The organism is Laedolimicola intestinihominis, assembly GCF_040096155.1.
GTDB classification, from domain to species: Bacteria; Bacillota; Clostridia; order Lachnospirales; family Lachnospiraceae; genus Laedolimicola; species Laedolimicola intestinihominis.
The window spans coordinates 1-55,607 of sequence record NZ_JBBMFE010000003.1; the positions used below are offsets into that span (position 1 = coordinate 1).

64 protein-coding genes and 2 pseudogenes (1 of these 66 running past the window's edge) are annotated in these 55,607 nt (G+C 50.2%); 12 read left to right on the forward strand and 54 right to left on the reverse strand.

The genetic code is table 11. From position 1 onward, the window contains the following. Positions 1-44: 44 nt before the first annotated feature. Entirely contained in the window at positions 45-860 is an 816-nt protein-coding gene (locus tag WMO29_RS04115; protein WP_349164138.1) for a sensor histidine kinase, read from the forward strand. 15 nt (positions 861-875) lie between these two features. On the opposite strand, the gene WMO29_RS04120 is transcribed toward WMO29_RS04115, so the two are convergent. Then, positions 876-1,391 carry an ATP-binding cassette domain-containing protein gene (locus WMO29_RS04120; protein WP_349163880.1) on the reverse strand — a complete coding sequence of 172 codons (516 nt, stop codon included), beginning with the start codon at positions 1,389-1,391 and terminating at the stop codon, positions 876-878. 47 nt (positions 1,392-1,438) lie between these two features. On the opposite strand from WMO29_RS04120, the gene WMO29_RS04125 reads away from it, so the two are divergent. The 5 genes and pseudogenes from WMO29_RS04125 to WMO29_RS16725 all read left to right on the forward strand — a co-directional run. Beyond that, a complete protein-coding gene (locus WMO29_RS04125) occupies positions 1,439-1,861 on the forward strand; it encodes a rhodanese-like domain-containing protein (RefSeq protein WP_349163881.1) in 423 nt (140 codons plus the stop codon). 2 nt (positions 1,862-1,863) lie between these two features. Next, positions 1,864-2,280 (forward strand): RrF2 family transcriptional regulator, encoded by a 417-nt coding sequence (locus tag WMO29_RS04130; RefSeq protein ID WP_349163882.1) that lies wholly within the window; start codon positions 1,864-1,866, stop codon positions 2,278-2,280. Positions 2,281-2,292: 12 nt separating this feature from the next. Next, positions 2,293-2,613, forward strand: a complete 321-nt coding sequence (locus WMO29_RS04135) for a thioredoxin family protein (RefSeq protein ID WP_349163883.1) — start codon at positions 2,293-2,295, stop codon at positions 2,611-2,613. A 10-nt stretch (positions 2,614-2,623) separates the two neighbouring features. Then, on the forward strand, positions 2,624-3,547 hold the full coding sequence (gene trxB / locus WMO29_RS04140; protein ID WP_349163884.1) for a thioredoxin-disulfide reductase: 924 nt from the start codon (positions 2,624-2,626) through the stop codon (positions 3,545-3,547). A gap of 397 nt (positions 3,548-3,944) precedes the next feature. Next, a pseudogene (locus tag WMO29_RS16725) lies at positions 3,945-4,034 on the forward strand (hypothetical protein); the annotation flags it as partial. 98 nt (positions 4,035-4,132) lie between these two features. On the opposite strand, the gene WMO29_RS04145 reads toward WMO29_RS16725, so the two are convergent. From WMO29_RS04145 to WMO29_RS04185, 9 genes are all read right to left on the reverse strand, one after another. Beyond that, positions 4,133-4,738, reverse strand: a complete 606-nt coding sequence (locus WMO29_RS04145; RefSeq protein WP_349163885.1) for a DUF5301 domain-containing protein — start codon at positions 4,736-4,738, stop codon at positions 4,133-4,135. 45 nt (positions 4,739-4,783) lie between these two features. Further along, positions 4,784-6,406 carry a recombinase family protein gene (locus WMO29_RS04150; protein WP_349163886.1) on the reverse strand — a complete coding sequence of 541 codons (1,623 nt, stop codon included), beginning with the start codon at positions 6,404-6,406 and terminating at the stop codon, positions 4,784-4,786. Between the two features lie 107 nt (positions 6,407-6,513). Continuing rightward, positions 6,514-6,699 carry a hypothetical protein gene (locus WMO29_RS04155; protein ID WP_004849804.1) on the reverse strand — a complete coding sequence of 62 codons (186 nt, stop codon included), beginning with the start codon at positions 6,697-6,699 and terminating at the stop codon, positions 6,514-6,516. Between the two features lie 270 nt (positions 6,700-6,969). Further along, entirely contained in the window at positions 6,970-8,316 is a 1,347-nt protein-coding gene (locus WMO29_RS04160; RefSeq protein ID WP_349163887.1) for a virulence-associated E family protein, read from the reverse strand. Then, a complete protein-coding gene (locus WMO29_RS04165) occupies positions 8,201-8,941 on the reverse strand; it encodes a CHC2 zinc finger domain-containing protein (RefSeq protein WP_014079457.1) in 741 nt (246 codons plus the stop codon). Before WMO29_RS04165 ends, WMO29_RS04160 begins: the two co-directional genes overlap by 116 nt. Before the next feature lie 47 nt (positions 8,942-8,988). Further along, positions 8,989-10,461: a MobQ family relaxase gene (mobQ, locus tag WMO29_RS04170; protein WP_074104019.1), complete on the reverse strand. Its 1,473-nt coding sequence runs from the start codon at positions 10,459-10,461 to the stop codon at positions 8,989-8,991. A 2-nt stretch (positions 10,462-10,463) separates the two neighbouring features. Then, complete coding sequence (locus WMO29_RS04175; protein WP_008816380.1) at positions 10,464-10,781, reverse strand: DUF3847 domain-containing protein; 318 nt, start codon at positions 10,779-10,781, stop codon at positions 10,464-10,466. Between the two features lie 286 nt (positions 10,782-11,067). Further along, positions 11,068-11,271 carry a hypothetical protein gene (locus WMO29_RS04180; protein WP_004614949.1) on the reverse strand — a complete coding sequence of 68 codons (204 nt, stop codon included), beginning with the start codon at positions 11,269-11,271 and terminating at the stop codon, positions 11,068-11,070. A gap of 147 nt (positions 11,272-11,418) precedes the next feature. Then, entirely contained in the window at positions 11,419-11,643 is a 225-nt protein-coding gene (locus WMO29_RS04185; protein WP_005362423.1) for a helix-turn-helix domain-containing protein, read from the reverse strand. Between the two features lie 302 nt (positions 11,644-11,945). Here WMO29_RS04185 and WMO29_RS04190 point away from each other — a divergent pair, with 302 nt between their 5' ends. Further along, positions 11,946-12,986, forward strand: a complete 1,041-nt coding sequence (locus WMO29_RS04190) for a DUF6076 domain-containing protein (protein WP_008816376.1) — start codon at positions 11,946-11,948, stop codon at positions 12,984-12,986. 256 nt (positions 12,987-13,242) lie between these two features. Here WMO29_RS04190 and WMO29_RS04195 read toward each other — a convergent pair whose 3' ends face one another. The 11 genes and pseudogenes from WMO29_RS04195 to WMO29_RS04245 all read right to left on the reverse strand — a co-directional run bounded on the left by WMO29_RS04195 (position 13,243) and on the right by WMO29_RS04245 (position 23,480). After that, positions 13,243-15,735, reverse strand: coding sequence for an ABC transporter permease (locus tag WMO29_RS04195; protein WP_064786962.1), 2,493 nt, complete (start codon positions 15,733-15,735; stop codon positions 13,243-13,245). 17 nt (positions 15,736-15,752) lie between these two features. Continuing rightward, complete coding sequence (locus tag WMO29_RS04200) at positions 15,753-16,418, reverse strand: ABC transporter ATP-binding protein (protein ID WP_005936003.1); 666 nt, start codon at positions 16,416-16,418, stop codon at positions 15,753-15,755. Positions 16,419-16,600: 182 nt separating this feature from the next. Next, positions 16,601-17,632: a sensor histidine kinase gene (locus WMO29_RS04205; protein WP_064786964.1), complete on the reverse strand. Its 1,032-nt coding sequence runs from the start codon at positions 17,630-17,632 to the stop codon at positions 16,601-16,603. Continuing rightward, on the reverse strand, positions 17,629-18,321 hold the full coding sequence (locus WMO29_RS04210) for a response regulator transcription factor (protein ID WP_015533258.1): 693 nt from the start codon (positions 18,319-18,321) through the stop codon (positions 17,629-17,631). The genes WMO29_RS04205 and WMO29_RS04210 overlap by 4 nt, the downstream gene beginning before the upstream one ends. 220 nt (positions 18,322-18,541) lie before the next feature. Next, a pseudogene (locus WMO29_RS04215) lies at positions 18,542-18,658 on the reverse strand (helix-turn-helix transcriptional regulator); the annotation flags it as partial. 121 nt (positions 18,659-18,779) lie between these two features. Then, complete coding sequence (locus WMO29_RS04220; RefSeq protein ID WP_349163889.1) at positions 18,780-19,712, reverse strand: DUF4300 family protein; 933 nt, start codon at positions 19,710-19,712, stop codon at positions 18,780-18,782. A gap of 687 nt (positions 19,713-20,399) precedes the next feature. Then, entirely contained in the window at positions 20,400-21,581 is a 1,182-nt protein-coding gene (locus WMO29_RS04225; protein ID WP_349163890.1) for an FprA family A-type flavoprotein, read from the reverse strand. 19 nt (positions 21,582-21,600) lie between these two features. After that, positions 21,601-22,293 (reverse strand): DUF2249 domain-containing protein, encoded by a 693-nt coding sequence (locus WMO29_RS04230; RefSeq protein ID WP_349163891.1) that lies wholly within the window; start codon positions 22,291-22,293, stop codon positions 21,601-21,603. Positions 22,294-22,297: 4 nt separating this feature from the next. Then, a complete protein-coding gene (locus tag WMO29_RS04235; RefSeq protein ID WP_349163892.1) occupies positions 22,298-22,555 on the reverse strand; it encodes a sulfurtransferase TusA family protein in 258 nt (85 codons plus the stop codon). 25 nt (positions 22,556-22,580) lie between these two features. Beyond that, positions 22,581-22,736, reverse strand: a complete 156-nt coding sequence (locus tag WMO29_RS04240) for a rubredoxin (protein WP_349163893.1) — start codon at positions 22,734-22,736, stop codon at positions 22,581-22,583. A 30-nt stretch (positions 22,737-22,766) separates the two neighbouring features. Continuing rightward, positions 22,767-23,480 carry an ATP-binding protein gene (locus WMO29_RS04245; RefSeq protein WP_349163894.1) on the reverse strand — a complete coding sequence of 238 codons (714 nt, stop codon included), beginning with the start codon at positions 23,478-23,480 and terminating at the stop codon, positions 22,767-22,769. Positions 23,481-23,539: 59 nt separating this feature from the next. Between WMO29_RS04245 and WMO29_RS04250 the strand changes: the two genes are divergently transcribed. After that, on the forward strand, positions 23,540-24,238 hold the full coding sequence (locus tag WMO29_RS04250) for a Crp/Fnr family transcriptional regulator (protein ID WP_349163895.1): 699 nt from the start codon (positions 23,540-23,542) through the stop codon (positions 24,236-24,238). A 457-nt stretch (positions 24,239-24,695) separates the two neighbouring features. Then, positions 24,696-25,484, forward strand: coding sequence for a CPBP family intramembrane glutamic endopeptidase (locus tag WMO29_RS04255; protein WP_349163896.1), 789 nt, complete (start codon positions 24,696-24,698; stop codon positions 25,482-25,484). A 419-nt stretch (positions 25,485-25,903) separates the two neighbouring features. Here the strand turns inward: WMO29_RS04255 and WMO29_RS04260 are convergent, their stop codons facing one another. The 6 genes from WMO29_RS04260 to WMO29_RS04285 form a co-directional block, all read right to left on the reverse strand. Then, on the reverse strand, positions 25,904-26,614 hold the full coding sequence (locus WMO29_RS04260) for a hypothetical protein (protein WP_349163897.1): 711 nt from the start codon (positions 26,612-26,614) through the stop codon (positions 25,904-25,906). Between the two features lie 199 nt (positions 26,615-26,813). Continuing rightward, positions 26,814-27,305 carry a transcriptional repressor gene (locus WMO29_RS04265; RefSeq protein ID WP_349163898.1) on the reverse strand — a complete coding sequence of 164 codons (492 nt, stop codon included), beginning with the start codon at positions 27,303-27,305 and terminating at the stop codon, positions 26,814-26,816. Positions 27,306-27,527: 222 nt separating this feature from the next. After that, positions 27,528-27,809, reverse strand: a complete 282-nt coding sequence (locus WMO29_RS04270) for a hypothetical protein (protein ID WP_349163900.1) — start codon at positions 27,807-27,809, stop codon at positions 27,528-27,530. Between the two features lie 132 nt (positions 27,810-27,941). Continuing rightward, positions 27,942-29,162 carry a sensor histidine kinase gene (locus WMO29_RS04275; protein ID WP_349163901.1) on the reverse strand — a complete coding sequence of 407 codons (1,221 nt, stop codon included), beginning with the start codon at positions 29,160-29,162 and terminating at the stop codon, positions 27,942-27,944. After that, complete coding sequence (locus WMO29_RS04280) at positions 29,159-29,860, reverse strand: response regulator transcription factor (protein WP_349163902.1); 702 nt, start codon at positions 29,858-29,860, stop codon at positions 29,159-29,161. The genes WMO29_RS04275 and WMO29_RS04280 overlap by 4 nt, the downstream gene beginning before the upstream one ends. A gap of 90 nt (positions 29,861-29,950) precedes the next feature. Continuing rightward, a complete protein-coding gene (locus tag WMO29_RS04285; protein ID WP_349163903.1) occupies positions 29,951-30,688 on the reverse strand; it encodes a hypothetical protein in 738 nt (245 codons plus the stop codon). 307 nt (positions 30,689-30,995) lie between these two features. Here WMO29_RS04285 and WMO29_RS04290 point away from each other — a divergent pair, with 307 nt between their 5' ends. Beyond that, positions 30,996-31,676 (forward strand): DUF4317 family protein, encoded by a 681-nt coding sequence (locus tag WMO29_RS04290; RefSeq protein WP_435391111.1) that lies wholly within the window; start codon positions 30,996-30,998, stop codon positions 31,674-31,676. Here the strand turns inward: WMO29_RS04290 and WMO29_RS04295 are convergent. Together WMO29_RS04295 and WMO29_RS04300 are read right to left on the reverse strand one after the other, a co-directional pair. After that, complete coding sequence (locus WMO29_RS04295; RefSeq protein WP_349163904.1) at positions 31,627-32,112, reverse strand: HD domain-containing protein; 486 nt, start codon at positions 32,110-32,112, stop codon at positions 31,627-31,629. The two genes, WMO29_RS04290 and WMO29_RS04295, sit on opposite strands and share 50 nt — an antisense overlap. Positions 32,113-32,181: 69 nt before the next feature. Then, positions 32,182-32,874, reverse strand: coding sequence for a Crp/Fnr family transcriptional regulator (locus WMO29_RS04300; protein WP_349163905.1), 693 nt, complete (start codon positions 32,872-32,874; stop codon positions 32,182-32,184). Positions 32,875-32,995: 121 nt separating this feature from the next. Between WMO29_RS04300 and hcp the strand changes: the two genes are divergently transcribed. Further along, on the forward strand, positions 32,996-34,600 hold the full coding sequence (gene hcp / locus WMO29_RS04305; protein WP_349163906.1) for a hydroxylamine reductase: 1,605 nt from the start codon (positions 32,996-32,998) through the stop codon (positions 34,598-34,600). 27 nt (positions 34,601-34,627) lie between these two features. Here hcp and WMO29_RS04310 read toward each other — a convergent pair whose 3' ends face one another. From WMO29_RS04310 to WMO29_RS04425, 24 genes are all read right to left on the reverse strand, one after another. Then, positions 34,628-36,016, reverse strand: coding sequence for an MATE family efflux transporter (locus tag WMO29_RS04310; RefSeq protein WP_349163907.1), 1,389 nt, complete (start codon positions 36,014-36,016; stop codon positions 34,628-34,630). Positions 36,017-36,207: 191 nt separating this feature from the next. Continuing rightward, positions 36,208-36,792: a nitroreductase family protein gene (locus WMO29_RS04315; protein ID WP_349163908.1), complete on the reverse strand. Its 585-nt coding sequence runs from the start codon at positions 36,790-36,792 to the stop codon at positions 36,208-36,210. Further along, the gene (locus tag WMO29_RS04320; protein WP_349163909.1) at positions 36,786-37,307 is read right to left on the reverse strand and encodes a shikimate kinase; all 522 of its coding nucleotides are present in this window, start codon (positions 37,305-37,307) and stop codon (positions 36,786-36,788) included. The genes WMO29_RS04315 and WMO29_RS04320 overlap by 7 nt, the downstream gene beginning before the upstream one ends. A 315-nt stretch (positions 37,308-37,622) precedes the next feature. Further along, positions 37,623-38,381 carry an N-acetylmuramoyl-L-alanine amidase gene (locus WMO29_RS04325; protein WP_349163910.1) on the reverse strand — a complete coding sequence of 253 codons (759 nt, stop codon included), beginning with the start codon at positions 38,379-38,381 and terminating at the stop codon, positions 37,623-37,625. Positions 38,382-38,398: 17 nt separating this feature from the next. Next, a complete protein-coding gene (locus WMO29_RS04330; protein WP_349163911.1) occupies positions 38,399-40,003 on the reverse strand; it encodes an MBL fold metallo-hydrolase RNA specificity domain-containing protein in 1,605 nt (534 codons plus the stop codon). A 95-nt stretch (positions 40,004-40,098) separates the two neighbouring features. Beyond that, a complete protein-coding gene (locus WMO29_RS04335) occupies positions 40,099-40,929 on the reverse strand; it encodes a deoxyribonuclease IV (RefSeq protein WP_349163913.1) in 831 nt (276 codons plus the stop codon). A gap of 10 nt (positions 40,930-40,939) precedes the next feature. Next, on the reverse strand, positions 40,940-41,905 hold the full coding sequence (locus WMO29_RS04340) for a hypothetical protein (protein WP_349163914.1): 966 nt from the start codon (positions 41,903-41,905) through the stop codon (positions 40,940-40,942). Next, on the reverse strand, positions 41,902-42,492 hold the full coding sequence (gene yfbR, locus WMO29_RS04345; protein ID WP_349163915.1) for a 5'-deoxynucleotidase: 591 nt from the start codon (positions 42,490-42,492) through the stop codon (positions 41,902-41,904). Before yfbR ends, WMO29_RS04340 begins: the two co-directional genes overlap by 4 nt. After that, positions 42,485-43,189 carry a cysteine peptidase family C39 domain-containing protein gene (locus WMO29_RS04350; RefSeq protein WP_178040098.1) on the reverse strand — a complete coding sequence of 235 codons (705 nt, stop codon included), beginning with the start codon at positions 43,187-43,189 and terminating at the stop codon, positions 42,485-42,487. Before WMO29_RS04350 ends, yfbR begins: the two co-directional genes overlap by 8 nt. A 12-nt stretch (positions 43,190-43,201) precedes the next feature. Continuing rightward, the gene (gene miaB / locus WMO29_RS04355) at positions 43,202-44,632 is read right to left on the reverse strand and encodes a tRNA (N6-isopentenyl adenosine(37)-C2)-methylthiotransferase MiaB (protein WP_349163916.1); all 1,431 of its coding nucleotides are present in this window, start codon (positions 44,630-44,632) and stop codon (positions 43,202-43,204) included. Positions 44,633-44,769: 137 nt separating this feature from the next. After that, entirely contained in the window at positions 44,770-45,552 is a 783-nt protein-coding gene (locus WMO29_RS04360) for a ZIP family metal transporter (protein ID WP_349163917.1), read from the reverse strand. A 163-nt stretch (positions 45,553-45,715) separates the two neighbouring features. Then, positions 45,716-46,357 carry a histidine phosphatase family protein gene (locus tag WMO29_RS04365; protein WP_178040101.1) on the reverse strand — a complete coding sequence of 214 codons (642 nt, stop codon included), beginning with the start codon at positions 46,355-46,357 and terminating at the stop codon, positions 45,716-45,718. Between the two features lie 203 nt (positions 46,358-46,560). Next, entirely contained in the window at positions 46,561-46,767 is a 207-nt protein-coding gene (locus WMO29_RS04370; protein WP_178040102.1) for an alpha/beta-type small acid-soluble spore protein, read from the reverse strand. Between the two features lie 153 nt (positions 46,768-46,920). Next, positions 46,921-47,403 carry a GNAT family N-acetyltransferase gene (locus WMO29_RS04375; protein ID WP_349163918.1) on the reverse strand — a complete coding sequence of 161 codons (483 nt, stop codon included), beginning with the start codon at positions 47,401-47,403 and terminating at the stop codon, positions 46,921-46,923. Positions 47,404-47,473: 70 nt separating this feature from the next. Further along, positions 47,474-48,016: a histidine phosphatase family protein gene (locus WMO29_RS04380; protein ID WP_349163919.1), complete on the reverse strand. Its 543-nt coding sequence runs from the start codon at positions 48,014-48,016 to the stop codon at positions 47,474-47,476. Between the two features lie 99 nt (positions 48,017-48,115). Next, on the reverse strand, positions 48,116-48,502 hold the full coding sequence (locus WMO29_RS04385) for a hypothetical protein (RefSeq protein WP_349163920.1): 387 nt from the start codon (positions 48,500-48,502) through the stop codon (positions 48,116-48,118). A gap of 45 nt (positions 48,503-48,547) precedes the next feature. Then, the gene (locus WMO29_RS04390) at positions 48,548-48,826 is read right to left on the reverse strand and encodes a helix-turn-helix domain-containing protein (RefSeq protein ID WP_349163921.1); all 279 of its coding nucleotides are present in this window, start codon (positions 48,824-48,826) and stop codon (positions 48,548-48,550) included. A gap of 67 nt (positions 48,827-48,893) precedes the next feature. Further along, positions 48,894-49,316 carry a carbon-nitrogen hydrolase family protein gene (locus tag WMO29_RS04395; protein WP_349163922.1) on the reverse strand — a complete coding sequence of 141 codons (423 nt, stop codon included), beginning with the start codon at positions 49,314-49,316 and terminating at the stop codon, positions 48,894-48,896. Beyond that, positions 49,202-49,522 carry a hypothetical protein gene (locus WMO29_RS04400; protein ID WP_349163923.1) on the reverse strand — a complete coding sequence of 107 codons (321 nt, stop codon included), beginning with the start codon at positions 49,520-49,522 and terminating at the stop codon, positions 49,202-49,204. The genes WMO29_RS04395 and WMO29_RS04400 overlap by 115 nt, the downstream gene beginning before the upstream one ends. Before the next feature lie 105 nt (positions 49,523-49,627). Continuing rightward, on the reverse strand, positions 49,628-51,829 hold the full coding sequence (locus WMO29_RS04405; protein WP_349163925.1) for a M56 family metallopeptidase: 2,202 nt from the start codon (positions 51,827-51,829) through the stop codon (positions 49,628-49,630). 2 nt (positions 51,830-51,831) lie between these two features. Further along, entirely contained in the window at positions 51,832-52,200 is a 369-nt protein-coding gene (locus WMO29_RS04410; protein ID WP_178040111.1) for a BlaI/MecI/CopY family transcriptional regulator, read from the reverse strand. Positions 52,201-52,402: 202 nt separating this feature from the next. Further along, positions 52,403-52,663: a hypothetical protein gene (locus tag WMO29_RS04415; RefSeq protein WP_349163926.1), complete on the reverse strand. Its 261-nt coding sequence runs from the start codon at positions 52,661-52,663 to the stop codon at positions 52,403-52,405. Between the two features lie 49 nt (positions 52,664-52,712). Then, positions 52,713-52,952, reverse strand: a complete 240-nt coding sequence (locus WMO29_RS04420; protein WP_349163927.1) for a hypothetical protein — start codon at positions 52,950-52,952, stop codon at positions 52,713-52,715. A 99-nt stretch (positions 52,953-53,051) separates the two neighbouring features. Further along, positions 53,052-53,306: a hypothetical protein gene (locus WMO29_RS04425; protein WP_349163928.1), complete on the reverse strand. Its 255-nt coding sequence runs from the start codon at positions 53,304-53,306 to the stop codon at positions 53,052-53,054. Between the two features lie 503 nt (positions 53,307-53,809). Between WMO29_RS04425 and WMO29_RS04430 the strand changes: the two genes are divergently transcribed. Beyond that, positions 53,810-55,171 (forward strand): MATE family efflux transporter, encoded by a 1,362-nt coding sequence (locus WMO29_RS04430; protein WP_178040115.1) that lies wholly within the window; start codon positions 53,810-53,812, stop codon positions 55,169-55,171. A 57-nt stretch (positions 55,172-55,228) separates the two neighbouring features. On the opposite strand, the gene WMO29_RS04435 is transcribed toward WMO29_RS04430, so the two are convergent. Continuing rightward, positions 55,229-55,607 carry the 3' portion of a hypothetical protein gene (locus WMO29_RS04435; protein ID WP_349163929.1) on the reverse strand. 89 nt of this gene lie beyond the right edge of the window, so only the last 379 of its 468 coding nucleotides appear in the window; its start codon lies off the right edge, out of view; its stop codon occupies positions 55,229-55,231.

Consider the following 55,607-nt stretch of genomic DNA (forward strand, 5'->3'; position numbering starts at 1 on the left):
TCAGCGGACGCGCTCTCAAGCCCCTGCGCAGCTTTACCTCGCAGGTGGAGCAGGTACAGCTGAACAATCTTGCCGATATGAGGATCGATGAAGACGCCATTTCGGAGTTCCGGCAGCTGAGCCGCTCGTTCAACCAGATGCTGGAGCGGTTGAATAACGCCTTTGCCGCCCAGCGGCAGTTCACCGGCAACGCCGCCCACGAGCTGCGCACGCCGCTGGCACTGATGCAGGCGCAGTTGGAGCTGTTTTCCGCGGAGCACCCTGACGTGCTACCGGAGACTGCGGAGTTTCTCGCTCTCCTGCGGGAGCAGACTGAGAGGCTGACGCAGATGACCAAGACACTGTTGGAAATGAGCAATTTGCAGCAGGTGGCACGGAATGAGCGAATCCAGCTTGCCCCCATGGTCGAGGAGATCTTCACAGATCTCGCGCCGCTGGCGGAGAAGCGAAGCATCACGCTGACGGCGGAGGGTGACGGCATTATGACCGGCAGCGATGCACTGATCTACCGACTGATCTTCAACCTGACGGAGAATGCTGTCAAGTACAACCGGCCGGGCGGCTCGGTACGGGTTTCTGTCACTCAGGGGTTGGAAAAGCTCCTGCTCCGCGTCTCCGACACCGGCTGCGGCATCCCGGAGGTGTATCAGCGCAGTATCTTCCAGCCCTTCTTCCGGGTAGACAAGTCCCGCAGCCGCGAGTACGGCGGCGCGGGACTGGGACTTTCTCTGGTGTGGGAGATCGCCAATCTCCATGGCGGCTCCGTTTGGGTGGAGGAAAGCTCGGACAAGGGCACGACCATCGCGGTGGAACTGCCGGCAGGGACGGAAAGCGATTCTCTCAGCGTGGATATCCCATAGCGGCCCTTGGCGGTTTCATGATGATCGTTTTTCAACATCCACAATGTTATCGCAGCAACTCTCGATCAGCTCCCTGTCGTGGGTAATCACGGGAATGGTTCTGCCGTTCCGCGCTTCGCTTCTCAGCCTTTCCGCGATCAGGCGCATATTCTGCCCGTCAAGGCCGCTGGTGGGCTCATCAAGAATCAGTATCCTGCGGCCGGAAAAGATGCCGCAGTGATAGATCTCCCTGCGCCGGACTGCGGCTCTTGCTTTTTCCCCATCCATCAGAATATGTCCCCTTGTCTGCCTTGCCAGCCCGCAGATGATCTGCGCAAGGGTGGTTTTCCCCGCGCCGTTTTGTCCCGTTATGGCGGTCACTTTGCCTTTCGGAAAGGCGGGGAAAATATCATCGAAAATGACTTCCTTGCGTATTCTTTTCGAGAGCCCTGCTGTCCTCAAGACGGCAGGGCTTTCGTCCAATACGGAGGGAACGCCCCAAAAGCTGGCCCTAAGTACCTTGACAATTTTAACTGTATCTATTATAATCACAGTATAAACTGTATCAGCATCGAATACAGTTTCATTGGAGGTTGATTATGCGTCAGATATTACTTTTTACGGCACTTGCCACCTCGCTTGCGCTGCTGAGCGGCTGCACGCTGTCCAAGACAAAAGCGGATACGGCGGAGGACATGACAGGCAAGGCGGCGTATCAGAAGATCAGCGCCGAGGAAGCCTATGAGATGATGGCTTCGCAGGAGGTCGTGGTGGTGGATGTCCGCACCCGGGAGGAATACGACGGCGGGCATATTGAAAACGCCGTCCTTGTCCCCAACGAGAGCATCGGAAGCGAAATGCCCGAGACGCTGCCCGATAAGGAGGCGACGCTGCTGATCTACTGCCGTAGCGGCCGCCGCAGCAAGGATGCCGCCCAAAAGCTGCTGGCGTTAGGGTATCAGATCGTCTACGACTTCGGCGGCGTCATCGACTGGCCCTACGAGCTTGTGAAGGAGGGATAATTGTGGACAGTTCTTTTAATTTGGCCATCCACGCGCTGGTCTGCCTGAGCCACAGTGGACGATCACTCAGCAGCGAAGCGCTGGCGGAGAACATCTGCACCAACCCCACCCGCGTCCGCCGGGTGCTGGCGGGGCTGAAAAAGGCGGGAATGGTGGAGACTCGCGAGGGCTTGGACGGCGGCTACCGCCTGACGGCAGACCCGGCGAGCCTTACCCTACGGCGGGTGGCGGATGCGGTAAATACCCGCTTTGTGGACTGCGCGTGGCACAGCGGCGACATTGACCGGGACTGCGCCATTTGCTCCGGCATGGCGGGCGTGATGGACGCGCTGTACCGGCAGATGAATGAACAGTGCGCCGCGTATCTCTCGCGCATTACGATCACAGATATTGAAACACAACTTTTTGCACAGAAATAGGAGGATTTTACGATGCTTACCATTACGACCAACAGCTTTGAAAACGACGTTCTCCGCGCGGACAAGCCCGTGCTGGTGGACTTCTGGGCCCAGTGGTGCCCCTACTGCCGCCGCATTGCTCCGGCCTTCGACAAGGTGGGCGAGCAGTACGCAGACACGCTTATCGCCGGCAAGATCAACTACGACGAGGAGCCGCAGCTCATCGAGCGTTTCGGCATCGACACCATCCCCACGCTGATGCTCTTTAAGAGCGGCGAGGTGATCGGCTCTGTGGTAGCGCCCGGCTCCAAAGCCGCCATTGAGACATTTATCAAGGAAGCGCTTTCTCAGTAAGGAGACGACCATGGAAAAAGTTTATGATATGATCATCATTGGCGGCGGCCCCGCCGGATACACCGCCGCCCTGTACGCCGCTAGAAGCGGGCTTTCTACCCTGGTACTGGAAAAGCTCTCCGCCGGCGGGCAGATGGCGCTGACGGAGCAGATCGATAACTATCCTGGCTTTGAAAGCGGCATCGACGGCTTTACACTGGGCGAGAAAATGCAACAGAGTGCCGAGCGCTTCGGCACGGTGACGGAGCTGGCAGAGGTGTACAAGGTTAGCCTTTCCGGGAGGATCAAGACGCTGGACACCAGCGAGGGCGTCTTTCAGAGCCGCACGGTGGTCATCGCCACCGGCGCGTCGCCCCGCCCCTTGGGCATTCCCGGCGAGGATACGCTCACGGGAAAGGGCGTTCACTATTGCGCCGCCTGCGACGGCGCGCCCTATCGGGGCAAGACCGTGGCGGTGGTGGGCGGCGGCAACTCCGCCGCGGCGGATGCCCTGACCCTGTCCCGTATCGCCCAAAAGGTCTACCTCATTCACCGCCGGGACAGCCTACGGGCAACGAAGGTCTATCATGAGCCGCTGATGGCCGCGCCCAACGTGGAATTCTGCTGGAACAGCACCGTTTCCGCGCTGCTGCACGAAAGCCGCCTGACAGGGCTTCGGCTAAAAGACGTCAACACCGGCGCGGAGCGCGACCTTGCCTGCGACGGCGTGTTCATCAGCGTAGGACGCGCTCCGGCGACGGAGCTGTTCCGACGCGAGCTTGCACTGGACAAATCCGGCTACATCATCGCGGATGAATCCACCTGCACCAGCCTCCCCGGCGTGTTCGCCGCGGGCGATGTGCGCACCAAGGCGCTGCGGCAGGTGGTCACCGCCGTATCGGACGGCGCGGTGGCTGTCCACTACGCAGAGGAATATCTGGCGGAGAATCGGTAAAGGGGCTGCAAACGATCCTCTCATCGGCAGTTCCTGTCCGCAGGCAACACGATTGCGAGCCTTGCCTCATAGGGGTGCAGGGTAAGAGAATTTAAGGAGACAATATATGTAGCTGTTTTTAGGAATTTCTTCGATCATTTTTACAGGATTCAATTTGATTTGCTCTTTTAAAAGTAAGAATGAAAAATGGTTTAGATTCGGAGCCCTTTCTTTCACTGCATTGACCGTATGTTCCTTTTATTCAGGCGGAGCGATGCGTGTGCTAAATGAAGATTGGGGAGGCATGATGGATATTATGCCAACCATGAGCAAGGCTCTGTGGGTATGTGTAGGAATATCGATTTTATTAAACTCTGTTTCGCTCTTTAGAGAGAAATAACCACATCTCTATCCCAAGGACAACACCCCCGGCTGCACACGGCAGGTCTGTGCCTTTGCCGTAGCCTACGTGGAATTTGAAAAGCTGAACGCCAATGCTTGTATATGATGAAGAAGCAGACTAAAAATGACAGCTTCCCACTGTTACAGCAGAGCAAAGGAGTGCCCCAATAGGCACTCCTTTTTCATAGCTTGGTGGCTGCACCGCTAAAAAAAGGTTCCAAAGATTTCGGCGTATTGTTTTTCTTCTATTGAAAAGATTCCATTATAGGGTTGTTCTATAAAGAATCCGTTCTCATCCTCAAAGACGTAGACAGTACATCCGCTCAGCCCATCGGAAACCTCAAAGATAATCTTTATAAACTTGTCTGTCATTGGAGCGTCATTATAGCTTTCGCCCGACTTAATGCGCACTGTTGATAAGTTGGCGAACAGATCGTCTATTTCTCTTTTATCAGTAATCGTTTCTCTTTCATCATCACAAGAAATGCTCACTGAAATTACATCTGTCCTGTTTGAAAGCAAAAGGGCAGCATCCCTCTTTGTGTATTTCGATTGCGACATTGGCGCATAGTTCAACGCCATAATTGCAAAAATCAAAGCTACAAACACGAGCAGAGCAACAGCGATGATTTTCAGCACATGCCGCATCCGATGGTTTCTGATGGCAAGCTGCGTGTTGATGCGGGACAGTTCTTTTGCCAACCGGTCTGGCTCCTCTTCGTTTTCCACTTTGGTTACAAGAAGCTCGCTTACAGTCGTTTCAAGAATGACAGCAATTTTTATCAACTGTTCAGAATCGGGAACAGACATTCCCGTTTCCCTTAATTAAAGATATTATTGGGTAAAAAAGAAAGGTCAGTCGATTTTGCCGATGAAGCGGTAGTAGATTTCTACTTCCTGCTCACGGCTTCCGTCCTCGCCCTTGACAGCTTCGTGGACGGTTATTTTTTCAATTAGAGTGTTCAGAAGTTCGGCGGTCAGCTCCACAGGGTTGACATACTGTTTCATTAGGGCAATCCACTTTTCAGCATCCGCTGCGGTCTGTACGGCGGCTTCTATCGTTTCGTGAAGCTGTCTTATTTTTGTTTCAAGCTCCTTTTGCTCGTTCTGGTACTTCTCGGACAGCATATTGAAGTTATACTCGGTTATGCGTCCGGCAGACCAGTCCTCATACATTTTAGCAAACAGCCCGTCAACCTCGGCTTTACGCTTCTCTGCCTTTTTCAGCTCCGCAGCCTGCTTTTTCTTCGCAGAGTTTCTTTCCCTGTCGCTGGCATTGAGTAGCCGTTTCAGCAGCTTGTCCTCGTCTTTCTGTATCATCATAGACCAGTATTGCAGTCTTGCAAGCACATAGGCATACAGTACATCATAGCGGATATAGTGCATGGAACACTGGCGTAATCCCTGTCCGTACTTACTGCAATGGTAGTGTGCATAGGGATTTTTGTTCTGGCTGTTTACACCATAAGCCAATGACCATCCGCAGTCCGCACATTTTACCAGCCCGGAAAATATCTGCGTTGTGCCATTCTTCTGTCGTCTACGTCTGCTTGCAATCAGCTCCTGAACTTTTTGGAACACTTCTTCGGAAATGATGGCTTCGTGGGTATTTTCCACACGATACCATTCTTCCTGCGGCTTCCGCACCTTTTTCTTGTTCTTGAATGAAATGTTGCTCTGCTTGTTGTGAACACTGTGACCGATGTAGGTTTCCTCTTTCAAAATGCTCTTGACCTGTGCAATCGTCCACGCATAGGCTTTTTCTGTGGGCGCACCGGCGTAGATATTGGCGAAAGTCCCGTATCTTTCATAGTTCAGCCAGCCGGGGGTAGGTATTTTTTCCTCCACCAGAATCCGTGTAATGCTGGCGGCACCCCTCCCGTGTACGGCAAGGTCAAAAATCTTCTCTACAATCCAGCGTGTTTCCGGGTCGATCAGAAGATGCCCTTTTTTGTCCGGGTCTTTTATATAGCCCAGCGGTGCATAGGCTCCATAGTGTGCGCCATTGGCAAATCTTGTGTGCATGGCAGCCTTGACCTTTTTGCTGGTCTGTCGGGCGTGCATTTCATTCAGGATGTTTAAGAACGGGGCAAGCTCGCTTTCTCCGTTGATGGTGTCCACATTGTCATTGATGGCAATGTAGCGTACTCCCTTGCTGGGGAAATAGATTTCCGTGTACTGACCGGTCAGGATATAGTTTCTTCCCAGACGGGATAAGTCCTTTGTGACAACGCAGTTGATTTTCCCGTCTTCGATGTCATCAATCATCCTTTGGAAACTTGGACGCTCGAAATTTGTCCCACTCCATCCGTCGTCAATGTACTCGTCTACAACGGTCAGCCCATGCTCTGCGGCATACTGTCTAAGCATCATGCGCTGGGTCTGGATACTGCCGCTTTCCCCCTGTAATTCATCGTCACGGCTCAATCTCAAATATAGTGCAGTGTTATAAATCGTTGTATTGTATGGTTGTTTCACGGTTAAAAATCCTCCTTCTAAAAGAAACAACCCACGCTTATACAATACTCGCTGGTACAAGTATATCATAAGCGTGGGCTGATTGACAGTCGTTATTCCGTATTTTTTCAGGAAGCGGCGGCAGCGTGCTGGATCACATCTTCCAGCAGGCTGTCAAGCGGCTTCCCATCCTGTGCGAAATGCTCCGATACCTTGATACGGACTTTCCCCATGACAAAATACTGGGTGCCGTCTTTTTCGGTAAGCAGGGTGCCGCTGTTTTTGTTATTGCTCTCGTTTTTGCTTTTTGCCATAGGCAGTTACCTCCATAAATGAAATATGCCCGACAAGGGAATGTCAGACAGGTGTACAGCCGCAGACTGTCTCCGTGTCAACCAAACCGTGTCAACCGGCAGAAAAGACTTTGAAAACAATCCATAGGCGCTCTATTATTACTTTTTACTTTTTCTTTGATTTCTTGGTTGACATGGTTGACAAAGGAGAGAAATGCCCCAAATATCAGGCTTTTCCCCGTCAACCGGCTGTCAACCAAAGCGTCAACCAAACTGTCAACCGGTGGCTTTTCAGAATGGAAGTTCCATTTGCCGGGCTTCTTCTTCCGTGATTTCCTGAAAACCGTCCCCCTCCGGCGGAGCTTGGTTGACACGCTCCCAGCCTTTTTGAGAACCGTATTTCTTATACCGCTTCGGGCTTTTGTAGGCTACCCAGCCCTGTATGATGCCGCCCGCAATGCCGGTATTCATAATCTCGCAGATTGCCCGTGTCTCCCAGTCTGCCGGGGAATTTAAGTTCCCCAGCGCTTCCTCATAAAGCTGCTTGGAACATACCCTGTCGCCGGTGTAGTCCTCCAAATAGGCGTAGATCATGCCGGCCTGTGTGTCTTCCTGCATAAAGTCCTGCTGGTGGGCGTTCAGGTATCGGTTCATTTCCATGCTGAATGACAGCTTATACTTCCCACTGCGATAAACCGTCATGGCTTCCGCCCACATCTGTTCGATATACGCCCTCGCCGCCGCTTCATCGTCCAGTATGTGAACCTCCGCCCGTTCCGGGTACACCGTCACGGGGAGAAAGCGCCGGTTGCCGGTGCGGTCACGGGGCAAAAAGTCCTGCCGGTTGGTCGTCCCTCCAAATACACATTGCCGCAGCCGGTCTGCCGGATGTGTCTCATACGGCACTTTGTAGGTTTCTTTCTGGCGGCTTAAGAATGACTTGATTTCCTCAATACTCTTGGCGTTGGCTGTGGCAATCATCTCCGACATCTCGATAATCCAATGCCCTTGCAGCTTGCGGTACACATTTTCATCGTCCAGCTTTTTCAAATCGTCTGAAAACCATTCGTCCCTGCCTGCCAGCAGCCGGAAAAAGGTAGATTTCCCGGCTCCCTGACCACCACCACCAACCAGACAGAGCATGACCTCAAACTTGCTCCCCGGTCTGAATACCCGCCGGATGGCTCCCATCAGGAACAGTTTCAAGGCTTCATAGGTGTATTCGTCCGTATCGGCTCCCAGAAAGTGATGCAGGGCGTAACGGATGCGCTCTGTGCCGTCCCATTGCAGGCTGTTCAGGTAATCCCTGACTGGATGGTAGCGGTTTTCATTGGCAACAATCTTGATGGCGCTCTGCACCTTTTTCTCGCTGGTAAGCCCGTAATTTTCTTCCAGATACAAAAGCAGGTAGTTCATGTCCATGTCGGTCAGCGTGGTACTGGTGCGCTCCCAGCCCAGCGGCTTCACAATGTCAATCTGCTCCGTCAAAAGGTTCAGGCGCAGCGCCCCGCGAAACAGAGGGTCACGCTGGAACACCGTCAGGCAGTTTCGGATGCTGTTCTTCACGCCGCCTTTCTGCGTCCCCTCTAATGTTTCCCGGATTTCTGCCGGTGTCTGCGCCGGTTCCATTGTGTCCATCGTCCTTTTGACCGCTTCCTGCGTTTCCGGCGGCAAGCTCTGAAATTCGCTGTTCAAGCCGCAACACCTCCTTTCCCTGTGCGGCGATCAATGCCGCTTTTTCTTCTATTTCTCCGTATAACAAAATATCCAAAAGGTATTCTGTGTAGCTTATCCTCTGCAACGCTTCCACAAAAAGAGGATGCCAGATGGCATCCTGCGGCTGTGGGGCGTGTGCTGTTTTCCAATGCTCCAGCAGGCGCAGATAATCGCATAGCACCCGGAAACAATACCGTTCCGTTTCCTGAAATCTCTGCTCCGCTGATTTTTGTCGGGGCTGTGACCTGTTGTGACGCTTCCTATCTGGCGGCGCATTGCCGGATTTCTCATAGGAAACGCCGAAGTCCTCCGCAAGCCTGACCGCAGCTTCCCGTTTCCCCAATCCATGCAGCAAAGCGGCAAAGTCGATCACATCCCCGGAAGCCCCGCAGCCGAAGCAGTAAAAGCGGCTGTCCACTTTCATGCTGGGCGTGCGGTCATTGTGGAATGGACAGCAGACCATGCCGTTTCTCCCCACCCGGATTCCATAGAATGAAGCAGCCTGCCGGGTGGTAACAGACTGTTTCACCGCTTCAAATACATTCAAATGCTCCCTCCATAAAAATACTGGTAGCGGTAAAGCTGCCGGTTATATCATAGCTCCATCTCATGTTTCTTTCTCTGTACTGCCTGTGGCTGCTCCCTCCGGCGCAGTGCGGTATCTACGGCGTTCTGCACCTGCCGTAGCCGTATGACTTCCTCCCGGAGTGGCTTGTGCTGCGGAGACAGTTCGGCATACTCTGTTTTTAACTGTGCGTATTCCTGTTTCCATGCTTTCAGGGCAATGGGTTTTCCGTCCAGTTTTTCTTTCAAAATACGGCGGGCGGCATAAAACAGCCGTAACTCCGCATCGTGGGATGTTTCAAATTTCTCCCTCTGTTTCTTAAACTTGATATTGTTCAATTCCGTATGGACAGGTTTTAGCCGCTGGTAATTCTCGCCCTCCCGTATCAATTCCTGCAATTCCTTTATCCGGGCAGATTTCTTTTTCATGGAGTCGCTTAACGCTTCAAATTCTTCGTTGACAGAGGAAAGACGCTCCTGCAAATCCTCTAATGTGAGCAGCTTGTTTTCCGTCAGATAATTGACGGCTTCGGCAAACTGCTTTAAGTTTCCGGTTCTGGCTTTATTGCTCCATGCCCCTGCGTTGCGCTGGTTGTAATAAGCGATCAACAGGTCGGCAAGGCTCGGTGTCTGCGGTTTGGAAAGTTCTTCTTTTACCTCTGCCATCCAGACAAACAGGGCTTTGATCTTCTTCCTCACATCCTGCATGAGCCGGTTGGTGGCTTTAATCCAGCGGTTCAGTTCCCCTTTCTCGGTGCGGATGCCCTTTGCTTCCATCTGCCGGACATTAGCTCCCTCGTGGACAGTAGGTATCAGGTCAAGCCCCTGCCGCACATAGGAACGGTGGTCGATACGCACATCCAGCCCTTTTTCCTCAAATTTTGTATTAACGGCAGCCGCCCACTGCTCCCGCCAGTGTTCCAGCGTTTCCGGCTCATGCCAGTCTGTTGTATGGACAGCGTTAAACATATAATCGCCGTTTTTATCCCGGATTCGGTTTCCATCTTCATCAAGAAGATATTCCCGACGCTGTTTTTGTCCCCATGTGCCATCCGGGTTCAAAGGGCGCATGGTTGTCATCACATGAAAATGCGGGTTAGGGATGCCGCCGTCCTCTTTCTCCGGGCTGTGAAAAGCAAGGTCGGCAATCATGCCTTTTGTCACAAACTGCTCCTGTACGAACTTCCTCGCCAGCTCCATGTTTTCTTCCAGCGTCAATTCATTCTGCATGGCAATATCAAAGGAATAGGCAAGCTGTGCTTTTGGATGTTTCTCGCAGTTCTCCACAGCATTCCAGAGGGTCGCCCGGTCAAGATATATTTCCGGCGCATGGGGCGGCAGCATGATTTCCGAAGCGATCACGCCGCCCTTTTTGGTGTAGTCGCTGACTTCTCCATAGTAGCTGCTGTAAAGACGCTCCCCGGCTCGATAGGCTGCGCTGGCAATGGCGCTCTGACCGGCGCTGCGCTTGATCTGTGCGATTGAAAAATGATAAAGTGCTATCCTTAGTCACCGCCTTTCTCCTGCCCGGAAATACGGGCGTGGTTCTCTGTGGCAGACCGGATGAAATGCTCCGCCTGCGGCAGATTCAAAATGCTTTCCATGAGGGAATAAAATTCCGCTTCGGATAGCTCCTTTGTCTGTGGTGCAATGCTCTCAATAGCTGCCCCACGGGTAATCAGCCGGTGCGTCCTCTGTTTCCGGGAACCGCTTTCCAGATACGCCTGCCGGTTTTTCAAACGCTGCATTTTCCGTTTTTCCTGTTCCAGCAGGACAGTGGTTTTTTCATATTCCTGCTTCAACTGTTCCAAAGATTTTTCCATGTTCTCACATCCTTTGCTGATAAGATAAAGAAAGACCATCCGCAGACAGTCCGTGTGTCAGTGCTTCTATAAAACCCGATGAAAAGGGAAAACCGCAGAGCGGATTTCTCTTTGCGGCGGGTACACAGGGGATAGCCGCTTTAGCGGCGCAAGGGGGTGTAGCCACCTTGTCGGAGCGAAGCGAACGCAGACCTCGGATTGCTGATTTTATCAGCGGCAGAGGTAAGCTCCGCAGGACGCACGATACATGGTCTTTAGACTATGTATAGAAGTGCGCCCTTAGTTCCTAAGGGATTTTGCCGTTTCCGGCAGTCTTGTCCTTTTTCTTGGAACGCTTGGAAAGATACTTCGGGCAGTCAACCACAACCGCCCGGAAGCTCTGTTTACATTCGTGCTGGCATTTCCGGCACAGTTCGTTGTAAGTGATACGGCTGCGGTCATTTAAGAAGAAAGACCATTCCAACCGCCGCTTGTTACTCATTCTTGCCATAACCGGCTCCTTTCTCCGTTTCTATCTGATGTACGCAGATAGGCTGTTTTGATGTAGCGTCTCGGTATCATTTTTAAGTTTTTTTCCCTCTGTATGCCCCTTTGGAAAGTGCGGCAGTATTGCAAGTCAGGGAATGATACCTCACGCTTATTTGTCGCTTCCCGGTACGGTTTCGGAGCCTTTTGCCATCCATTCAAAGAAAGCAATTTTGCTGACCTTGATAAGTCTGCCCCTGCGGAACGCTGGAAAGCCGGGTGTGTGTACCAGCTCATAGGCGCTCGCTCTTGAAATTCCCATAATCCGCTGAATGTCCGCCACATCCAGAACCAGCGGTAAATCCTCGTAGCTGTTCAATCTCTTTTTATCGTTCATTCTGTTCCTCCCATAAATCAAATAGGTTAAAATGCTTCCTGTTGCCGTTCTCCCCAAAAGCCGTTTTCCTGCCCCATTCCTGCGGTGTTTCCCTGCATTGGTGCGCCGAATGCGTCACTTCTCCTGCCGGTCATATCCCTTTTGGACGGTCATTCACTTGTCAAGGTACTGTGCGGTACGAAATTACCAACCGCAATCATCATAGCGTACTATCCTTGACAAAACAATGATTCTGCGATACCATGAGTGTAACGGATATAACTGAATTATATAATTACCATAAACAAAGGCAGGGGATAGGGATGGAGAATCAGTTTATACGGCATGAGCCATGTTTTGAGAGGATTTTGTTTGTCCTGACGCTGGACAGGAAGAAAATGAAAGAGCGGATTTTGATTGGGGAAGAACAGCAGATCCGCTTCCGTCTGAACGGGAGCCAAAACGCAGAGGTGCTTTGTGATATGACACGCCCACTGGGAACTTTTTTGATAAACTTTGAGCGTGACACGGACAGAGACTGGAACTTATACGGGCTTTCTCCGCTGCGGCAAGCTCTCCACTCCAACCGATGGAAACAGCCGGAGCTGGAGCAGGCGGCAAGCGAATTTCTTTGGGAGAAATATCTTAGCAACGACCCTCTGAAAATGTATGTGGCGTTCCGTATCTGGAACAGCTATCTGCTTGCCAGAGAACCCCGTGACCGTAACGCTGCCTGTGACCGCTTCATGGATAAAATGAGCAGACTGACCGGGGTATTCCAAAACGAAACCATGAGCTTTGACAGGGAGACAGGAAAACCGAAACAATTTCAAGCTGGCAGCCTTTATTTCAAAGGCGCACCGTCAGAAGATACCCGGCTTGACCTCTGGTTCCCGGACAACCGGCGCACAGAAGAATGTGTGTCTGCCTATGCGTCCCTCTACCCGTTGATTACCTATTATCTGAACAGGCTGAATGACTGGGGGCTTTGCTTCCGGCGGTGCAAGGTCTGTGGAAAATATTTTCTGGCAAAGAGCCAGCGGTATGAGCTGTGCAGCGACAAGTGCCGAAAAGCACAGGCGCTTCAAAACAAGCGGGAATTTGACGAGAGGTCAAGAGAAAATAACTATGACCTGCTTTATAAAAATGAATGCCAGAACTGGCGCAACAAAATAAACCGGGTAAAAAATACCGCAGGCTTTCCGGCTGACCGTCTGGAAAAAATACAGGCTTCCTTTTCCGACTTTAAGAAAGAAGCCTTACAGAGAAAAAAGGCTGTAAAAACAGGAACGGCCAGCCCGAAAGAATTTACGGACTGGCTGTATCAGCAGAGTAATGTAATTGTTGAGCTGACCGAGATATGAAAAACTTTCTATCGTCAATTTCGCATTATTGCAATAACAGATTGCTTCTTCCATGAATGGTAATATTATCATCAAACTTTTGGAAGAACTATAAATGTCCGAGGCGTCTTTGATTTCGACAGAAAAACAGGCTGAATTGTTACAAAGCTCGGACATTTCAAAAGAATTTTTTGAAAAATACTAAAGAAGCGGAGCAGCTAAAATCTGCTCCGCTTCGATATGATTGATCTAAGGATGTTTTGCTATTTGATTAAACTCACTCTGTCAACCGCAATCGCTCCACAACTGGAAGGTTAACGTCAGTTTTGTAGACCCATATAGGCACAATAAGGCAGATTAGCAACACCAGTCCAGACACCAGCACCAGTGGGATAAATGGATAGGAGAAAACAGCATAATAGGCCACTTTACTAAAAATCATATATAGCAAGATGAAGATTGCTGTTCCAATGGTGACTGCAAGGGAAAGGGAAACACCCCAATAATAGAAACCTTCCATAAATAGCATTCGTTTGATTTGTCGCTTTGTCATTCCAATGCTTTCAAGAACAGCTAATTCATAGCGCCGAGTATTTACATTGACAACCATTGTATTGACAAAGTTCATGACACCAACAAGCAGCAGGATCACGGACAACCCTGTTCCTAAAACCTTTGCTGTAATGAGATATTCCTGCATTTCTTCTCGCCGTTCATATCGGGATATAATATCAATGTTAGCTTGTGATGCGGTGATTTGCTTTAATTCTTGCAGTATACTTTCGTCATGTTGACCATCCGTATCAAAGGCCACGCGGAACACTCTATATTGCGGAAAGAGTTCTTTCAAAGCTGTTTGACTAATATACAAATCAGGAGCCGTCCCTCTCTCATTGCCTCCTCCTGCTCGAAACCCTTCATTCAAATAACCGTTCGCTACAATAAAGGAATGCTGTCCGTTCTGCGTCTGGATTGTTATTTCCTGCCCTGGCTGAATAAGGCCTTCTACTGTTTTGGACAGCAGCACAACCTTTCCTTGTTCAAAGGCAGACGTGTCAATAGGCAAGTTTAAGGTTTTATTGATTTCTTCCAAATATGCACTGTCAATTCCAAAAACCCCGCTAAAAAAGTTTTGCTGATAATTTTCTAATTTTGCCGGATCAGAAAAATCAATGCCGTTTACTCCGTCTAATGACGCAAGAAACTCGTGAAATACAGCATCGTCATATACAACATCTGCTGCTACTTGAGGATAAGGTGCATAGGTCAACCTCAAATTCTCAATGCCGTCAAGCTGACCAATCTCTGAAACCATTTCGCTGGAAATTAAATCTTCTCTTTCGTGGATACTATATGTGAGTGCAAAATCGCTTACTCCCCATTGGCTCACATAATTCTCCGGGCTTAAACCATGTAATAGCCCTGTGACGACAAGGAACAAGGAAAGGCCGAAAAAAAGCGATGCAAAAACAAGGGTTGTACTCTTAGCATTACGAAAGACATTGTTCCATGCCATTCTGGACAACTTCATTTTGCTACAATTTCTGGCGCTGCTCTTTGTGCTGGCTGCTGTATATTGGAGTGCTGCTATTGGTGAAACACTTCCGGCAATTTTGGCGGGCTTCATGCTTGCAATCATAACGGTAATGAACGTAAATATGGCCGCTCCTATGAAAATAAACGGCGAAAAAGATACTTTTGTTCCCACATCAGAATTTGTTGAATACATCATATTCAGGAAGTAAGGAACAATGCCAAAGGAAACAACCGCACCAAGTAACAGGCCAATCGGAATACCAATACAAGAGATTCTGATTGCCTGCTTATAGATAATTCTCTTTATCTGCCTTTGGGTCGTTCCAATCGTTTTAAGACGGCCATAGAATTGCACATCTTTTACGACAGAGACATAAAGAATATTATAAATCAGCAGATAGCCGCTAAAGGATATAAAAACTGCTAAAATTATTACAGCTAAAATAATAGTTCCACCATTTGCCTGTTCTAATGGTACAATTTCAAATGTTTGCCCTTCTGTAAAGTCAATCTCACGCCGCAATCTTTCACAGTTTTTGTCAGCATTATCATTGCCTTGAAAACGGATCATTGCCGTAACACTATTATCCAGTGATACATTTAAGCTATCCTTAAAAGCGGATGAAACATAAACATAACCACGATTATTTGTGCGCATTGGAATGTAGTCCGTATAGTAGCCCGACAGCAAAAAGGTGTCCGTGACATAATCATAGCTATCGCCAATTTGGTATGACAACACAATTTCCATCCCTATTTGTGGATCAGAAATACCCATCTGTTCAAGCACCCATGTAGGCAACATGATTTCGCTTTTACTTAACGGATAATTTCCTACAACACCTGATATAGTAGGAAGACGGTGGTGTTCCCACTCTGTATCATTTATCCATACTACACCTAATCTTGCGTTTCTCAGTTGTTCTGTATCAACACTGCCTAAACGCTGCTGTATGCCTACGTCAAGTACAAGACTTGATTTTGAAATCTCAACCAACTGTTCTTCCGTTACATTTGTGATTCCGGCATCTGCGGTAGTTCCCATTAAGCGGATTTGTTGCATTTGGTAGGTTTCAAAGTAACTAAAGCCAATACTGAATGTCGCAGTTATCATAAATGCAGTTAGTGCCAGAGCAATGATTGCAAATAAATTACGCTGCCGTTCATGGTGCAAACTGCGCTTTGCCAGTTTCTTTTCAATGTTACTGGTATCATTTTCAAAAGGCCATGTCATAGTCTGCCACCCCCTACTTATTCCACAATTTTGCCGTCCTCAATGCGGACAATCCGATCTGCAAGACGGGCAATATCGTTGTTGTGGGTAATCATCACAACGGTTTGCCGGAACTCCGCACTGGTGCGCTTGATAAGCCCCAGCACCTCGGCGCTGGTCTTGCTGTCAAGGTTACCGGTCGGCTCGTCGGCCAGCACAATAGCCGGTTTGGTAATCAGGGCGCGTGCAATCGCCACACGCTGCTGCTGTCCGCCGGAAAGATTATTCGGCATATTTTTCAGTTTATCTTCCAGCCCCAGCAGGTGAACGATCTCGTCCAAAAACTTCTGATCCACCGTGTCCCCGTCCAGCTCCACCGGCAGGACGATGTTCTCATACACATTCAGAATAGGAACAAGGTTATAGTTCTGGAAGATAAAGCCGATGTTGCGGCGGCGAAAGATGGTAAGCTGTTCATCGTTCTTCTTTGCCAGTTCTTCGCCCCGGACGATCACGGTTCCGCTGGTGGGAGTGTCCAGCCCGCCCATCATGTGAAGCAGGGTGGACTTGCCGCTACCAGAGGTTCCCACAACAGCCACAAACTCGCCGTCCTCCACGGAGAAATTTACGCCGTCAAGGGCGCGGGTAATGTTCGGTTCTGTACCGTAATACTTTTTCAGGTCAATCGTCTGTAAAACGCTCATATTCAAAACTCCTTTCAAGGCTTCCTACCTGTTGATAAGTGTATTGTAAAACCCAAATGTCCGCGAAATGTTACAGCGGCTAAAAAAATTCATTGAAAATTGAGGTGAAATGTTACAACGCTCGGACATTTCATTTTATCTCTGCACCTCGGGCCAACTTGACCCGAAGCAGAAAGTTTCTCTCAACGCAAGGGAAGCATAATGGAAAATTCCGAACCCTTGCCCGGCTCCGAAACCACTTTGATATAGCCGCCCTGCCGCGTTACGATCTCGCGGGCCAGATACAGGCCAATGCCCACACCCTGCTGTTCGTGTACTTCTTCCTCACGATAGAAGCGCTGGAAGATAGCGGCCTGATTGCTTTCGGAAATGCCCTTGCCAGTGTCGGTCACTTTGATTTCCACATACATTTCCCACAGCACCACAGACACAGCGATTTTCCCGCCTGCCGGGGTGTACTTCACCGCATTGTCCAGCAGGTTAAAGAGGGCTTCCGATGTCCACTTGCTGTCATGGGAAACGGTCAAATCCTCCGGGCAGTCCACGGACACGGCGATTTCCTTTTTCTCCGCTGCATACACGATCCCACTCATGGCCTGTGCCACGGTATCAAAGAGGCGGCCCGGTTTCTTGTCCAACTGGATCACGCCTGTTTCCAGACGGGAGGTTTTCACAAGGGCCTGAAAGAGAAAGTCCAGCTTATCCGTCTGGCTGCGGATTCCCCGGATAAAGTCGGTGCGCTCTGCCTCGGCCATAGGCTTTTCCAGCAGGGTGTCCGTCGCCATTTTCAGATTGCTTACCGGCGTTTTCACCTGATGGGAAATATCCGATACAAGGGTCTGTAACTCCTGCCGTTCCTCGTCCACCCGGCGGCGGTTCTCCTGCATGATCTGGTAAAGCCTTGCCAGCCGGTGTCCGATTCTGGCAAGCTGGGTTTCGCTGTCCTCTGGCCGCTGGGGCGCTTCATTTCCGGCGATCATGTGGTCTAAGGTCTGGCACAGGTCAGTGGTAAACTGCGACAGTCGCTTTCCAAACGCCTGCGTCAGTACAAAAATCCCTACAATGGCGCACAGCAGCAGCGCCCCGCCTGTCAGCAGCACCGCAATCTGTTTTGTCACAAGAAAAAGAGCTATGGTGATCCCGGACATGGAGAGGACAAGCTCCATTGCCACCCGGCCAAACAGCCGCTTTACCGAGAGGTTTTGAAACTTCATTTTACCTCGCCTCCCGTCCATTGATACCCCATGCCGTAAACGGTCTTGATGTAGGGTGCGCCGCCGTCGGCTTCAATCTTGCTGCGAATACGGCTGATGGAGGTTGTCAGGGTGTGTTCGTCCACAAACCGCTCGTCTATATCCCACAGCTTTTCCAAAAGCTGCCCACGGGTCAGCACTTGCCGGGGATTTTTACGAAACAGGTTCAGCATTTTGTACTCCATCGGGGATAGAGTCAGGGGCTTGCCGTTTAAGGAAGCCGTCTGCTCCGAGAAGTCCAGAAACAACCGCCCGTCGTCGTAAATGTCCTTGGCCGGTTTGTGGTGTTCCAGCATGGCGAACATGGCTTTGATTTTCCGCTGCAAGGCCCCGATCACAAAGGGCTTTGTGATGTAGTCCACCGCGCCCACCTCATAGCCCCGTATCTGGTCGCTCTCCTGATCGTTGGCGGTCAGGAATATTACGATGGTGTCCGGGTGCTGGGGCTTTATCAGCTTGCACAGTTCAAAACCGTTCCCGTCCGGCAGGTTGATGTCCAGCAGCACTAAATCAAATTCCCGCTGGCGGATGGCTTCGGCTGCGGTTCTGGCATTTAGGGCAGAAGTCACGCCGTAGCCGTCTGCGGTCAGGTTATAGTCTAACATCTTATTCAAAAAACTGTCGTCCTCGACAATTAAAATCTGCTCCATATTCTCACTTCCTTTGCTTTTTGCAGATAGTATAACAGGCAAATGTCCGAGAATTGTTACAAGGACAAATATATTTATCATTTTACAGCTTTTTTATGTGTACTGCAATTTTATAAAAGAAAGGACAGCAGTATCATCAAATTGCTGTCCTTGCGGTTTATTATAGCTGGTAGTGTATAAGCGTGGGTTCATCATATTTGGTGTGGTATCTTTAACTATGGGAAACTCCTTTTTCCCATTTTGAAATGGTCTGTCTGACAACATGAAGGCGTGATGCCAATTCCTCCTGCGAAAGACCTCGCTCCTTTCGCTTCAACCGAAGATTTTCATGAAGCACGGAAATACCCCTCCTTCCCCTAAAGACTTCATGCATAGTTTAACAGAAACAGGGCCATTGCGGCAAGCAACGCAAATTAACATTCTATGATTTGAAGTCACTTGGCAGCAACGCGCAGTCCTTAGTCGATCGCGGAGCTTCCTCTATCCGGGTTTGGACGCCAGCCGTCCATAAGCTCGTCGTTCTCCATGATAAAGGGGCTCGCCGTATCCTGTCCCCATGAGGTGTCATATTTCCCCATAAGGTAATCGCTCAGTGCCGTTCGGTCGGCAAAGCGCAGCATCCGGTACGGCTCCTGAAAGGCAACCTTTTCTACAAAGTACAGCGTTCCGTCCTCCGCCGTCAAAAGTACGCCAACATGCCCGACAAACAGCAGAGATTCCTCCTCGGTCGGCTTATCATGGAAGAATACCGTGATGAGGTGGATCCGTTCATTCTCCCGAAAGGTAACGCCGCGGGAAGCCCATTCCTCTTGTACGGTTTGTACATGACGCTTGATCTCCGTGGTATCCTCCGCCTTCATGGAGGAATACAGTGCGCGGAAATCTGCAAGGCTGCTTCCGCCCAGCGCATCAGGATCTGTTTTCAGCGTTTCCTCGTCCACAAACAGCACAGCTTCACCGGTATTGATTTGAGAGTCCGCGCTCACGGAGAGGAAGTCCCCAAACAGGTTCATGGCGGTGATCCGGCAGTTATAGCCCGGGAACATTCCGTTCTTCGCCGTCCATTCGTCCTGCATCGCGTAAGGGTCATATTTCGTATACAGCAGCTCCGCTTCCTCAAAGCCATCCGTAAGCCATTCCTGCTTCACGCTGTCATTAAAGCGGTCCACACGGCGGAAAAAGCCCTGAATACGCCCGTCTGCCACGCCTGCGTCGGAGAGCAACTCCTGCAAAAGCTCCCTCGATTCGCTGTCGTTCAGGTTCGTGTACTCGATTTTATTTACTGCCGGCTGCAGTTCAGAAAAATCTCCACTTCTTCCACAGCCTGCAAATACAGAGACGCCAAGAAGCGTGCATAACGCAAGTGCTGCTGTCTGCTGGTTCAATTTCATCTATTTTGATCTTCCTTTCTTCGTCTGCAAAACTCTTCATGCTGCTTAGGATACCTCTTAGCGCATAAGATCTTCTATCATTGCCACCGCATTGAGGGCAGCGACATAGCGAAGGGATTCTTAACGCATCCGCGAATTTGTTCTCAATGGTCTTCAACCATCGGTGCGGCGCAGTCGCTGTAACGGGCGCAGATGGCGCATTCGTGCAGACCTCTTTCGCCATGACTTTGACATCTCGCTTTTCCCGCAAGAGCATCTGTGTATAGCCTTTCCCGACATTCGTCCGTCCCATACCTTCGTACTCCATAAATAATTCACAAGGGCAGACACCATTTTCCCCCATGATGACGCTTCGCTTTCAGCCTTACTCTGTGTGCCGATTATTTCTTGCATCCCTAAGCACATGGTACTGTAAAGGGCTCACGCTGCATCGCCGCTCTTGATGTAGGCGGCAAGAATGGCAATAAACTCCGAAGGAAGAGGCTCCCGCTTCAAGGGATACTTCGTAATGGATCTCAGCGCTTCTCTTTCCGTTTCCCACACCTGGTCCACTGCAACGCAGACGCTGCGCTTCGATCCATTTTCAAAGCTTCGGCATCACTCAACGCCATATTGTTGTCTAAATAAATCAGCGGCGATGCTTTGCTTTTGAGGCATCGGGCGGCCGGACGAAGCCAGACGCGCCGCCTACTCCGCGCAGAGCTCCGCCACCAGAGCGTCCATCTGCGCTTCGCTGGTTTGGTTCAGTGCGCCGCGCAGCGATACCTCCGTTTCACACAGTCGGAGTTCCTTCATCTTTTCCAACTCGGCGCGCATCAGCCGCGCGGCGGCAGGGGCCCATGAGCCGTTTTCCATGAGGCCGATCCAGCGGTTTCGGAATCCCTTTGTCTGTAAATGATCCAAAAAGGCCTTCATGGGCGGGAACAGTCCTCCGTCATAAGTGGAGCAGGCCAACACCAGTTTCCCACAGTAGAATGCGCTGGTCACGGCATAGGAAAGGTCTGTTGCCGTCAGATCGCACATGGTGACTCGTACACCTTTTCCCTCCAGCTTGCTCTTGAGAGCCTCCGATGCATATGCGGTATTTCCATGGATGGACGCGTGGACGATCAGGATGCTCTCCGGTTCTTCCGGTTTCCATTGTGCCCAGAGATCATAGAGCCGCAGATACTCCTCCAAGCCTTCTGTGAGCATGGGGCCATGCAATGGGCAGATCATTTGGATCTCCAGCGCGGAGACCTTTTTCAGCAGATCCTGCACCTGCGCACCATACTTGCCGACGATGTTGTAATAATACCGCCGGGCCTGCGGCGCCCAGGGAGCACGGGCTGTCCGTTCCAGTGAACCGAAGCGGCCGAAGGCATCCGCCGAGAACAGGATCTTTTCCTCCTCTTCATACGCTGCCATCACTTCCGGCCAGTGTACCATCGGTGCCAGCAGAAAACGCAGCCGGTGCAAACCCAAGGAAAGCGTATCTCTTTCGCCAACCTCCCGCATACGGTCTTCCGACAATGCACCTGTGCCAAAGAACTGCTTGATCATGGTAAATGTTTTCGCGTTTCCCACGATCTTCATCTCCGGGTACTTTTGTGCCAGCCGCATGAGGCTGCCGGAATGATCCGGCTCCATGTGTGTGACCACAAGATAGTTGGGGCTGCGCCCCTCCAACACCCGCGCCACATTGGAAAGCCATTCTTCCGCCGCCCGTGCGTCCACGCTGTCCATCACGGCGATCTTCTCATCCAGAATGACATAGGAGTTGTAGCTCACTCCCATAGGCTGGACGGGGTACTGGTTTTCAAAGAGTGCCAATGTGTTATCATCCACCCCTACATAGCGGATGGCATCTGTTACCGTTTGAATGGTCATAATACAAAACAACTCCTTATCATCTGTTCAGGACCTGCATCTCCGGGTTCTTCTCCCCGAATTTCTTGCGCAGCGCGCTGCAGATATCCTCCCGGGACTTGCCCTGCTTCTCACCGTTTTTAATGAGCTTGTACGCCTGAAACAGCGCCGAGGGGCCGATCTCGCTGCTGAAAAAACCGATGCCCTGATTCCATATCAGCAGCTCAAACACGTCGTCCAACGCGGCGCTCTCTACGCCGTGGATATATGCTTTTACCAGCTCTCGCGCCGCCTGCCGCATCCGGCCTGCGCCCACTGCGTTGGTCAGGGACAGCAGCAGCCGCGTTTCATAGGGCAGTACGCGCTTCTCGCTCTGCCATGTGGTCTCCCAAAAATCCACGGCGATCTGCCCCAGCTTTTCATCGATCATGGGATAGTTCAAAAGAGCCAGCGGCTTGAAGGGAACGGAGCTGTCGCCTTCCTTCTTCTCCACACGGCAGAACCAGACATGGAACTCCGCCTCACCCCGCTGCTCAGTGTGGTGCTCGTAGCCCAAGCCCTCCATGACAGCGTACAGTGGATGCGGCTCAAAGGTCTGGATGATGTGTAATCCTTCGCTCACCTCCAACGCCTCGGCTCTTTTCTTCAGCCCTTCAAAGAAGCTGCCCTGTATATGGCGCACATCCATGGTCTGAAACCCCTGCGCTTTGTCCTTCCAGTTTTCGTAGCTCATGCAGTTATACTCCTTTCCTCACTCGATAAAACCAGACGTGGTATTCGCTACTGCTCACCTTCTCCGTGTAACGCTCAAAGCCCATAAGGGTCAGCACCGGGTACAGGGGAACAGGCTCGAAGGTCTGGATGATATGCAGTCCTTCGCCATTTTTCAGTGCGGTAGCCTTTACCTTCAATGCTGGGAAGAAGTCCATCTTTTTGCCCCGCACGTCCATCAATTCGAATGTGCTGATTTTGTCCTTCCAGTTTTCATAACTCATCGTCTTTACTCCTTTTGCAGAAAGCTCACGCCTCCTCGAAGCTGTCCTTACCCACGCCGCACAGGGGGCATTCAAAATCCTCCGGTACCTCGCTCCATGGCGTACCGGGGGAGATGCCACCCTCCAGGTACCCCGCGCTCTCGTCGTACTCCCAGCCGCAAACGGTGCAAACGTATTTCATAATGCGTCCCCTTTCGTGTTCTCCTGTTTTTCAGTCCTCCTTCAGCCGGCCGTCTACCGTCACGGTGACGACCTGCCACGGAATGAACTTCCCACTCTGCTGGAGCGCCTTTTTTGCAGCCAGTTCCAGCCCGCCGCAGCAGGGCACCTCCATCCGTATGACGGTGACGCTCCTGATGTTATTCTCCCGGATGATCTCCGTCAGCTTTTCGGAATAGTCCACGCTGTCCAGCTTAGGACAGCCCACCAGGGTGATGTGTCCCTTGATGAACCGCTCGTGGAAAGCGGCGTAGGCGTAGGCGGTGCAGTCGGCGGCAATTAGGAGCCGCGCACCGTCAAAATACGGGGCGTTTACCGGCACCAGCTTAATCTGCACCGGCCACTGGGAAAGGCGGCTCGTCTGCTGGGTTTGCGGCGTTTCCACGGCGGGCGCGTCCTGGCGCTGAATATTCCGGGACTGGCTGCCGGGGCAGCCGCAGGGCAGGGTCATGCCCTCTTTCCGCATTTTCCGCTGTTTATTTTCCATGACAGCCTGCTCGTCATAGGCCGCCGCCTCCCGCTCCACAAAGGTGATGGCCCCGGTGGGGCAGGCGGGCAGGCAATCGCCCAAACCGTCGCAGTAATCGTCCCGCATGAGCTTTGCCTTGCCGTCCACCATGGCGATAGCACCCTCATGACAGGCCTCGGCGCAGGCGCCGCAGCCGTTGCACTTATTTTCGTCGATCTCGATGATCCGTCGTTTCATGTTTGGTCCTCCTGTTGCTTTTGTGCGCTCATTGTACTATACTAAAAGCAACAAGTCGGTTGAATTTTCAACGAAAGAGGGATTTTATGAAAGATTTTTTCCCGGTACTCCATACGGCGGCACTTTTTTCCGGCATTTCCGACGAGGAGCTTTCCGCCATGCTCTCCTGCCTTGGGGCGAGGATCGAAACCTTTCCCAAAGGCTCCCGCCTGCTCCGCGCCGGAGACGCGGTGGAGGCGGTGGGCCTTGTGTTAGCGGGCAGCGCCCTCATCGTGCAGGAGGACACCTGGGGAAACCGTAACATCCTCTCCAAGGCCATGCCGGGGCAGACCTTCGCAGAGGTGTTCGCCTGCGCACCGGGAGCGGTGCTGAACGTGAGCGTAGAGGCGGAGAGCGCGGTGACGGTGATGTTTCTGCACATAAGGCGCGTTTTGAGCGTGTGCCCCTCCGCCTGCTCCCACCACAGCCGGATCATCCGCAACCTGCTGGGCGAACTGGCAGAGAAGAACCTGCGGCTCAACGAAAAACTCACCCACATGAGCCAGCGCACGACGCGGGCAAAGCTCATGTCCTATTTTTCCGCCGAGGCGCAGCGCCGGGGCGGCTATGAGTTCGACATTCCGTTTTCAAGGCAGCAGCTTGCGGATTACCTCGGTGTGGAGCGCAGCGGGCTGTCCGTGGAGCTTGGAAAAATGCGGGATGAGGGCCTGCTCGACTTTCACAAAAGCCACTTTTTGCTCAAGGTGCCGGAGGACTGACCGTCCCTTTCCTTCTGCGTTAAGGCTCTCCCTTTTAAGTTTCCTTTTGGTGTATTGGCAAGTGCGGATAAACACGTCAGCCACGGAACGTTGGGCTTTTGCAGGCGGAAGAAGTCGCTACGGACCTGTAGAGATTGGCAGGACAGCGTCAGCTCGTACAATCTGATTTGATCATACCCACAGCCGCTTTGGCTGTGGGTATTTTCTGTTTGAACTCCAAAAGCTTTGCAGAACGCAAGGAGCCTAATGCCAAATTCAGTATGTCACCAACTATGAGGAAAACATCCTTTAGAGAAAGGTAAAAACTCAAATGATTCGGCAGGGAAGATAAACAGTGTCCTTTTGCGATACCGCTTCCGAAAGATTGCAGCTTCGCCCCTTAACGAAGACTTTAAGTTAAATCTGTTATACTGCTACAGTCCCCTCAAAAATATAGAAAGGAGAAAAAATTGACCGTATGATGAAAAAAAGATATCTCGCTATTCCCATTCTTGCAATCGCACTGCATTTTTTGCTGTCCAATCTATTGTATTTCCTTGTGGAAAGGCTCGTTTTGGATGTTTTTCATATCCCCCCGCAGCAATTTATGAAACACTCATATTGGGGCGAGATTTTGATCTACGCTGTTCTTATCCTCGTATTCTTCACGCTCTATAAACTGCTTTGGAGGAAAGATATAAGCGAACCGCGCACAGCGACAAATTTCAAAGATGTGCTCGGCAGTCTGGTCGTGGGATTTGGCATTTGCGGAATCTCCGATCTCTGGATCATGCTGGCAGAACAGCTTCCTTCGCTTCAAAAAAGCGTTGAGGCAATGAACGCAGGTGCTGAAAATATTGCCGGTGGAAATGCATTTGGAACATTTATGATTGCGGTGATTGCTGCACCTGTTGTAGAAGAAATTCTATTCCGCGGCATTGTTCTTCGCTCCATGCGGAAATACACCCCCACTTGGGCCGCGATTCTAATATCATCTGTACTCTTCGGCGTTTATCACCTGAATATCGTGCAGGCTGCCTATGCCACCCTTATGGGTATTACCGCAGGAATCCTTTACGAGAAGAAAAGGAACCTGCTGTTTCCCATCCTCGTGCATTTCGCAAACAACCTCATTACTATGCTGCAGGGCTTTGCGCCATCCGAAGTGAATGAACTGATCAGCATTTTTATTCTGATCATGATCGCTCCGGCAGGGTATGTCGTCTGCCGTTCACTCAGACAGGGCAAACGAGCAGATAGCATGTAAGGTTTTTTACACAATGCATAAAGCATACAGCGGCACAGAGCAAACTCTCTGTACCGCTGTTTTTATATCTTCGTAATAGATTCAGCATGGAAAAAGGAACCGGGGCACAGTAAGCAGCGCCAAAGTCGCGGCAGCCCATCTTATCTGACTAAGTATTTCCACAGGAATCTGGTCCAGCTCCATGGTCGCCGGCTAAGAAAGGTTCCGGTCTGGCTGATTACGATATATAGCTGTCTATTTTGATTGCTCATATGCGCATCCTCACAAGATTATCCACAGTGCCGTGCTATTGGCATAAGAGGTGCTGCAGGTCTCGAAGAAGTCCGTTTCGACTATGTTAGCGTTGGTGTGCTGGCTGACCCACTTCATGCTCTCTGGCTCGATCTCGAAGCCCCGATGCAGCGTTGGACAGCCGAGACTCATTCGGCAGGTCTTTGCGTATACAACTGCAATTGTTCGACTTTGAGCGTATTCTCCTCGTTGCCGCCGCTTCGGAAGTTCTCCATTTCCGAGCTCCTGATACACATAATAACCTTATCATTGACCTGTAAATCCTCAAAAGAAATCTTTGTGACCTTCTGCGTGGCAAAGTCGCAATAGGCCATAGGAATGGACGAACAGTCGAGCAGACATTCTTCACCTAAAGTACTTTCGTCGACATCGTCCTTTACCGTTATGGTTTGCTTTTCTGTATTGATTTCTGTGATCACTGCGTTGGCGATCAGAAGCGTGTCATCCTTCAATGAACCGCACCCGGACAGGGATAGCAAAAGAGTCAATAAGCACAGAGCGATGTCGATTCCTCTTATATTTCTATCCAGCAATGTCGTATCCTCCTGTTTTTGCGCTGTGGGACTTATCCAATCTATGAAAAAGACACTTCTTCCGCCCTTTGCGTCAGGCGTGACAACGCACAGACCGTGTACATATACGCTGCGTCCATGGACAGCGGAGAGCTTGTAGCCGGTAAACAGCGCAAGATTAAAAAGGCACACGCCGATCAGAAACCGGGAGCGACGTGCCTCCGGTTTTCCGCGCAGCAGCAAGAATATGAGCAGCACCGCCGTTGCCGTAAGCAAAAGCAGAAGCAAATGCGGCCCGCGAAAGGGCGTAATAGAAAATTCGTTCATTTCACACGCCGGAATGTCTTTCCGGTATTCTTTAAGGAGTCATCTCAAATTCAACACACTGCTCTCCTCATGAGAATTTTTCTGCAGCGGGATAAATGACGTCCTTTGTCCGGCTCTTATAAATTGCAGTCAGGCAGCACCGGAATACCTTTCTCCCTTAAATTGTCACTCTTACTATGTATGCAGCGCTATCACGGCATCATGCCAGCCTTGCGTTCACCAGATGGTACCATGTCATCCCGTTTTCTTCATAGGACTGAAATTCACCGATGACGGTGATCTCCGCCCCCAGCTCCGGGTAATCGTCCGGGTAGGCGAGGTCATCCTTCAACACAAACTCCATGCCCTCGGCGCAGCAGGCCGTTGCGTCTGAAATAATGCAGGCGTAGAATTGTTCGTTCTGCGCCAGGTGCTTTGCAAACAGTGCGGCGTTGCTGTCGGCCATGTGAAAGGTTTTGCCGCACTTCACACAGCTCATGTGCAGCGCGCCCTTGCAGCCCTTGGCGTCAAGATACTGATAAAACGCTTCGTGCGACCCGATTTTTGCGCTGCGGCGCACCTTTTCTTCCGCTTCCAGCTGCACAAGATTTCGATACACGGCGCTGAGACTGATTTGCTTCTCTTCCAGCGCGCCCGCCATCTGGCGTGCAGTCAGCAACTCGTCCGGGTGCTCCCCTAAAAAAGCAAGCAAGGCTCTTCACTGTTTTGTATTATAGCCTGACATTAGCCGCCCTCCAATATGCGAATCATTCGCAGATATTATAGCATCATTTCCCCCTTGTCAATATCATCCCACGATACCGGCGTCTTTCCGGCAGTTCAATATCCGTCAGCGTCAAAGAAACCAGTATCACATCAAAGGCTTCAATCCGGTGGGAGCTTACGCAGTCAAAGCAGTCTGCGTCTTACGGCTTCATCCACCGGCTCCAGTTCTGCTTCTGAGCCTCCTTGCCTGCTCCAGAAAGTGCGGATGATCCGGGTTATCCGGCTCCACAAACTCACCGTCCCGAATGGTCTGATGAAGTGCGGGGAGGTTATGGAAATCAAAGTGGAAAAAGGGCGCCTCTCCCGCCTCGTCCTCAGAAAGAGAAAACTCCGCCGCGTGGAAAGGTTCCCAGTCCTGGCCGCAGCGGTAATAGCCCCACCAGTAGTTCCAGTCATGAATATGCAGATATTTTTTTGATTTGCAGCCCATAGATGTACTCCATTCTAACAATGTCGGCACAAGAGAAAATCACAGGAAACTCTCCACCCGGTACCAACAAAAATCTTTTCTAAGTCCGTCCTTTTTTCAAGAAAAGTGCCCAAAGGCAGAGCGGTGATCTTCTTATCTGCTCACCGGAATGGATATCTCGAAAACGGCGCCGGTGTCCCCGTTGTAGGCGCGGATCGTCCCCTTATGCAAGTGAACGATCTCCTTGGTCAAGGCAAGGCCGATGCCGGATTTTCCGCTCCGCCCCATGTAGAAGCGATCAAAGATGTGGGGAATATCTTCCTCGGCGATGCCGTCCCCGTCGTCCTGTATCCGGATGGTCACGTGCCGCTTATCCACACGGCAGGACAGGCACAGCTCGCTGCGGGCATAGCGCACGCCGTTGGATAGGATATTGGTGACTGCTCTGCGCAGCCGGGTATCGTCGCAGCTGACCACAACGGGCTCCTCAGGAAAATCCGGCACGATGGCGATACCGCCGCTGACGACTGTCGGCTCCACGGCGCGTATGCTGTCGTAGAGCAGTTCCCGAACATCCATCTCAGAAAGGGCAAGCTGCTGCCGCCCCATATCGATTTTCGAGATGTCCAAGAGCTCCTCCACCAGCTCCGTCATGCGGTCGCTCTCCGCCAAAATCACCTCCGCCGCGCCGCCCGCATCCATTACGCCTGCCTGTATGCCCTCCGCATAGCCCTGTATCGCCATCAGCGGCGTTTTCAACTCGTGGGAGGCATTCTGGAAGAAGGTCTGCTGCCGCTCCGCCTCCTTTTCAATATCTCTGCCGAAGCGGAACCCCAGCAGGCACATGACGGAGGAGATCGCCAGCAGTACGCCAAAGAACACCCAGTTAAGCGTTACGATATAACGCGTGATGGGACCGATGTCTATGTACATGATATAGGAGTATGGCTTTTCCCAATCGTCCTGCTCCTCCTGCACGGACATAAATATCAGGTGATGTTTGTCCGTTTTGAAGGTATAGCATTGGTTGAGCAATAGATCCCGCCCCGTGTAGTATTCCAGCAGTTTTTTCTCCAGACGATATGCGTCCCTGTTCCAACCGCTTGATTGATTGGCATTATCCAGCTCTAAAAATACGATGCTTGGTGTAAGGAAGTGCTCCTCCGCATCGTTCCATTCATCGTCAAAAAAGGATTCATCGTCGGTATAGGGGATGGTGCGGTTCTGGTACTGTGCCTCGCTGATGAGCGCCTTTTTTGCCTCACGCACAAAGTGTGCAGGTATAATGAGGTTCACCGCCAGCATAAACAGTGCAAAGAGCAGCAGAGCAGAACCGAGGATCAAATACACGATCCGCAGTTTGATGTTTTTCATGTACACTCCGCTCCCTTCAGCTTATAGCCAAAGCCCCAGATGGTGCTTACGCTGACGGTGCTGCCCGCTTGCAGCAGCTTTTTTCGGATACGGCGCAGCGTTTCATCGGTCACACGGGTCTCCACCTCCGAATCAAAGCCCCACACCGCGCTGAGCAGCTCATCTCGAGAATAGGCCTTTTCCGGCTGCTTCATCATATAGCTGAGCAGCCGCAGCTCGGTCTGTGTCAGCGCCACGATCGTGCTTCCGCAAAAGACGGCGTTTTCCGTGGCGGAATAGCGGAGATCCCCGTAGCGCAGCTCATCCTCTGCCTCCGCCTTTTTTCCCCTGTCCATCTCCACGCGGCGCAGCAGCGCCTTGACCTTCATCAGTAATATCGTTGGACGGAAGGGCTTGGTGAGATAATCGTCGCTGCCCTGGCTGATGCCCATGACGTAGTCCAGCTCGCTGTCCTTGGCCGTAAGCAGGATGATGGGAATATCGGAAACAGAGCGAAGCTCCCGGCACACGGCAAGTCCGTCCGTGCCGGGCATCATGATGTCCAGGATCACAAGCTCCGCAGGCTCCTGACGAAACGCCTCCAGCAGCGCGTCGCCGTTTTCAAAGGAGCGCACGGTATAGCCGCCGCTTGTAAGGAAGCTATGGAGCAGCTCCCGGATGCTCTTTTCATCGTCCGCCAAATAGATGGAATGTCCCATGTGTCCTCCTTGCAAGTAGCGCCAAATGCTGCGCGTGGGCGCAGCATCAGCAGGATGTCAATTTTATACTATCAGAATATCGCCCTTCTGTCAAAGGGGGCAGATACCGCTTTCGCAGCCAGTGTTGCCCCAGATGGAATTGTACAGCTCGCACAGCCGGCTGTCGATCTCCGTAAGACGATTGTAGTCGGCGATCAGCGCGTCCTTTTCCGTGTCGGTCAGGAAGGTCAAACTGCGGATGAAGGCTGCCTCATCGTAGTTGTCGAAGTCATAGTCGTCCGGAAGATCAAAGTACGCTTCATCTACCTTGCCCCACAGGTCGGCGTGCTTTTCGCAGACGCGGTCATACTCCTGCTCCAGGGTGTCGATCTCATCCAGCACCTTGGGGTCGGCCTTTTCCAGTGCCTTCTCGTAAAGCGGCATATTATCGCAGTCAGGCAGCTTCTCATACAGCGCCTCCATTTGGGTGTCCAGCTCGTTCAGCTCCTTAATGTCCGCCAGAAGCGTTTCCTTCTCCGCTTCCGTCAGGGCGTTGCTGCTGCGGATAAACGCTGCTTCGTCAAAGTCTGTGAAGTCGTAGTCGTCAGGCAGGGCGTTGCAGATTTCGTCCAGCTTTTCCCATAGCGCTGCGTTTCTTTGGAAGATGGCGTCGCTCTTCTCTTCCACCGCCTCGATCTGCTCCCAGATGGCGTCCTCGTTCTCGGTTGCAATTTTAGTAACAGGCTCCATTGGTGCGGATGTGGCGGCAAAGGCGGAGGTTGCTGTGCCGATGGCTGTTACCACCAACGCCAGTGCCAATACAAGGCTCCAAATCGTTTTCTTTTTCATAGTATGTTACGCTCCTTTTTTGAAGTATTTGTGGTTGTGTATTAACCTTGTCTGTAGCATACCAGAAGCTGCATTGAAATTCTCCCGCGAAAGTGCGGGGAAAGTGTCACAAATTCGTCACAGCGCCTGTGTTATACAATGAACACCCACCCGGTAGCCGACCGATGGGTGTTCGTTTCAATCAATTATGGTGCTGAATTTGCCCGCCCCCGCAAGCATAAAAACATGAGTTTCTGCTCCCTGATTGTTCTTTCTCTGTCTTAATTCTCCGATATTCGAGGGTAACGATGGCGGACGGAGGCGGGAAGTGAACAAAAAAGAAGTTGCTGAAATCAAAAAACAATTTAGCCCGCAAAACTGTGCCTTGACCAGACTCTGCACCTGCTATGTGGACGGAGAAAAAAACAGAAAAATGGAAACACGGGAAGCATTCCTGTCTCAGTCCGAAGAGGAATGTTTTAAGTATTTTGAAATTTTTCGGAAATGTCTGACTGGATCTATCGGAAAGAATCTTATAAATCTGGATTTTCCTCTTCAGGCAGAAGCACGTGATGGGCAACAGGCAATATTATTGCAGTTACTTCAGGAAAAGCTGAAAAATGATGATACGCTGGAAGCATTTTATAATAGAGTTATCGAAACTTATGATTGCTCTGGCAGCTACCTGATCTGTTTGGTCCATGGGAACTACGACATCCCTGGAAAAACTTCTGATAATCAGGAGCAATTCGACTCTTCGGACGAAGTCTATGAGTACATCCTGGGAGCTATTTGCCCAGTCAATCTTTCCAAAGCTGGATTGAGTTATCAGGAAAAAGATAGGAGATTTGTTTCTCGGATCCGTGACTGGTTGGCTGATATGCCGATGACGGGTTTTCTGTTCCCGGCATTCGAAGACCGGAGTACTGATATTCATAAGCTACTCTACTATTGTCATGTCAAATATGAAACATCTCCCTGCAAATCATTTTTCCACATGCTGTTTTAAAAATATTATGATAGGCTTTTAAAGCTGCTTCTTTCGATAAGCCATCCTCCATGATGTTTACCAGAAAATCAGCCTCTACCAAGATCTGATAATCCATTTCATCAATATTATTATAGGTATGATGATGTGCAATCAAATACTGAACCCGATCAGATACATCTTGATCAAAACCCAATTCTCCAAGTAGTTTTTCTGCGATTGCAGGGCCTTCTTTTTCCTGTAACTTTCCATTGCAATTTCCATATTTTTCTTCGCAGAAATGAATTCCAATATCATGTGTCAAAGCCGCCGCTTCAATGGTAAACAAACATTTTTTATCCACATTTTCCATTTCCGCTATCAATTTTGCATAACTATGCACTTTACAAAAATGTTGAATTCTCTTTGCATCTCCTCGATATAATTCAATCATTGCCAAATGTAATTTATTTATCATTGAAAGCTTCCTCCTTTTTCACATATAACAGCCTTAAAATTAATCCTGTGTTTTCCATGATATAAGATATCACATTTTTATTCTTGTATCTACATCACCGGAAACATTCAATTCAAAGTGATTTCGATTTGTTTTTATAAAGCCTTCTTTTTGTAATTTTGATATTTCTGTAGACATTGCCGCCCGATCAATACAAAGATAATCCGCCAGCTGCTGCCGGTCAAAAGGAATGTCAAAGGACAACGACGAATGTCTGGTGGATTCTGCTGACAGATAGGACAGTAGTTTATCCCTGGTCGTTCGCTTGCCAACATGCGTGATCTTATCGTTCAGGAGCAGTATCTTATTTGCCAGCACACTGACCAGGTTACGAATCAGCTTCTGATGATGTCCGCATGCAGTCGGGCAGGTAACCAGAAGCCTCTGGACATTTAACAGGATAATCTCACAATCCTCATCTGCTACCACACTGATATTCAGAACAGCACCCGGACTTGCTGCATAGGGCTCCCCAAAGAAATCACCGGCATGACATTTAGACAGAATATTTCGATGTCCCCAAAGGTCTTCCTGTATCACAAGAACACAGCCCGACGCCACAAGTCCCATTACCTCGGTAGAATCCCCTGCTCTGAAAATATAAGAGTCTCGTTCTTTAGAAATAGTTGTTGCCTTTACACAATGCAATATGGATAATATCTCGTTATCCGTAAGGCCTTTAAAAAATGGACTGTTTTTTAGAATGGGTAAATATTTTTTCAAAATCGCTCCTCCTGTTGGAAATCAAACATACAAGTTGTATTTATTGTACTATAGTACAAGCAGAAACAAAAGGGAAATGTTAAAAAAACGCTTCAAAATGGAGTAAAAGGAGAATACGAAAATGAATACAAAAATGTTTTGTTATCAGTGTGAACAGACAGTCGGATGTACCGGCTGCACAGGAAATGCCGGTGTCTGTGGGAAAAAGGCAGATACAGCCAGATTGCAGGATGAACTGACGGGTGCGTTGATCGGTCTGGCAAGAGCAGTCGATGGCGCAGAAACTATTTCCAAAAGAACTTCACAAGTTATAATGGAAGGGCTGTTTACCACCGTTACGAATGTAAGCTTTGATGATGCAGCGATTCAAAATATGATACAAAAAGTCAGAGCCGAGAAAGAAAGATTGGTTCCTGACTGCAGTAAATGTCAGTCATCATGCGGCAAAACAGACGAATACGATATGCAGCAGCTGTGGGATGCCGATGAAGATGTCCGCTCTTTGAAATCTCTTATTCTTTTCGGAATTCGCGGAATGGCAGCCTATGCCTATCATGCAAACGTTCTGAATTATGAAGATGCCGAAGTGAATCGGTTCTTCTGCGAGGCATTATTTAAGATTGGTTACGAAGAAAGTGTGGAGACACTGCTTCCTGTTGTGCTGAAAGTAGGAGAAATCAATCTGAAGTGCATGGCACTCCTTGACAAGGCAAATACAGAAACTTACGGAACACCAGAACCGACTGCAGTTACTCTTACCGTAGAAAAAGGACCCTTTATTGTTGTGACCGGACATGATCTGAAGGATCTGCAGCTTTTACTTGAACAGACAGAGGGAAAAGGAATCAATATCTATACCCACGGTGAAATGCTCCCTGCCCATGCTTATCCATTCTTAAAGAAATTCTCTCACTTAAAAGGGAATTTTGGAACTGCATGGCAGAATCAGCAGAAAGAGTTTGATCATCTTCCGGCTCCGATTCTTTACACCACCAACTGCCTGATGCCGCCCAAAAGCAGCTACGCTGACAGAGTATTTACAACCGAAGTGGTTGCCTTCCCAGGCGCTGTCCATATCGATGAGAAGAAAGATTTCACACCGGTCATTGAAAAAGCACTGGAACTGGGTGGTTACAAAGAAGATCAGATACTCACAGGTATCAACGGCGGTACAAAAGTGACCACCGGTTTTGGCCATGCAGCTATCTTGTCCCACGCAGGAACTGTAGTAGACGCCGTAAAATCAGGCGCAATCCGCCATTTCTTCCTGGTTGCAGGCTGTGATGGTGCTAAACCAGGTCGGAACTATTATACAGAATTTGTAAAACAAACGCCCTCTGACAGTATGATCCTCACCCTGGCGTGCGGAAAATTCCGTTTCAATGATCTCGATCTGGGCGAAATCGGCGGGCTGCCGCGGCTGATGGATATGGGACAGTGTAATGATGCTTATGGCGCAATCCAAGTTGCCGTGGCACTTGCGGACGCCTTTGGATGTTCCGTAAATGAGCTTCCGCTTTCCTTCGTTCTCTCCTGGTACGAACAGAAGGCCGTCTGCATCCTGTTAACGCTTCTGCACCTAGGTATCAAAAACATCCGTCTTGGTCCTTCTCTTCCGGCGTTTTTGTCTCCCAATATTCTGAATTTTCTGGTGGAAAATTATGGCATTGCACCGATTACCACACCGGAGGAAGACATCAAAACACTGCTGAACCATAATAAATAAATTTGTCAAAGCCTCTAAAGTATCAAATTATCGTTCGGCTTCCGCGCCCATTTTTTTCAGCTCCCCGGCCAGGAAAATTCCGGAAATCACAGCGGCCAGGCAGTCTGCGATGGGGCCCGCGTACATGATACCGTCAATCCCCAGGAACAGGGGCAGGATAACCAATAAGGGCAGCAGGAAAATAATCTGCCGGGTCAGAGACAGGAAGGTTCCCTTCTTCGGCTTTCCGATGGAGGAAAAGAAGGTGGAGGACATGGGCTGCAGGTTATTGATAAAGGTAAAGAACAGGTAAATCCGGAAATACCGCTCCGCAAAGGAGAAGTACAGATCTGAGCCATTTCCGAACAGAGCTGTGATCTGTAATGGGAAAATCTGGAACAGGCAGAAGGCGGTAATACAAATGATCTGTCCTGCCGACAGGCTCAGGAAAATGACCTTCTTTACCCGGTCATAATTTTTCGCGCCGTAATTGAAGCTGGCAATGGGCTGCATTCCCTGGGCAATTCCGATACAGAAAGCAAAAAACATAAAGCTGACCTTATTGATAATACCGGAGCAGGCCAGCGGAATTGCCTCTCCGTATACAGACAGGGCGCCGTAATGGCGCAGGGAATTGTTCATAACAATCTGCACCAGCATCATAGCCAGCTGGTTAAAGCATTGAGCCATACCCAGCGTCATGGCATAGCCCAGATAAATCATTTTTGGCCGGAGATGCTCCCTGGTAAAGGGTCCTGCCTTATAATGTCGGAGATAGCGGAACACCAGAAAGGCAGAGATTATCTGGCCGGTGATCGTAGCAAGGGCCGCTCCGGTCATTCCCATCTTGAAGCCGAAAATCAGAATCGGATCCAGAATGGTATTGATCAGAGCCCCGGTCAGGTTGCAGGCCATGGAATAATTAGGACTTCCGTCCGCCCGGACCAGGTGGGCTCCGCCGGAGGTCAGAATCAGAAACGGAAATCCAACGGCTACAATCCGTACGTATTCCCGGGCCAGTCCAAGGACATTATCCGGCGAACCGAAAAAGATCAGCATGGGATCCAGGAAAAGCTCCGCAATCAGAAACAGTACAATGCCGCTTCCAAACATCATGACCGCCGCGTTTCCAATGTAATAAAGGGCCTTATCCTTCTCGCCCCGTCCCATGGACAGGTTAAAGGCGGAGGCCGCTCCGATACCGAACAGTAGGGCCAGAGCGGTACAGCTGGTGGTCAGGGGAAAGGCCACATTGGTCGCTGCGTTTCCCAGCTCCCCGATACTGTGGCCGATAAAAATCTGGTCAACCATATTGTAAAGGGCATTGACCAGCATGGCTACAATGCTGGGAACCGCGAACCTTCGAAGAAGTCGGCCCACCGGTTCTGTGCCCAGAGGATTGATCTGTGTTGTATTTGTCTGTGTCATTTCATTCATATCTTCTGTATCCCTTTTCATTTTAAAATAAGTCTTGTATATTATAGCGTTCTTTACCCTCTCTGTAAAGAAATGACATAAAAAAAGGATCCCGTAAATATATATTGGAATCCTTTTTTCCTGTTATGCTTCTCTGCCTCCGCTATGGTTTCCGCATCGTTGATAAACCGTATAGATTTCTATCGTTCGGTTCATTTTGCCTCCAGCACCAGTTCTTTCAGACACCGCTTGGGAACATAATGGGTGTCCTCCGCGTCCCGGTAATATTTTGTACTTCCATCTTCCCCCACATCGGTCAGCACCACTTTTTCCGCAGGCTTGCCAAGAGCCACAATCAGGTTCGGCTCCACGCCCTCCGGCAGATTCAGTAGTTCCTTCAGCTGAGGCTTATGGAAGCTTCCGATCATGCAGCCGCCGAAGCCTTTTTCCACTGCGCCCAACAGCATCGTCTGAGCCACCACGCCCACATCCCGTTGGAACCGGGTGGTGTTGGAGCTGATGTTCATATCCTGGCAAATGATGATGAAGGCAGCAGGCTCCTTGCCCGGATGGGGGAGCTTCATTTCTTTCAGAGCCTTCGCCCACATGGTCAGGGGCAGAATCTGCTCCACCTCTTCTTTTTCCCAGGCAATGTAGTATCGCAGAGGCTGTTCGTTGACGCTGGATGCTGTGTAGCGTGCCAGGTCAAGCAGCTCCAGAAGTTCTTCTCTGGTAAGACGCACCGATGGATCGAATCCGCGATAACTTCGATTCTTTAAAACCAGCTCCTTTAACATGACTGCTTCTCCCATTCTTTTACGCTGTCCTGAATCTCCCTGCAGATCTCCCGGGTGTCCTTGCCGTCTGTGGCGATGGTCACATCGGCTGCCGCCTCATATTTTTCCCGACGCTTCTCAAGAAGCTCGGCGATATATTCTACAGTTTTATTGTGCTCAATCAGTGGCCGGTTATGGCTGTAACGCACCCGCTCAAAGATGGTCTCCGGCCGGGCGGTCAGAAGTACGATGATGCCGCTCTTTTTCATCTCGGCCACATTGCACTCCCGCATGGGCGTGCCGCCTCCGCAGGAAACGATGACGCCGTCCCTTTGCTGCAGTTCCACCAGAAGTCCCGTTTCCAGCTCCCGGAAGTACTCCTCGCCCCGGGTCTCAAAGATCTGGGAAATGGGCATCCCCTGGCGCTTTACGATGAGCTCGTCCATTTCTATGACTTCTGTGGAAAGCTCCTTTCCCAGTACAGCGGAAATGGTACTCTTTCCGGTTCCCATAAATCCTATCAGAAATATATTCATACTGTTACCTCCATGCAAATCAATTTTATTTTAGTATATCTTCCGGTCTGCGTCAATTTGAATTTGCAGGGGAGGTAAGATGACAGATCTGGGGCAGACATTTAGATCTTCCCGGATCTCTTCCACTGGCATCTTCCGTCCGGTATAAAGCTCCATCCCAGCCGCGCCCTGGGAACGTACCTTTTATATGGCACAGTTAAAGGGGCGTCATCAGACGCCCCTTGTGGAACAATTCCATCCAGTCACCTATCAGCCCGATAACCTTTTCCATGATAAAGGCCGAAAGCTCTGGCAAATCTACATACTTCATCAGAATTAGCGGTTCAAAGTTGCCAGCACGCCCTTGGCAATGCCTTTCGCTACGCTGTTCTCGTAGACGTCGTCCGCCAGCTCACTGCCTTCACTCTCGTTGCTCAGGTAACCGGCCTCCACCAGAACTGCCGGCATATCCGTATCATTTACAATGGAAAAATCGCAGGAATTACTTCCCTGATCCTTCGCACCGGTCTCCTTTACCAGGGCTGCGTCGATATTCTCTGCCAGAGACTTGCTTTCCTTGTCGTCATTCGCATAATTGACATGTACGCCGCTCTGACTGCTGTCATCCTCGGAATAGTTGCAGTGTACGCTGACCAGAAGATCCGCGCCGGATGCGTTGACTGCCGCCACACGTTCCTCCTTGGACAGATAGGAATCGTCCTCCCGTGTCATCACCACCTGATAGCCCTGACTTTCCAGCATGATTTTCAGCTTCGCACAGATGTTCAGATCCGCTTCTTTTTCCTCAATAGCCGCGCTGCTCATACCGGTATCCCGGCCGCCGTGTCCCGGATCAATGGCAATCACATAGGTACTGCCCTGTGCGGAAATCTTCACACCACTTCCGCCGCCTGTGAACTTTGAAACCGCAACTATGATACCGCCTGCGATGACTGCCACAACCAGTATCATCACTACAAACAGGAGTGCCCGGCGGCACTTTCTGCGCTTCATCTCTTCCTGACGGCGCTTTCTGGCTGCCGCCCTGTGCCGACGCTCCGCCGGGCTCATTTCATTCTTGTCATTTGTGTCCATCTTATGATCCCCCTGTGTTATTTTTCCCATTTATCGCAAAGAGCCTGGATCTGATCCGCCAGCTTCGCAATATCCTTATTGGTCCAGCCCTTACACTGATCAATGAGCCGCATCAGGCGTTTACCGGTCTCCACCAGACGATCGTATACAGTCATTCCTGCCTTCGCGTTCTTACGCTGCTCCTTTACAATGCGCTCCTGATTGCCCTCTGCAATCCGGCTGTTGGTGGCCAGATCCCAGATTTCTCCGGTATAGGGTGCTGTGGTGGTAAAGCCGTACTCCTCATGCAGGCAGGCTGCAAAGGTATCGCAGACCTGATCCTCGCCATGTACCACGAAGACCCTCTGAGGCTTTGTACGAAAACCCTGAATCCAGCTAATCAGGCCTTCCTTATCTGCATGACCACTGATACCGGCCAGAACTTCAATGTGCGCCTTAACTTCCACCGGCTCGCCAAAAAGCTTCACTTCGTTCGCGCCCTCCACCAGAGAACGGCCCAGTGTGCCGACTGCCTGATAGCCCACGAACAGAACTGTGCTTTCCGGTCGCCACAGATTGTGCTTCAAATGATGACGGATACGCCCCGCCTCGCACATACCGGACGCGGAGAGAATCACCTTCGGCTCATCGTCAAAATTGATCATTTTAGACTCGTCACTGGTAATAGAAAGGCTTAAACCCGGAAAACTGATGGGATTGATACCTTTCTTTACAAGCGCCAATGTCTCCTCATCAAAACAATCATACATGTTTTTATTGAAAATGGTGGTGGCCTGTACTGCCAGAGGACTATCTACGTAGACCTTGAAGCCGTCATGTCCGTGTATCAGCTTCTTTGCCTTGATCTCCCGCAGAAAATACAGCATCTCCTGGGTACGTCCTACCGCGAAAGACGGAATTACCACATTGCCGCCACGGTCAAAGGTCTCCTGGATAATCCGGGTTAGCTCCTTTACATAGTCCGGCTTCGGACCATGACTGCGGTCGCCGTATGTAGACTCAATCAGTACATAATCCGCGGTTTCCACATGAGCCGGATCCTTTAATATCGGCTGATGAAGATTGCCGATGTCACCGGAGAATACCAGCTTTTTCTCGACACCGTCTTCCTGGAGCCAGACCTCAATACACGCCGAACCAAGCAGATGTCCCACATCGGTAAACCGGATATCAATTCCGTCCGCAAGATGAATCCTTTCTCCGTACGGACAGCCACAGAACAGTTTCGACGCGCTGTCCGCATCCGCAATGGTATACAGCGGCACATATTCCGGCTTTCCGGCACGCTTTGCCTTTCGATTCCGCCATTCCGCCTCAAACTCTTGAATGTGGGCACTGTCGCGGAGCATGACCTCACAGAGATCGCTGGTGGCATAAGTGGAAAAAATAGTCCCCTTAAAGCCCCGTTTGTACAATAAAGGCAGCAGACCCGAATGATCAATGTGCGCATGGGTCAGAAGCACATAGTCAATATCCGCAGGATTCACCGGAATTTCCTGATTTTCATAGATGTCCGGCCCCTGTTCCATACCACAGTCTACAAGTATCACCTTTTTGCAGGTCTCAAGCATATGACAGCTGCCTGTCACCTCGTGATCCGCACCCAGAAATGTCAGCCTCATAGTCTCATCTCCCTAAAATATAGATACTGTTTTTTCTACCTTTATTATACCGTTTGGTATATAAAAAGACAATGCTCTTTCGAAAAATTTAAGGTTTAAATGCGCGCAGCCCGAAGTCTCGCAATCTCATCCGTCCAGCCTGCGTCGTCATTTGGCGTCTCCAGAATAAAGGGAAGATCCCGGAGCGCCGGATGATTGATAATACGGGTGAAGGCCTCCCAGCCGATGTGCCCCTCGCCGATGCGGGCGTGACGATCCTTATGGCTGCCGCGATCATTCAGACTGTCGTTCAGGTGAATGGCTTTCAGACGATTCAGACCGATTACTTTGTCAAATTCCGTAAGTATACCATCCAGATCGCCAACGATGTCATAGCCTGCGTCCCATACATGACAGGTATCCAGGCAAACGCCCAGCTTCTCAGAAAGCTCTGTCCGGTCGAGAATTTCCTTAAGCTCTTCAAAGCTTCTTCCCACCTCGCTGCCCTTTCCGGCCATGGTCTCCAGAAGCACCGTGGTGGTCATGTCCCGAGACAGAGAAGCGTTCAGCATCTCGCTGATCAGGCGAATTCCCTCTTCTGCACCCTGCCCCACGTGACTGCCGGGATGAAAGTTATAATAATTGCCGGGCGTATACTCCATGCGCTTCAGGTCATCCCGAAAAGTCTCGCCCGCGAAGCGGCGGGTGTCCGCCTTATCGGAACAGGCGTTCAATGTATAGGGCGCATGGGCCACAATTTTTCCAAACTCGTTTTCCCGCGCAATACCCTGAAACCGTTCCACGTCTGCCGGGTCGATGGCTTTGGCGCTGCCGCCCCGGGGATTGCGGGTAAAAAAGGCAAAGGTACCGGCCCCCAGCTTCAGCGCCTGCTTTCCCATTGCTTCATAGCCTTTGGCCGATGAAATATGACTTCCGATATAAAACATACAGTCTCCTCTACAGGGCACGTTCCTTTAAGGTCACGCTGACCCAGCCCTTTCCGTATTCTTCACTCTCATAATTGAAGCCCACTTCCAGTCCTGCTTTGGAATAGAAGTACGCGGACTCCCGGGGATCAGACAGAAGCTTCAACAATTCCTCATCTGTGCTGTTGGTGACGAAATCTACCCCGCCATTCTGGGTCTGATCCTGTGCCCGGAAGCGCATAACCAATTCATCGTCAATGGCAATCATTTCCGATGGAGCGATCTGCTCGCCGGTCTCAAGCCGGAAATTCAGGGCAGTCAGCTTCGGAAGCGTACTTTCGCCCTCCGGAAGCCGATGCTGAAATACCACGCTGATTTTCTCGTCATCCATATAGGTCACATAGCCGCTGGTCGTCACACTGTCTGTGAAATCCGCATAGGAATCCTTATATTGCTCCGCAGCCCGTTTTATTGCCGCATTAACGGTCGAATAATCGGCTCCATTATCCGCATCCTTCGCCCGAAGCTCCGGATAAGTCACGTAATACCCTGTAGTATCGTCACCCGCGGACGCCCAGCGGGACTCGGTCAGCCAGTCAATGGTATAAGCTGCGTCCTCATTGATGTCGTCCACGATTTCCTTATAATACGCGTCGTCTTCACTCGGTTCATAATCTTCAGAATCATCGTAGTAGTCGCCATAGTCGTCATAATAATCGGAGCTTCCCACCGTATTCTGCGCGGCATGGAAAATCAGGCGGCTCACATTCATGGTAACCGCAATCAGGGCGCTAATCAGAAGTATGGCGCCGAGAATGCTTAAGATGATCACCCAGCCTTTCGTCTTCTTTTTCTTCGGACTGTTTCCCATTCCGTAATTCTGCGTCGGCTGCTGTACGCTGCCAAACCGTCCGCTGTAACCGCAGCTCCGGCAGACACCGTCCTGCATCAGGGCTCCGCAGCGCGGGCAAAAATCAAAATCTCTGTTTTCACTCATTGTTCTTCTCCTGTCAGTTCATCCAGATTTTTTCCGTAGGCATCTATAAAATAGGTCAAAAACAGCTCTGCCTCCCGCACCTTAAGCCGGTGAAGCTGCTCCAGGGTTGTCTCTCTGGCACGGACAAATTCCCGATTGCCGCACCCCTCCTCTTCGATACATTTGATATAGGCTGACAGCTTATCCGCAGCTTTTACAAGCTTCCAGAGATAAGCGTCTTCCTCCTGATTCGTAAATATTCCTTCATAGGATACGCGCATTTCTTCCGGAAGCATGGAAAGAAGAGTCTGGCCCGCCTTCTGTTCGATTTCCTTATAGGTATGCCGAATCTCCGGGTTATAATATTTTATGGGTGTCGGCATATCCCCGGTAATGATCTCCGTCGCATCATGGTACATGCCAAGCACCGCGGCCCGATCCGTATTCAGCTCTTTGCCCAGATAAGTGTTGCCAATCACAGCCAGCGCGTGGGCAATCATAGAGACCTCCAGGCTGTGCTCACTTAAGTTCTCTGCCCGGGTATTGCGCATCAGCGCCCAGCGGTCGATGTATTTCATCCGGGACATCATGGCAAAATAGTTATTCATGCTTCTTCCCCTTCTTTTCCTGAATCAGGCAGATATTGCTGGCCCAGAAGCTGCTGTATTTTTTCCCGTATTCCTGATATTCCTTCCAGGAGATAAAATATTCTTTTCCCCAGGAAGAAATCTGCAGATAGCCGTTCTCCATACCGGTGACCACCACATAATGAGCCTTTGTCTCGGTGGCAGGCAGATAGACGCCGTTTTCCTGGCGGTACAGGGTCAGCTTTTTCTTCCGCCAGAAAGGAATGTTCTGACCGATGGCCAGAATCACCGGATAGTCCTTTGACAGACTGTCCTGAATGCGCTCCAACATTTTACCGGAGCTTAAACACCATCTGGCACGCAGATCGATCCGGTAATGGCGAAAATACCGGTTCATCGCCCGGGCAAGCTGGAAATTTGGCACGCCGAAGCCCGGGATAATGCCCAGATAGCGCTTGTTCATCTTACGCAGATAACGCTCATAGCGGGGATAAGAAAGGCAACCGTCCTCCCGCAGCATGCCGTACAACAGATCCGTATTGCAGGGCAGCCGGTGAATGCCCAGATAAATCAGCACATCGCCCATGGCCACCACGCCGCAGCCGTATTTCCGCATCATATAACCGGTGGCCCAGTTCTGATTTCCCCCGAAGGATTTATCCGCCTGCGTCTTTACCGCAAGATAGGTGTGCCTTAGACAGCAGCGTCTGTTCTCCATAGACTTTCTCCTTTAAACGACAGTTCCCATGAAATAAAAGCCCTTACATTCGTCCAGACTGACATTGACATACTGTCCGATCCGGGACGCTTCGCCCGGGAAATGAACCAGCAGGTTGTTGCTCATGCGGCCTGTCACATAACCGGGCTTGTGGTCGTTGACCTCCTCAATCAGGACCTCCTGAACAGTTCCGGTATAGCGGGCGGTCTGCTCTCTGGCACAGCTCTGTACCAGCGCCAGGAGCTTGTCAAAACGGACTTTATTGTCCGCATCCGGCACCTGATTTTCCATGGCGGCAGCAGGCGTTCCGGTTCGTTTGGAATAGATAAAGGTATACGCGTTATCGTAATGGACTTTCCGCACCACATCCAGGGTCTCCTCGAAGTCCTCGTCAGTCTCGCCCGGGAAGCCCACGATAATATCGGTAGTCAGGGAAATATCCGGGATCTCCCTGCGAATCTTCTCCGCAAGCTCCAGATACTGCTCCTTGGTGTACTTACGGTTCATGGCCTTTAAGATCCGGCTGCTTCCGGACTGCAGGGGCAGGTGCAGATGACGGCAGATCTTCTTCGATTCCTTCATAACCCGAATCAGCTCGTCGGACAGATCCTTCGGATGAGACGTCATAAAACGGATCCGGCGAATGCCGTCAATCTTCTCCACCTCGCGGAGAAGCTGCGCAAAGGTCATGGGATTCTCCAGATTCTTTCCATAGGAATTGACATTCTGGCCCAGCAGCATGACCTCGGTCACACCGTCCGCAGCCAGCTTCTCGATTTCCCGGATAATGTCCTCAGGCTTCCGGCTCCGCTCCCGGCCACGCACATAGGGCACAATGCAGTAGCTGCAGAAATTATTGCAGCCGAACATGATGTTGACGCCAGACTTGAAGGCGTATTTCCGCTCAATGGGAAGCTCCTCCACGATCTCCTGCGTATCCTTCCAGATATCTACAATCATGCTGCCGTTCTGCATACTTTCCGCCAAAAGCTCCGCGAATTTAAAAATATTGTGGGTACCGAAGACCAGATCCACGAAGCGGTAGCTCTGCTTTAACTTCTCCACTACTTCCGGCTCCTGCATCATGCAGCCGCAGAGAGCAATCTTCATATGGGGATTGCTTTTCTTCCGGTGCTTTAAAAGGCCCAGGTGGCCATAGACCTTCAGGTTGGCGTTTTCACGGACGGTACAGGTATTGTAAATGACGAAGTCGGCGGTATCCTCTTCCGTTGGCTTATATCCGATTTTTTCCAGTATTCCGGTCAGCTTCTCGGAATCCCTTGCGTTCATCTGACAGCCGAAGGTCGTAACGCAGAAAGTCAGCGGGCGGCCAAGCCGCGCGCTTTCCTCTGCTACCTGCTTTTTACAGACCTCTATAAAATAATACTGGCGCTCCGGCTCGGTCTCCGGGGCTTTCGCCCAGATTTCACTATTTAAATTCATGTTAGTTCTCCTGTAATCTCATATCATTCTGTACGGGTTCTATTTTTCAACAGACCCGTATTTTATAATATTACCTTTTTTACAGGCTTCGTGCAACCATTTGTTTTGGTTTGTATTCCATTTCTATTTTCGACTGCTTAGCCCAGGGCCACATCCAGGGCCATCATCAGTGTAAATCCCATAGCGAAAAAGATTGTTCCGATATCTGAGTGTTTTCCCACGGACATCTCCGGAATCAGTTCCTCGATGACCACATACATCATGGCGCCTGCCGCAAAGCTCAAAAGATATGGAAGGGCCGGAAGAATCAGGGTGGCGGCCAGAATCGTCAGAAAGGCGCCGATGGGTTCCACGACGCCGGACAGAACGCCGTAGAGGAAGGATTTTCCCTTGCCTGCGCCCTCGGCCCGGAGAGGCAGGGAGATGATCGCGCCCTCGGGAAAGTTCTGGATGGCAATACCGATGGACAGGGCCAGCGCACCTGTTACGGTGATATAAGTATTGCCGGAGAGCCATCCCGCGTAGACAACGCCCACCGCCATACCCTCGGGAATGTTGTGGAGTGTCACGGCCAGCACCAGCATCGTCGTGCGCTTCAGGTGGCTTCTGGGTCCCTCTGCCTCGTCGCTGTTCCGGTGTAAATGCGGGATGATGTGATCGAGCAGCAGCAAAAACAAAATACCGACCCAGAAACCGATAACTGCCGGGACGAAGGCCCAGATTCCCATGGCCGCCGACTGTTCCATGGACGGAATCAGCAGGCTCCAGATGGAAGCTGCCACCATAACGCCCGCCGCAAAGCCGGTCAATGCCCGGCTGACCTGTTCATTTAAGGATGTTTTCATAAAAAAGACCATGGCCGCTCCAAGGGAAGTTCCTGCAAAGGGTATTAAGATTCCCCGGATTATTTCTGATGTCATATAAGAATCTCCTTTCCTGGATTAGCCTGAACTAACCGTTTTATGATTATTATATGCGTCAAAGCTCCGCACTGTCCATAGCAGGATTTCTTGTTGAGAATAAAAGAAGGACAAGCCCTGCTTATCCTTCGTAAAATTTCCGCTGCTCCATTTCCTGCTGCATTTATTCGAAATAGTTGATACTTCTGGTCTTATCATAATAGATCACATTTTCCTGCCGCACAGACGCCGTTCCATGCTCCACATCAATGATCGATACCGCGCAATTTTTATGGACGCCGCCCTTCCAGAAATCTTTCAAATCTGTAATCAGAAGACTGGACAACAGTGCTTTCACAAGCGCTCCATGGGCGGATATCAGCACAGTTTTGTCCTGATACTCCGGCCGGTCAATGAGCCAGGTCAAAAAATCTGTTCCCCTGACACAGAGCTCCGCAATGGATTCACCGCCCTCCGGTGGATTATAGTGGGCCGGATTCTGGAAAAAATTTGGGAAATCCGGATCCGGGATGTTGTAATTCGGCCCCGTACAGCACAGACCCTCGAAGCAGCCAAAGCTGATTTCCTTCAGGCGCTCGTCCACAATCAGGGGAATCTGCCGCTCCCGTTTCATGATTTCCGCCGTCTGATAGGCGCGCTTCAGCGGACTTGAAAAAATCACATCAAAGGGAATGCCTTTCAGCGCCTCCGACGTAATCTCCGCCACTTCAATACCATTTCGATTTAAGGGAATGTCCGTCGTTCCCTGGAGCCAGTGCTTTGTATTCCAGTCTGTCTCACCGTGACGGATCACATAGATGACCATTTAAGTTTCCTCCTGCTATATAAAATCGAACTTATATTCGTTTTGGCTTATTATAGCATTTTGTCCGGAGCTTGTCATCCATTAAATTTATGAAAATGAAAAAGAACCGCAGCCCCAGATTTTCATCCAAAGCTGCGGAGTCCCCTGTAACTCAGGTTTCTTTTTGAAAAACGTTTTCTCGAACTTTTCTGAACAGGGCGGGCTTATTTACCGGCCATCTGCTTTTCCTGTTCCTCGATCATCTTCTTTACCATATAGCCGCCTACGCTTCCGTTCTGCTTGGAAGTCAGGTTGCCGTTGTAGCCGTCGGTCAGCGGTACGCCCAGCTCGCTGGCTACCTCGTACTTGAACTTGTCAAGAGCGCCCTTTGCCTCCGGTACTGCTGCGGTATTTGAAGATTTGTTTGCCATAAGAAACTCCTCCTTACTGCAGACGGGAATCTTTTTATACATTCCATTTGTCTGCGGTTCGTGATTGGTTGTTACAGGAGTTATTATGCGGAATAATCCGCTCTTTACACTGGGAGTTCCTTGCTTCTCTGATAAAATTTGGCTGTTTGCTTTCTAAAAGGTCAACCGCATCTGATTCCAGACCACATTGCCGTGTACGGATTCGGACACGCCCTCATTTACAAAACCGAATTTGGCGTAATAGGGAATCAGCCGATCCTTACAGGTCAGCACCAGACCTTTTCGGCCCTGCTCTCTGGCGTCCGCAATGGCCCGTTTGATGAGCTCGCCTGCGTAGCCCTTTTTTCGGTAAGCCGGAATGGTATTGACGCCGAAAATCATCTGCCAGTCTCCGTTTTCGCGGTGCATTTCGGCCTTTTCATACATTTCATCGGTCAGATCCGCCTCATCGGTCACGAAGCCGTCTACAAAAGCGATAAGCTTGTCGCCGTCAAACATGAGCCAGAAATGCTTTCCGTAATGAGTCAGGCGCTTTTCAAATTCTTCTTTGGTGGCCGCCTCGGCAGGCGGGAAGCACTCGGCCTCCACGGCGGATACAGTCTCCAGATCTTCGATAGTCGCTGTTCTGATTGTCATATGTTTCTCCTGCTTTCTGTAAATAAATTTGTCTTATTTTATACTAAATTTTCTGATCTGCCAAGCGGATTTATTCCGGAAATTCGTACCGTACGACCGCACAGTTCCTAACACCAAAGAAGGCATATTCCTCGTTGGTCATTTCATAAAAATAGGACTGCACCACACGGGCAATGCCGTTGTGAGCCACCAGAATATAGGTCTTTTCCTTTTCGGCTTTCAGCTCATCCAACAGGTTGTAGATACGCTGGGCCACCTGGAGCATGGATTCGCCGCCCTCGAAACGGCTTAAAAACTGCTCCTTGGCCTTCCGAAAATCCGCTCCGTCCCGGGGCGTGGACTCCCATTTTCCAAAATCCTGTTCGATCAGCCGCGGCTCCATCCGTGCCGGGATTCCGGTCACCTCTGAGATATGTCTGGCTGTCTCCGCTGCGCGGACAAGCGGCGAATATAGAATCTCATCCGCCTGAATGCCTTCCTCCAGAATCTTCTTTCCGGTCTCGATGGCCTGCTGATGGCCCAGATCCGTCAACGCGATATCCGTGGCCCCGCAGATTTTATTTTCCACATTCCAAATGGTCTGTCCGTGGCGGACAAAGTAGAGGGTGTGCATGGGTGATTCTCCTTTGTTTTGTAAAATAATACTTGATTTCTTCTTTTTTATTGTATATAATAACTTCGAAAAGAATCGGTTTTTTACCGTACGCAGATGTTATATCTGGCCAAGCGGGGTACTCGGTTCTTTTTTTATATTTATAATATCATACAAGTATTTCTTGCCGTCTGCATCATGACGGATAATCATTCTTGCTTTATATACATTATAACGTTCAACTTCCCCTTGTTCATTGTATACAGCAATGGCAAACCGTACATCATAACGATACCATCCATATCTTGCATCCAATTTATGTTTTGGATTTAAATTTTCCTGATAAGACTTATTTACAGAAAGCTCTATTAGTTCCGGAATTGCCTGCGCTGCATTTGCTTTCGCCTTTGCTAAGCCACCTTTTAATGTAGCTATATACCTGGAACCAGCATATTCATCTGGTAAATCTTTTCCGATATAAATCTCTTCTCGGTCCTCTTCTATCATATAAATATCACCAATATATCGTTCCAGATATTTTTCTACATCGCTTCATAGAATTTTTTGTTTGTTCTTAAATATAATATCGTGAATTACAACAATTTTATTGCCATCTGTATCTCGGACAATATTAATGTTTCTTTTTCCTCTTTCTATGAAGTCTTTTGTTTTTTCAATTCCCACATAATAAGCCAACATACGCGGAATATATTCCGGCGGGTTTCTCCTTCCGGCTTCCCAATCCTCCATTGTTCTAATTGGTAGTCCATATTTTACGCAGAATTCTTTCCTTGTAAGTCCCGTTTGTAAACGAATTTCCTGTATTGTCATATTTGTTGTTTCATCCTCCACGCAATGAGTGGTTTTATTGTAACATGTAATAAGCTTATACGCAAGATTACAGATACCACTCTAGCCTTCTGGTTCCCAGATATGGAACCTTCTCCCGCCATTCCCGTGCTTCTGCGAGATTCAGTTCGCAGCGTATCAGCTGCTCCCGGTCGTCGGCTTTTATGATCACGTCGCCGCTTGGATATACCACCAGGGACTCTCCGGCGAAATCCATGTCGCCCTCCCGGCCCACCCGGTTGCACATGGCGATGAAAACCTGATTCTGCATGGCCTGAACACGGATTTCCCATTCGAACATGGTCAGTGGCTCCGCTTTTGTATTGGCTGTGGGAATCAGAATTAAATCCGCGCCTTTCAAGACGCAGGTACGCACGCTTTCGGACAAGTGGCGGTCTTTCCGTCCTGTTCCAGATAGACATTGGGAGAAAGATAGAGCTTCTGCTCCACGGCCTTCTCCGCCAGCGCCCACAGCTCTGGCGCGCTCTCCCGCATACACCAGCGATCTGCGTTTTGTTTTTCATATTGTGGGAAAAATGGGGAAAGTTGAATCTCCGGGAAGAACAGCAGATCACTGTCCGCCGCTTCATCACAAAAGACCAGGGATTTTTGCAGATTTTCTTCGACGGAATCCGTCATGCGCATCTGCGCCAGGGCAAGCTTACAGGTATGTTGCATCGGAAATGCCTCCGTTTTGAATGGTTTGTTTTTTATTATAACCCGGCGATATTTCTTTTTCAATTGAAAATCAGGAAGACAGAGCCTGCCTTCCTGATCGATAAACTAATTTTTGTTTTTTGCTGGTTCGATGTTCGTAATCTCATTCATCGAATCGGTATTTGCGGTGTTTGCGTGTTCCGCTGTCACGCTATTATTTACCGTATCGCCATTCGGAAAATAGATCGTCGAGTCCACCAGCTTCGCGCCTTTTCCATCCATGCGGACCTTCAGCCACACTTCACGCAGAACGGACTCCTGGAAGCCTGCACCGTCCTTTGCAAAATGCCCCAAAAGCTGCATCCGCACAAAGAGCATATCGCCCAGGACGCTGACATCCTGATACTGCACTGAAGTAACCTCTGCGTCCGCATAATCGGTGTATTGGAAGCCATCCAGGTTGAACAGCTGTGTTTGATTCACGCTGTCTGTGTATCCAAATACGGCTCCGGCGTCCACCAGCACCTGATTCCAGCCCCGGCTGTTGGCTACGGAAATGGCGTCCAGATCCGTCTGGGTATAGGCGGGTTCGATAGAGCTTAAGTAATCCGGTTCGACGGCTGCCAGCAGATCTCCTGTCTCTTCATTTGCCCCCAGCAAGGTCATATCCAGTGCCGTCCGGGTCTCGTTCTGAAATTCCAGATCCGTCTGGTAGATGCCGTAGGGAACGTCTTCCCCGTCCGGACTGTTAAAATATTTCTGATAATATACGGTATCATTCAACACTACAAAGGTGGGCGCGTCGGTCAGATAAGCCTCCGTTGTCTCCCCGGTTTTCCGATTGTAGGAGTAAAAGTTGCCGTAGAAATATCCGGCGCTGCCCTCGTAATGACCAGCCGCTGTGAGGACCACATTTTCATCCACATACAGGCTTGTAATGGGATTCTGATTGCCCGGGTTAAGAAGCGCCGTATCGCCGGAAGCGGTATTGTATTCCCAGACACTGTGATCGCCAGGATCGTAGTAAAGACTGCTGCCGTCCGCGGTGCTGCCTAGAAGTTCTCCCTCCGCAACCATTTCCATATTTGCAACGGTAAAGGGCTGCCGCCAGATGCGGGAGACGCCGCCTGTCTCGTTCCAGGAATCGTAATACAGATACGCGCCGTCGGAATAGAGTTTTGTTCTATCCATGGTATAGAGCTCGCCGTCTACCGCGATGAGCTCACTGCCATTGCCGAGAATCGTATGATCTGCTGTCGTTTCGCTACCTGTTTTTCCTGTTTCCGCAGAGGTTCCAGATTCCGTATCGGATTCTGTCGTTGGTGTCGTCGGTCGTAAAAGCAGACCGAGGGCTGCCGCCACCAGAATGATAACTCCGATCAGAGTGATTCCAACGGTCTTTTTCCGATAATGCAACACGTTTTGAATCCGGCTTTTCAGGGAAGGTTCCCCGAAGGTCAGGGAGCTGACCGCATATCCATTCTGCTTCGCAGCGTACTTTAAAAGACTGGCAGCGTAATCCTTCCGAATATCCCGGGCACTGTTCTGGAGCACTGCCTCGTCGCAGGATATCTCCATATCCCGGCAGAAAAGCACATAGGCCAGCCAGACGCAGGGATTGAACCAGTGAAGCGTCCGGATCAGTAAAAACAGAAGCTTCCAAAGGGTATCCAGGCGCTTTCTGTGATAGTCCTCATGGGCCAGAATGTAATGCTTTTCCGTCTCCTCCAGGTTCGCAGGAAGACAGATAACTGGCCTCAGGACACCCCATACGAAAGGAGCCGGGAGCTTTTCGTATTCCCGGATTCGCTGTTTCGGAGCGCTTCTGACACATCGGTTTTTGCTTAAAAGTGCCTTTAATTTTATGGTAGAAACAGTCTGCTGGATTAGCAGTAATACGATTCCGGACAGCCATACTATGCGGAACATCAGACTCCAATTCCAGGTGCTCTTGCTTTGACCGGAAATCCCTGTCTCGGTGCCTGTCAGATTGTTTTGCTGTGTTTCCTGAAGTTCTTCCGGGAACTGTGCTTCCATTCCGGATTTCAGCCCTGTACCGGACAGCTGATGGATCGTACCGGACAGCTCATTGCTTCGATTCTCCAGATTCTGAGCGGTGGTTTCCACCCTGGAAGGAATCAGACTGAAAGGACTTTGCAGCCCTGTCGGCACACAAAAATTCAGGAACACCAGCAGCCAGAGCCCGTAGGCCAATTTTCTGGAACAATGCAGCACCTTCAGCATCAGGAACCGCAGAAGAACCACCAACAGCACGGTATAACTGCCAATCAGACTCAGATGTAAAACCGCGCCAAATACCTTTTCCATCCTCAATCCTCCCCGTACTCTTCAATCAGTTCTGCCAATTCGTCAATTTCTTTCTTACTCAGCTTTTTCCGCTTCAAAAAGGCCGCTACAAAATTCGGCAGAGACCCCTCATAATTCTCCTCCAGGTATCGTTCGCCCTTCCGTCTGGCGTATTCCTCCTGACTCATCCGGGATGTGACCACTGACTGCTCATTCTGGAAAATGCCATTTTCACAGATCTTCCGAAGCACCGTATAGGTGGTCGACTTCTTCCAGTTCAAATGCTCCGCTGCCAGCCGCACCAGTTCCCCACTCCGCAGCGGCTCATGCTCCCAGATAAGCTGCGCCAGCTCCTGCTCGGCCTCGGTCATGATATAGATCAGGTCTTCCATGGGACGCCTCCTTTCTGTAAATGAGAAATGGTTTAAAAAGTATAAACCTTTGATTTTAGTCTATACTTTTTAAACCATTTTGTCAACTGAAATCTGATATGTATTTTAATTTCCAAAACCATTCAGTAACATCTTTATTTTTCCATATCCTTCGGATATGCACGTTCCGCTTTGAATGCTATTCGGCAGGGTATCCTATCTGTCATACTTTATCTCCCGGCTTCGGATGATCCGGATTGTACAGGTGGGAATAGGTGTTAAACCGGACGAACAGGTAAATGCAGATAAGCGCAATCAAAACGCACACCATCAGTTCACCCAGAAAATCTGCCACCAGCATGGTTTTCAGAGAGAAAGTACTGATCGCGGCTTTGATAAGATATAGAAAGATGCAGGCTGCGATGGCCAGAAGCAGGTAAGTTTTCTTATTCGTTACAATAATCCAACTTTCTTTTTTCTTCATAAATATCCCCTCCATCCATAAAACATTTTGAAGCTTAAAAATCTGTTATTTAGAGAACAAAATATCTCACAATAAGAGCGACAATTCCAAGTACTACAACCGTATCCATCAGCCAATTCCGCTTATCTTTACAAAACAGGATCCCTGCAAGGCCGAAAACCGTCATGCAGGTACCGATTCCGGCGTCAATCCAGACGCCTTTGGAGATGGCTAAAAGCGTCCACAGCGCAGACATGAAAGTATAAAGAATCGTGATAAAATTTCCGGTTCTGATTTCGTCTTTCAGCATAAGCAAATTTCTCCTTTATTTCATTTGGTTAAAATATTCCAGATAATCTGGATCAGATTCAGCACGATATAGAGCTCCAGACACGGATAGTATTTTTAATTACAACGAAACCAGTCGCTTCGCCCTCTCATACTCATTTTTCTGTACATAAATTTTATATTCGTAAGTACAGCTCTGGTCGACGCCAAAGCTTCCGGTTTTTCGGGCTTCTCCACCTAAAGGGCCTGAACCCTGAAGATTTCTTGTGTGGATTCGATAATCAATTCCATGAAGGGAAAGCGTCTCCCGAACCTCTGCCTGACGGTTCATGTCAAGGGTGAGCAGCAGCTCTTTTTGAGTCAGTATATTCCACATAGGCTCTTTCTCTCCGTCAAATTAGATATTTCCTTGGATAACTTTTACCATTTACATATGATTTTCCAAAATAAGCCGAACCACATTCGTCACAATATAGATGCCAAAACAGGTCAGACTCTTTTTATAGCTTTTTGTTTTTCTTCCCTTGAAATAAAACACAACGCCTAATACAAAAAATACGCACACTGCAACGACTAATATTCTGTAAAGAAAAACTGTAAATTCCATCTTACTTTCCTCCCGATAATCAGACAACTCCTTGTCATCCATATCTTATTTTACCCACTGTATTTGTAATTTCATGATACTTGACCCATCTGAAATTGTCAATTATATTTCGCTTTTCATAATTGTTTTCTGTACATTCCACCATTTTTGTGCCGCTTTCATTAAGCAGCTTCCACAATTCAAGGCGGATTTCTATTCTTATCCTTGCTTTTCCAACCGGATAAGCCTATACTGACATAGGTATCTGTTTTACAAAAGAGAGGGGCTTTATCATGTCTGAAACCATAGAGAAAAAATCCTCCGGGCAGCACGGGATGCTGATGACCGAAGGCAGTATTCTTAAAAATATATTCTTATTTTCCATTCCGCTGATTCTGGGTAATCTGCTACAGCAAACTTACAATGCGGTGGACTCGATTATCGTGGGAAACTGTGTGGGAAGCAATGCGCTGGCCGCGGTTGGCGCGGGAGCGTCGCTGATCTATCTTTTGATTGCGTTCAGCCAGGGAGCCTCTGTGGGCGCGGGCATTATCATTTCTCAATATCTTGGGGCGCGGGATTCGGAGCATGTGCGGACTGCCGTTCATACAGCTGTCACAGTGGCCCTGATCCTAGGAGCGCTTCTGACCATCGGCGGGCTTCGATTCACCAGACCGCTTCTGATCTGGATGAATACGCCGGAGGAGGTGCTGGAGGACGCCGTGCTTTATCTGCGGATTTATTCCGGCGGCATGGTTTTTAATGTTCTTTACAATATGATGGCCGGTATTCTGAACGCCGCCGGCAATTCCAGGCGTTCGCTCCTCTATCTGGCTGCCGCGGCTTTCACGAACATTTTCATGGATGTACTTCTGATTGCGGTTTTGAAAATGGGCGTGGCAGGCGCGGCTATCGCTACGGATATGAGCCAGGCGGCGTCCTGTATTCTGGCTTTTCTGTTCCTGCTTCGCGTTCCGGCGGATTATCAGGTACATATTCCGGAGCTTCGCCTGAATGGCTTCATGGCTTTACAGATTTTGCGGGTGGGTCTTCCCACGGGTATCCAGAATATGGTCATTTCTCTGTCCAATATTCTGGTACAGGCTGCCGTCAACGGATACGGAACGGCTGCGATGGCCGGTTTCGGCGCTTACTTAAAGATCGACGGCTTCAATATCCTTCCGGTTTTGAGCTTTAGTATGGCGATCACAACCTTCGTGGGGCAGAATTACGGCGCCGGAAATCTGAAGCGCGTAAAAAAGGGCATGTGGGTGACCCTTGGCATGTGTATTGTATACACGGTCGTTACCGGCGCGCTGCTGTTGTTCTTCTCGCGCCCGGCTCTCAGCCTTTTCACCAAGGATTCCACGGTCATCGACTTCGGGCAAATCGCCATGCGGTATTTCTGCCCCTTTTATTGGCTGCTTGCCATTCTTCACGCGCTGGCGGGTACCGTCCGTGGAACCGGCAAAACGGTGCCGCCCATGGTGGTTCTGCTTCTGTCCCTCTGTCTGTTCCGTATCCTCTGGATCCGGCTTATTCTGCCTGGCTTCCATGGGATCGAAGGCGTCTACATCCTGTACCCGTTTTCCTGGGCGCTGGGTATGGTGCTGATGATTCTGTATACCTGGAAGGGAAAATGGATGAGTGCATAAAAGAAGCGGGGCGTTGCAGTTCGTCTGCAACGCCCCGAATGTTACTGTTTTATTTCCTTAACGCCCGCGCTTCCGGATCAGGAGGATCGTAAGCGTGATCCCGATCCCCAGCAGAGAAGCACCTGCCAGACAGATGGCCACGACCGTACTTGCACCGATGGCAGGCGGCGTGCTTTCTGTATTTTCCGGCTCGGAATTGTCCTGATCGTCCCGGACACGTCCGGCATTGATGGTGGTACCATCGGCCAGAGTGAGGATCAGGTCGCCCTCCTCATTGATCTGCGCGCCGTCGATTCCGGCAGCAACCGTGCCGTCCTTGCCGTCTTCTCCCTTTTCGCCGTCCTGGCCCTTGGCGGGAACCCCGGTGTCCAGGTCACCCAGCCACCAATTGCCGTTCTCACCGACAGTCGGCGTGACACCGTCCCTGGCCACGGCC

What these genes read in the sequence shown, in the direction of transcription:
- WMO29_RS04125 (WP_349163881.1), top strand. Translation starts at nt 1,439, where the DNA reads ATGCGTCAGATATTACTTTTTACGGCACTTGCCACCTCGCTTGCGCTG.
- WMO29_RS04135 (WP_349163883.1), top strand. Translation starts at nt 2,293, where the DNA reads ATGCTTACCATTACGACCAACAGCTTTGAAAACGACGTTCTCCGCGCG.
- trxB (WP_349163884.1), top strand. Translation starts at nt 2,624, where the DNA reads ATGGAAAAAGTTTATGATATGATCATCATTGGCGGCGGCCCCGCCGGA.
- WMO29_RS04145 (WP_349163885.1), bottom strand. Translation starts at nt 4,738, where the DNA reads ATGTCTGTTCCCGATTCTGAACAGTTGATAAAAATTGCTGTCATTCTT.
- WMO29_RS04155 (WP_004849804.1), bottom strand. Translation starts at nt 6,699, where the DNA reads ATGGCAAAAAGCAAAAACGAGAGCAATAACAAAAACAGCGGCACCCTG.
- WMO29_RS04160 (WP_349163887.1), bottom strand. Translation starts at nt 8,316, where the DNA reads ATGGACACAATGGAACCGGCGCAGACACCGGCAGAAATCCGGGAAACA.
- WMO29_RS04175 (WP_008816380.1), bottom strand. Translation starts at nt 10,781, where the DNA reads ATGGAAAAATCTTTGGAACAGTTGAAGCAGGAATATGAAAAAACCACT.
- WMO29_RS04180 (WP_004614949.1), bottom strand. Translation starts at nt 11,271, where the DNA reads ATGGCAAGAATGAGTAACAAGCGGCGGTTGGAATGGTCTTTCTTCTTA.
- WMO29_RS04185 (WP_005362423.1), bottom strand. Translation starts at nt 11,643, where the DNA reads ATGAACGATAAAAAGAGATTGAACAGCTACGAGGATTTACCGCTGGTT.
- WMO29_RS04190 (WP_008816376.1), top strand. Translation starts at nt 11,946, where the DNA reads ATGGAGAATCAGTTTATACGGCATGAGCCATGTTTTGAGAGGATTTTG.
- WMO29_RS04195 (WP_064786962.1), bottom strand. Translation starts at nt 15,735, where the DNA reads ATGACATGGCCTTTTGAAAATGATACCAGTAACATTGAAAAGAAACTG.
- WMO29_RS04200 (WP_005936003.1), bottom strand. Translation starts at nt 16,418, where the DNA reads ATGAGCGTTTTACAGACGATTGACCTGAAAAAGTATTACGGTACAGAA.
- WMO29_RS04205 (WP_064786964.1), bottom strand. Translation starts at nt 17,632, where the DNA reads ATGAAGTTTCAAAACCTCTCGGTAAAGCGGCTGTTTGGCCGGGTGGCA.
- WMO29_RS04210 (WP_015533258.1), bottom strand. Translation starts at nt 18,321, where the DNA reads ATGGAGCAGATTTTAATTGTCGAGGACGACAGTTTTTTGAATAAGATG.
- WMO29_RS04220 (WP_349163889.1), bottom strand. Translation starts at nt 19,712, where the DNA reads ATGAAATTGAACCAGCAGACAGCAGCACTTGCGTTATGCACGCTTCTT.
- WMO29_RS04225 (WP_349163890.1), bottom strand. Translation starts at nt 21,581, where the DNA reads ATGACCATTCAAACGGTAACAGATGCCATCCGCTATGTAGGGGTGGAT.
- WMO29_RS04230 (WP_349163891.1), bottom strand. Translation starts at nt 22,293, where the DNA reads ATGAGCTACGAAAACTGGAAGGACAAAGCGCAGGGGTTTCAGACCATG.
- WMO29_RS04235 (WP_349163892.1), bottom strand. Translation starts at nt 22,555, where the DNA reads ATGAGTTATGAAAACTGGAAGGACAAAATCAGCACATTCGAATTGATG.
- WMO29_RS04240 (WP_349163893.1), bottom strand. Translation starts at nt 22,736, where the DNA reads ATGAAATACGTTTGCACCGTTTGCGGCTGGGAGTACGACGAGAGCGCG.
- WMO29_RS04245 (WP_349163894.1), bottom strand. Translation starts at nt 23,480, where the DNA reads ATGAAACGACGGATCATCGAGATCGACGAAAATAAGTGCAACGGCTGC.
- WMO29_RS04255 (WP_349163896.1), top strand. Translation starts at nt 24,696, where the DNA reads ATGATGAAAAAAAGATATCTCGCTATTCCCATTCTTGCAATCGCACTG.
- WMO29_RS04260 (WP_349163897.1), bottom strand. Translation starts at nt 26,614, where the DNA reads ATGAACGAATTTTCTATTACGCCCTTTCGCGGGCCGCATTTGCTTCTG.
- WMO29_RS04270 (WP_349163900.1), bottom strand. Translation starts at nt 27,809, where the DNA reads ATGGGCTGCAAATCAAAAAAATATCTGCATATTCATGACTGGAACTAC.
- WMO29_RS04275 (WP_349163901.1), bottom strand. Translation starts at nt 29,162, where the DNA reads ATGAAAAACATCAAACTGCGGATCGTGTATTTGATCCTCGGTTCTGCT.
- WMO29_RS04280 (WP_349163902.1), bottom strand. Translation starts at nt 29,860, where the DNA reads ATGGGACATTCCATCTATTTGGCGGACGATGAAAAGAGCATCCGGGAG.
- WMO29_RS04285 (WP_349163903.1), bottom strand. Translation starts at nt 30,688, where the DNA reads ATGAAAAAGAAAACGATTTGGAGCCTTGTATTGGCACTGGCGTTGGTG.
- WMO29_RS04295 (WP_349163904.1), bottom strand. Translation starts at nt 32,112, where the DNA reads ATGATAAATAAATTACATTTGGCAATGATTGAATTATATCGAGGAGAT.
- hcp (WP_349163906.1), top strand. Translation starts at nt 32,996, where the DNA reads ATGAATACAAAAATGTTTTGTTATCAGTGTGAACAGACAGTCGGATGT.
- WMO29_RS04310 (WP_349163907.1), bottom strand. Translation starts at nt 36,016, where the DNA reads ATGAATGAAATGACACAGACAAATACAACACAGATCAATCCTCTGGGC.
- WMO29_RS04315 (WP_349163908.1), bottom strand. Translation starts at nt 36,792, where the DNA reads ATGTTAAAGGAGCTGGTTTTAAAGAATCGAAGTTATCGCGGATTCGAT.
- WMO29_RS04320 (WP_349163909.1), bottom strand. Translation starts at nt 37,307, where the DNA reads ATGAATATATTTCTGATAGGATTTATGGGAACCGGAAAGAGTACCATT.
- WMO29_RS04325 (WP_349163910.1), bottom strand. Translation starts at nt 38,381, where the DNA reads ATGGACACAAATGACAAGAATGAAATGAGCCCGGCGGAGCGTCGGCAC.
- WMO29_RS04330 (WP_349163911.1), bottom strand. Translation starts at nt 40,003, where the DNA reads ATGAGGCTGACATTTCTGGGTGCGGATCACGAGGTGACAGGCAGCTGT.
- WMO29_RS04335 (WP_349163913.1), bottom strand. Translation starts at nt 40,929, where the DNA reads ATGTTTTATATCGGAAGTCATATTTCATCGGCCAAAGGCTATGAAGCA.
- WMO29_RS04340 (WP_349163914.1), bottom strand. Translation starts at nt 41,905, where the DNA reads ATGAGTGAAAACAGAGATTTTGATTTTTGCCCGCGCTGCGGAGCCCTG.
- yfbR (WP_349163915.1), bottom strand. Translation starts at nt 42,492, where the DNA reads ATGAATAACTATTTTGCCATGATGTCCCGGATGAAATACATCGACCGC.
- WMO29_RS04350 (WP_178040098.1), bottom strand. Translation starts at nt 43,189, where the DNA reads ATGGAGAACAGACGCTGCTGTCTAAGGCACACCTATCTTGCGGTAAAG.
- miaB (WP_349163916.1), bottom strand. Translation starts at nt 44,632, where the DNA reads ATGAATTTAAATAGTGAAATCTGGGCGAAAGCCCCGGAGACCGAGCCG.
- WMO29_RS04360 (WP_349163917.1), bottom strand. Translation starts at nt 45,552, where the DNA reads ATGACATCAGAAATAATCCGGGGAATCTTAATACCCTTTGCAGGAACT.
- WMO29_RS04365 (WP_178040101.1), bottom strand. Translation starts at nt 46,357, where the DNA reads ATGGTCATCTATGTGATCCGTCACGGTGAGACAGACTGGAATACAAAG.
- WMO29_RS04370 (WP_178040102.1), bottom strand. Translation starts at nt 46,767, where the DNA reads ATGGCAAACAAATCTTCAAATACCGCAGCAGTACCGGAGGCAAAGGGC.
- WMO29_RS04375 (WP_349163918.1), bottom strand. Translation starts at nt 47,403, where the DNA reads ATGACAATCAGAACAGCGACTATCGAAGATCTGGAGACTGTATCCGCC.
- WMO29_RS04380 (WP_349163919.1), bottom strand. Translation starts at nt 48,016, where the DNA reads ATGCACACCCTCTACTTTGTCCGCCACGGACAGACCATTTGGAATGTG.
- WMO29_RS04385 (WP_349163920.1), bottom strand. Translation starts at nt 48,502, where the DNA reads ATGATAGAAGAGGACCGAGAAGAGATTTATATCGGAAAAGATTTACCA.
- WMO29_RS04390 (WP_349163921.1), bottom strand. Translation starts at nt 48,826, where the DNA reads ATGACAATACAGGAAATTCGTTTACAAACGGGACTTACAAGGAAAGAA.
- WMO29_RS04400 (WP_349163923.1), bottom strand. Translation starts at nt 49,522, where the DNA reads ATGCAACATACCTGTAAGCTTGCCCTGGCGCAGATGCGCATGACGGAT.
- WMO29_RS04405 (WP_349163925.1), bottom strand. Translation starts at nt 51,829, where the DNA reads ATGGAAAAGGTATTTGGCGCGGTTTTACATCTGAGTCTGATTGGCAGT.
- WMO29_RS04410 (WP_178040111.1), bottom strand. Translation starts at nt 52,200, where the DNA reads ATGGAAGACCTGATCTATATCATGACCGAGGCCGAGCAGGAGCTGGCG.
- WMO29_RS04415 (WP_349163926.1), bottom strand. Translation starts at nt 52,663, where the DNA reads ATGAAGAAAAAAGAAAGTTGGATTATTGTAACGAATAAGAAAACTTAC.
- WMO29_RS04420 (WP_349163927.1), bottom strand. Translation starts at nt 52,952, where the DNA reads ATGCTGAAAGACGAAATCAGAACCGGAAATTTTATCACGATTCTTTAT.
- WMO29_RS04425 (WP_349163928.1), bottom strand. Translation starts at nt 53,306, where the DNA reads ATGTGGAATATACTGACTCAAAAAGAGCTGCTGCTCACCCTTGACATG.
- WMO29_RS04430 (WP_178040115.1), top strand. Translation starts at nt 53,810, where the DNA reads ATGTCTGAAACCATAGAGAAAAAATCCTCCGGGCAGCACGGGATGCTG.